This window comes from Otoolea muris (genome assembly GCF_943193115.1).
GTDB lineage: Bacteria > Bacillota > Clostridia > Lachnospirales > Lachnospiraceae > Otoolea > Otoolea muris.
In genome coordinates this window covers 1-41,943 of the sequence record NZ_CALPCY010000042.1, presented here as the reverse complement: position 1 = coordinate 41,943, position 41,943 = coordinate 1, and the positions used below count along the sequence as shown (strand labels likewise).

Annotated in this window: 46 protein-coding genes and 5 pseudogenes; 38 read left to right on the top strand and 13 right to left on the bottom strand. The window is 51.7% G+C overall.

The genetic code is table 11. The annotated features are described in order from the left end of the window. Window positions 1–80: 80 nt before the first annotated feature. From NFS31_RS19780 to NFS31_RS19765, 4 genes and pseudogenes are all read left to right on the top strand, one after another. Window positions 81–905 (top strand): annotated as a pseudogene (locus NFS31_RS19780) (VirD4-like conjugal transfer protein, CD1115 family); the annotation flags it as partial. A 92-nt stretch (window positions 906–997) separates the two neighbouring features. After that, entirely contained in the window at window positions 998–1,156 is a 159-nt protein-coding gene (locus NFS31_RS19775) for a Maff2 family mobile element protein (RefSeq protein WP_199715147.1), read from the top strand. Between the two features lie 135 nt (window positions 1,157–1,291). Then, entirely contained in the window at window positions 1,292–1,564 is a 273-nt protein-coding gene (locus NFS31_RS19770; RefSeq protein WP_004060877.1) for a helix-turn-helix domain-containing protein, read from the top strand. Further along, complete coding sequence (locus NFS31_RS19765; protein WP_251498987.1) at window positions 1,524–1,847, top strand: TnpV protein; 324 nt, start codon at window positions 1,524–1,526, stop codon at window positions 1,845–1,847. The genes NFS31_RS19770 and NFS31_RS19765 overlap by 41 nt, the downstream gene beginning before the upstream one ends. Before the next feature lie 396 nt (window positions 1,848–2,243). On the opposite strand, the gene NFS31_RS19760 is transcribed toward NFS31_RS19765, so the two are convergent. Further along, a complete protein-coding gene (locus NFS31_RS19760; RefSeq protein ID WP_103242553.1) occupies window positions 2,244–2,570 on the bottom strand; it encodes a helix-turn-helix domain-containing protein in 327 nt (108 codons plus the stop codon). Between the two features lie 138 nt (window positions 2,571–2,708). On the opposite strand from NFS31_RS19760, the gene NFS31_RS19755 reads away from it, so the two are divergent. From NFS31_RS19755 to NFS31_RS19745, 3 genes are all read left to right on the top strand, one after another. Further along, window positions 2,709–2,897, top strand: a complete 189-nt coding sequence (locus NFS31_RS19755) for a hypothetical protein (RefSeq protein WP_103242554.1) — start codon at window positions 2,709–2,711, stop codon at window positions 2,895–2,897. Beyond that, window positions 2,879–3,067 carry a SymE family type I addiction module toxin gene (locus NFS31_RS19750; RefSeq protein WP_016292393.1) on the top strand — a complete coding sequence of 63 codons (189 nt, stop codon included), beginning with the start codon at window positions 2,879–2,881 and terminating at the stop codon, window positions 3,065–3,067. Before NFS31_RS19755 ends, NFS31_RS19750 begins: the two co-directional genes overlap by 19 nt. A gap of 101 nt (window positions 3,068–3,168) precedes the next feature. Further along, a complete protein-coding gene (locus NFS31_RS19745; protein WP_103242556.1) occupies window positions 3,169–3,570 on the top strand; it encodes a hypothetical protein in 402 nt (133 codons plus the stop codon). Between the two features lie 91 nt (window positions 3,571–3,661). Here NFS31_RS19745 and NFS31_RS19740 read toward each other — a convergent pair whose 3' ends face one another. Further along, the gene (locus tag NFS31_RS19740) at window positions 3,662–4,471 is read right to left on the bottom strand and encodes a helix-turn-helix domain-containing protein (RefSeq protein WP_160275860.1); all 810 of its coding nucleotides are present in this window, start codon (window positions 4,469–4,471) and stop codon (window positions 3,662–3,664) included. A 652-nt stretch (window positions 4,472–5,123) separates the two neighbouring features. Here NFS31_RS19740 and NFS31_RS19735 point away from each other — a divergent pair. The 4 genes from NFS31_RS19735 to NFS31_RS19720 are packed head-to-tail and all read left to right on the top strand — an operon-like array spanning window position 5,124 to window position 6,441. Next, complete coding sequence (locus NFS31_RS19735) at window positions 5,124–5,315, top strand: hypothetical protein (RefSeq protein WP_160275861.1); 192 nt, start codon at window positions 5,124–5,126, stop codon at window positions 5,313–5,315. After that, window positions 5,305–5,643, top strand: a complete 339-nt coding sequence (locus NFS31_RS19730) for a MarR family transcriptional regulator (protein ID WP_103242560.1) — start codon at window positions 5,305–5,307, stop codon at window positions 5,641–5,643. The genes NFS31_RS19735 and NFS31_RS19730 overlap by 11 nt, the downstream gene beginning before the upstream one ends. After that, complete coding sequence (locus NFS31_RS19725; RefSeq protein ID WP_103242561.1) at window positions 5,636–5,929, top strand: DUF3847 domain-containing protein; 294 nt, start codon at window positions 5,636–5,638, stop codon at window positions 5,927–5,929. Before NFS31_RS19730 ends, NFS31_RS19725 begins: the two co-directional genes overlap by 8 nt. Continuing rightward, on the top strand, window positions 5,926–6,441 hold the full coding sequence (locus tag NFS31_RS19720; RefSeq protein ID WP_251498985.1) for a DUF5720 family protein: 516 nt from the start codon (window positions 5,926–5,928) through the stop codon (window positions 6,439–6,441). The genes NFS31_RS19725 and NFS31_RS19720 overlap by 4 nt, the downstream gene beginning before the upstream one ends. Window positions 6,442–6,780: 339 nt before the next feature. On the opposite strand, the gene NFS31_RS19715 is transcribed toward NFS31_RS19720, so the two are convergent. Genes NFS31_RS19715 through NFS31_RS19705 form a run of 3 tightly spaced genes read right to left on the bottom strand, consistent with a single transcriptional unit; the run spans window position 6,781 to window position 9,753 of the window. Further along, on the bottom strand, window positions 6,781–7,809 hold the full coding sequence (locus NFS31_RS19715) for a tyrosine-type recombinase/integrase (RefSeq protein WP_120429118.1): 1,029 nt from the start codon (window positions 7,807–7,809) through the stop codon (window positions 6,781–6,783). Beyond that, window positions 7,796–8,785, bottom strand: coding sequence for a tyrosine-type recombinase/integrase (locus tag NFS31_RS19710; RefSeq protein ID WP_004080823.1), 990 nt, complete (start codon window positions 8,783–8,785; stop codon window positions 7,796–7,798). The genes NFS31_RS19715 and NFS31_RS19710 overlap by 14 nt, the downstream gene beginning before the upstream one ends. Further along, window positions 8,782–9,753 (bottom strand): tyrosine-type recombinase/integrase, encoded by a 972-nt coding sequence (locus tag NFS31_RS19705; RefSeq protein WP_016289890.1) that lies wholly within the window; start codon window positions 9,751–9,753, stop codon window positions 8,782–8,784. The genes NFS31_RS19710 and NFS31_RS19705 overlap by 4 nt, the downstream gene beginning before the upstream one ends. A 493-nt stretch (window positions 9,754–10,246) precedes the next feature. Here NFS31_RS19705 and NFS31_RS19700 point away from each other — a divergent pair, with 493 nt between their 5' ends. The 23 genes and pseudogenes from NFS31_RS19700 to NFS31_RS19590 all read left to right on the top strand — a co-directional run bounded on the left by NFS31_RS19700 (window position 10,247) and on the right by NFS31_RS19590 (window position 30,429). After that, a complete protein-coding gene (locus NFS31_RS19700) occupies window positions 10,247–10,786 on the top strand; it encodes a hypothetical protein (RefSeq protein ID WP_103242563.1) in 540 nt (179 codons plus the stop codon). A gap of 18 nt (window positions 10,787–10,804) precedes the next feature. Then, window positions 10,805–11,263, top strand: a complete 459-nt coding sequence (locus NFS31_RS19695) for a hypothetical protein (protein WP_103242564.1) — start codon at window positions 10,805–10,807, stop codon at window positions 11,261–11,263. Window positions 11,264–11,339: 76 nt separating this feature from the next. Next, window positions 11,340–12,929 carry a MobQ family relaxase gene (gene mobQ / locus NFS31_RS19690; protein ID WP_103242565.1) on the top strand — a complete coding sequence of 530 codons (1,590 nt, stop codon included), beginning with the start codon at window positions 11,340–11,342 and terminating at the stop codon, window positions 12,927–12,929. 124 nt (window positions 12,930–13,053) lie between these two features. Continuing rightward, a complete protein-coding gene (locus tag NFS31_RS19685) occupies window positions 13,054–13,701 on the top strand; it encodes a CHC2 zinc finger domain-containing protein (RefSeq protein WP_103242566.1) in 648 nt (215 codons plus the stop codon). Continuing rightward, the gene (locus NFS31_RS19680; RefSeq protein ID WP_172474441.1) at window positions 13,667–15,034 is read left to right on the top strand and encodes a virulence-associated E family protein; all 1,368 of its coding nucleotides are present in this window, start codon (window positions 13,667–13,669) and stop codon (window positions 15,032–15,034) included. The genes NFS31_RS19685 and NFS31_RS19680 overlap by 35 nt, the downstream gene beginning before the upstream one ends. A 253-nt stretch (window positions 15,035–15,287) precedes the next feature. Further along, window positions 15,288–15,485, top strand: a complete 198-nt coding sequence (locus NFS31_RS19675) for a hypothetical protein (protein ID WP_103242568.1) — start codon at window positions 15,288–15,290, stop codon at window positions 15,483–15,485. A 6-nt stretch (window positions 15,486–15,491) separates the two neighbouring features. Next, window positions 15,492–17,156, top strand: coding sequence for a recombinase family protein (locus NFS31_RS19670; protein ID WP_251498983.1), 1,665 nt, complete (start codon window positions 15,492–15,494; stop codon window positions 17,154–17,156). Between the two features lie 94 nt (window positions 17,157–17,250). Next, window positions 17,251–17,331: pseudogene (locus tag NFS31_RS19665) on the top strand (Maff2 family mobile element protein); the annotation flags it as partial. Window positions 17,332–17,343: 12 nt separating this feature from the next. Further along, window positions 17,344–18,210 (top strand): VirB6/TrbL-like conjugal transfer protein, CD1112 family, encoded by an 867-nt coding sequence (locus NFS31_RS19660; protein WP_251498981.1) that lies wholly within the window; start codon window positions 17,344–17,346, stop codon window positions 18,208–18,210. Window positions 18,211–18,263: 53 nt separating this feature from the next. Next, on the top strand, window positions 18,264–19,052 hold the full coding sequence (locus NFS31_RS19655) for a septation protein SpoVG family protein (RefSeq protein ID WP_251498979.1): 789 nt from the start codon (window positions 18,264–18,266) through the stop codon (window positions 19,050–19,052). Next, on the top strand, window positions 19,042–19,848 hold the full coding sequence (locus NFS31_RS19650; RefSeq protein WP_251498977.1) for a DNA-methyltransferase: 807 nt from the start codon (window positions 19,042–19,044) through the stop codon (window positions 19,846–19,848). The genes NFS31_RS19655 and NFS31_RS19650 overlap by 11 nt, the downstream gene beginning before the upstream one ends. A 2-nt stretch (window positions 19,849–19,850) precedes the next feature. Next, entirely contained in the window at window positions 19,851–20,414 is a 564-nt protein-coding gene (locus tag NFS31_RS19645) for an MT-A70 family methyltransferase (protein WP_331482775.1), read from the top strand. 2 nt (window positions 20,415–20,416) lie between these two features. Continuing rightward, on the top strand, window positions 20,417–20,797 hold the full coding sequence (locus tag NFS31_RS19640) for a PrgI family protein (protein WP_251498973.1): 381 nt from the start codon (window positions 20,417–20,419) through the stop codon (window positions 20,795–20,797). Beyond that, complete coding sequence (locus NFS31_RS19635) at window positions 20,766–23,108, top strand: VirB4-like conjugal transfer ATPase, CD1110 family (protein ID WP_251498971.1); 2,343 nt, start codon at window positions 20,766–20,768, stop codon at window positions 23,106–23,108. The genes NFS31_RS19640 and NFS31_RS19635 overlap by 32 nt, the downstream gene beginning before the upstream one ends. Continuing rightward, window positions 23,089–24,795, top strand: a complete 1,707-nt coding sequence (locus tag NFS31_RS19630) for a C40 family peptidase (protein ID WP_251498969.1) — start codon at window positions 23,089–23,091, stop codon at window positions 24,793–24,795. The genes NFS31_RS19635 and NFS31_RS19630 overlap by 20 nt, the downstream gene beginning before the upstream one ends. A 14-nt stretch (window positions 24,796–24,809) precedes the next feature. Continuing rightward, window positions 24,810–25,067, top strand: a complete 258-nt coding sequence (locus NFS31_RS19625; protein ID WP_120480727.1) for a DUF4315 family protein — start codon at window positions 24,810–24,812, stop codon at window positions 25,065–25,067. Beyond that, window positions 25,064–25,738, top strand: a complete 675-nt coding sequence (locus tag NFS31_RS19620) for a CD1107 family mobile element protein (protein ID WP_251498967.1) — start codon at window positions 25,064–25,066, stop codon at window positions 25,736–25,738. Before NFS31_RS19625 ends, NFS31_RS19620 begins: the two co-directional genes overlap by 4 nt. Before the next feature lie 171 nt (window positions 25,739–25,909). Then, window positions 25,910–26,266, top strand: coding sequence for a cysteine-rich VLP domain-containing protein (locus tag NFS31_RS19615; protein WP_251498992.1), 357 nt, complete (start codon window positions 25,910–25,912; stop codon window positions 26,264–26,266). A gap of 124 nt (window positions 26,267–26,390) precedes the next feature. Continuing rightward, on the top strand, window positions 26,391–26,933 hold the full coding sequence (locus tag NFS31_RS19610; RefSeq protein ID WP_251498965.1) for a defense against restriction DarA-related protein: 543 nt from the start codon (window positions 26,391–26,393) through the stop codon (window positions 26,931–26,933). Between the two features lie 2 nt (window positions 26,934–26,935). Continuing rightward, window positions 26,936–27,286, top strand: coding sequence for a plasmid mobilization protein (locus NFS31_RS19605; RefSeq protein WP_251498963.1), 351 nt, complete (start codon window positions 26,936–26,938; stop codon window positions 27,284–27,286). Between the two features lie 172 nt (window positions 27,287–27,458). After that, window positions 27,459–28,292 carry a HEPN domain-containing protein gene (locus tag NFS31_RS19600; RefSeq protein ID WP_251498961.1) on the top strand — a complete coding sequence of 278 codons (834 nt, stop codon included), beginning with the start codon at window positions 27,459–27,461 and terminating at the stop codon, window positions 28,290–28,292. A gap of 146 nt (window positions 28,293–28,438) precedes the next feature. After that, window positions 28,439–28,939, top strand: a complete 501-nt coding sequence (locus NFS31_RS19595; protein ID WP_251498959.1) for a hypothetical protein — start codon at window positions 28,439–28,441, stop codon at window positions 28,937–28,939. Window positions 28,940–29,082: 143 nt separating this feature from the next. Continuing rightward, window positions 29,083–30,429 carry a relaxase/mobilization nuclease domain-containing protein gene (locus NFS31_RS19590; RefSeq protein WP_251498990.1) on the top strand — a complete coding sequence of 449 codons (1,347 nt, stop codon included), beginning with the start codon at window positions 29,083–29,085 and terminating at the stop codon, window positions 30,427–30,429. A 187-nt stretch (window positions 30,430–30,616) separates the two neighbouring features. Here NFS31_RS19590 and NFS31_RS19585 read toward each other — a convergent pair whose 3' ends face one another. Further along, complete coding sequence (locus NFS31_RS19585) at window positions 30,617–30,973, bottom strand: helix-turn-helix domain-containing protein (RefSeq protein ID WP_251498957.1); 357 nt, start codon at window positions 30,971–30,973, stop codon at window positions 30,617–30,619. Window positions 30,974–31,365: 392 nt separating this feature from the next. On the opposite strand from NFS31_RS19585, the gene NFS31_RS19580 reads away from it, so the two are divergent. The 4 genes from NFS31_RS19580 to NFS31_RS19565 all read left to right on the top strand — a co-directional run bounded on the left by NFS31_RS19580 (window position 31,366) and on the right by NFS31_RS19565 (window position 35,568). Next, entirely contained in the window at window positions 31,366–32,196 is an 831-nt protein-coding gene (locus NFS31_RS19580) for a class I SAM-dependent methyltransferase (protein ID WP_006355530.1), read from the top strand. Window positions 32,197–32,648: 452 nt separating this feature from the next. Beyond that, window positions 32,649–33,071 carry a sigma factor-like helix-turn-helix DNA-binding protein gene (locus tag NFS31_RS19575; RefSeq protein ID WP_251498954.1) on the top strand — a complete coding sequence of 141 codons (423 nt, stop codon included), beginning with the start codon at window positions 32,649–32,651 and terminating at the stop codon, window positions 33,069–33,071. Window positions 33,072–33,499: 428 nt separating this feature from the next. After that, on the top strand, window positions 33,500–33,766 hold the full coding sequence (locus NFS31_RS19570; protein ID WP_251498953.1) for a DUF6870 family protein: 267 nt from the start codon (window positions 33,500–33,502) through the stop codon (window positions 33,764–33,766). Between the two features lie 116 nt (window positions 33,767–33,882). Further along, entirely contained in the window at window positions 33,883–35,568 is a 1,686-nt protein-coding gene (locus tag NFS31_RS19565; RefSeq protein WP_251498951.1) for a recombinase family protein, read from the top strand. A 40-nt stretch (window positions 35,569–35,608) separates the two neighbouring features. Here the strand turns inward: NFS31_RS19565 and NFS31_RS19560 are convergent, their stop codons facing one another. The 7 genes and pseudogenes from NFS31_RS19560 to NFS31_RS19530 all read right to left on the bottom strand — a co-directional run. Further along, on the bottom strand, window positions 35,609–36,520 hold the full coding sequence (locus NFS31_RS19560) for a hypothetical protein (protein WP_251498950.1): 912 nt from the start codon (window positions 36,518–36,520) through the stop codon (window positions 35,609–35,611). After that, a complete protein-coding gene (locus NFS31_RS19555; protein WP_251498949.1) occupies window positions 36,468–36,875 on the bottom strand; it encodes a PrgI family protein in 408 nt (135 codons plus the stop codon). Before NFS31_RS19555 ends, NFS31_RS19560 begins: the two co-directional genes overlap by 53 nt. 60 nt (window positions 36,876–36,935) lie before the next feature. After that, entirely contained in the window at window positions 36,936–37,808 is an 873-nt protein-coding gene (locus tag NFS31_RS19550; protein ID WP_251498948.1) for a VirB6/TrbL-like conjugal transfer protein, CD1112 family, read from the bottom strand. A gap of 5 nt (window positions 37,809–37,813) precedes the next feature. Further along, window positions 37,814–37,903, bottom strand: a pseudogene (locus NFS31_RS19545) (Maff2 family mobile element protein); the annotation flags it as partial. A gap of 167 nt (window positions 37,904–38,070) precedes the next feature. Next, complete coding sequence (gene ltrA, locus NFS31_RS19540; protein ID WP_251498947.1) at window positions 38,071–39,945, bottom strand: group II intron reverse transcriptase/maturase; 1,875 nt, start codon at window positions 39,943–39,945, stop codon at window positions 38,071–38,073. A gap of 762 nt (window positions 39,946–40,707) precedes the next feature. Beyond that, a pseudogene (locus tag NFS31_RS19535) lies at window positions 40,708–40,836 on the bottom strand (Maff2 family mobile element protein); the annotation flags it as partial. Window positions 40,837–41,104: 268 nt separating this feature from the next. Beyond that, window positions 41,105–41,866: pseudogene (locus NFS31_RS19530) on the bottom strand (VirD4-like conjugal transfer protein, CD1115 family); the annotation flags it as partial. Window positions 41,867–41,943: the final 77 nt, after the last annotated feature.

Here is a 41,943-nt window from a genome sequence, read left to right as displayed (position 1 = left end):
TGAGCTGAAAGGTTCACGCCCGGTTTAGGGCGGGGGAAAATCCGGAGATAACATCAAAGGATTACCTATCGCTATTCCCGCAACTCCGGGAGATTATGAGCTATGACGAGATGGAGCTTGACAAGCTGGGGGACAGACGGACGGCGGCGTTCTTCATCATCAGTGATACCGACACCACCTATAACTTTATTGTAGCTCTGGCGTTTTCGCAGATGTTCAATCTCTTGTGCGAAAGGGCGGACAACGTACATGGGGGCCGCCTGCCCCATCATGTGCGGGTGCTGTGGGACGAGGCCGCCAACACCGGGCAAGTGCCCAACCTCGAAAAGCTGGTGGCGGTTATCCGCTCCCGGGAGGTGAGCCTGACGCTGTTCTACCAGCAGTTGGCCCAATGTAAGGCAATCTACGACAAGAACGCCGAGACGATACTCGGCAACATGGACAGCGTGGTGTTCCTCGGGGGCCGGGAGGCCAGCACCATCAAGGAAATATCGGAGAACTGGCTGGGCAAGGCCACCATCTCCATGCAGACCGAGGGCCGCTCCCGTGGCCAGTCGGAAAGCTACAACCAGAACACGCAACGGCTGGGCCGGGAGCTTATGACCCCCGCCGAGCTTGCCACCATGCCCGGCGACAGGTGCATCCTGCAACTGCGGGGCCTGCCGCCGTTCTATTCCCGGAAATATGATTTGAAACAGCACCCCAACTACCGATACACAGCGGAGGCGGACAAGAAGAAAAACGCCTTTTCGCTGGAGCGGCTTATCTGCCGCCGTATAAAAAAGCTCAATCCCAACGAGCAGTACACCGTGTACGAGGCGGACGTGCCGGACGAAACGCCCATAGACGAGGACGAGGACATCCTCAACTATGACGATTTGGACGACCCGGACGCTTTTGTATAGCTTTGGGACATTTTGTCCCGAAGTGTCACCTGCCGCCTGCACCGGGCGGCTTTTCCTGTGCCCGGGAAAATCCCGGAGAAATGGAGGACTATATGGCATTTTTCGCATCCGCTATCACCACTTTGCAGACCCTTGTTATCGCGCTGGGCGCGGGCCTCGGCGTTTGGGGCGTTGTCAATCTGCTGGAGGGCTACGGCTCGGACAACCCCGGCTCAAAAAGTCAAGGCATGAAACAGGTCATGGCTAATTAGAGGTAATCAAAAGAGGAAAGGAAAAGCACAATCCAGACGGAACCGGCGATACCGTCAAGAAATATTTGTGAGTTAGCAAGAAACCTGATATAATGGGGGCAAGCGCCCATCCGGGGCAGAAAGGCAGGGAGAAACATGCACATCAGCTACAAACCGCTCTGGCACACACTGATAGAGCGCAACATGAGGAAAGAAGATTTAAGGCTTGCCGCTGGCCTGACCACAAATATGATTGCCAACATGGGCAAAGAAGGGAAACATATCAGCATGGACACACTTGCCCGTATTTGTGAAACACTGGATTGTGGCATTATGGACGTGATTGAGCTGGCCAGTGACGAGCCTTCCGCCACAGGAGGGAACGATAATGGAAAAACTGAAAGAAAGAATCACAGAGAACGGCATTGATTATATTCTGGCAGGTGATTACTATATCCCGGACTTGAAGCTGCCGGAGGAGAACCGCCCCATCGGACGCTATGGGAGGCTGCACCGGGAATATCTCAAACAGGAGCATCCGGCACGGTACAGTTCCCTTATTTTGACCGGGACATTATGGACATACCTTGCCGACCTGAACGAGCAGGCGGAAGAACGGCTTAACTTAATCATTGAGCAGATGAAAGCCGCCGAAGGAGTGACCGAGGAACTGAAAGCCCGGAACCAGCTTGAATGGGTAGCGAAAATCTAAACTTTTGGATTTGTCCTAAAATCCAAACTTAGAAGAAATCCAAACGTTCCTCTGTAAATCCTTTATTTAAGGCATTTTTTGATATAAAAGTTTGGATTTTGTTTTGTACTTCTCTTGTCAGAAATGAGAATAAATTGATTGAAACAGAGCTAAATAGCAATGTTTTACGCATTTTGTCATAATTGGAGTATTGTACTTTGTGAAACGAAATCCAAACTTTTTCCGGCAAGAATCCCCAATTATCAAGCTGTTTTCAGAAAAGTTTGGATTTTATATAAGTTTGGATTTTAGGCCGGATGAACAATATCCGCAACCGGGCAGAGGAAATCATAAACAGTGAGTTGATTTATATTTGATTGGATGTGGAAAGACCAGCCGACTACCCGGCTGGTCTTTCTAACCTTCCCTGCGCTCCAATACCGCCCGAATCATGGCAACGGCGATTTCCTGCTGGCTGGGCGACGTGCTTTCCCACAGCTCTGCCAGCTCCCGTATCTTGCTGACCTCATTATCTTCCAGCGCATCCCGCAGCAGATAATCAGGGGAGATTTTCAGTGCGTTGCAGATATTGATAAATACGGGCAGACTGGGAACCTTTATCCCGCCTTCAATCTGCCGGAGGTAAGTTGCGTTGATATTGCACAGCTCCGAGAGCCTGTCCGCCGTGAATCCCCGGTCTTTCCTCACCATGTTGATACGTTTGCCTAATCCTTTACCTTCCATAATGCCACCCATTTCATAAGCTATTAGCATTTATTTTGTACACTTTTAGACTACATCACACTTAGGGATTGCAATAGATTCTAAAAGACTATATAATATTAGCTAGTAGACTATAAACTATGAAAGGGGAACAACAGAATGGAACTGAACTATTTTAGGGACAGGCTTTTTGATTTACTAAACGACAGTGAAGGGATGGGGATTGTTGACCTGAACGCAGATGAGCGGAACAGCCTGCTCACTGTCAGGACAGAGGACGGGAATGTATTTGAAATCGTATGCCGACAGGCAGCGGGGAAGGAGGACGGATGGACGACCGCAAACTGACTGTATGCTATGGACGTGGCAATTACAAGCAATCTCCGCCGCAGATTCTTTTACAAGGTAAGTGGCTGGAACAGGCTGGATTCTCCGCAGGGGACAAAATCACCGTGAAATGCCAGCAGGGGCAGCTTATCATCACAAAAAACGGAACAAGAGCAGATTCAACAGAATAATGTTTATGATACAATGATTTTTTCGGAAAATCTATTCCCTCTGGAAAGTGACTGCGGTATAATGAAGCTATCGACAAATCGGGATAGGGAGGTAAATTTATATGAGTGATTTTGCTATTCGTTTTCTTAATAGTGAAGGGGAACCTATTACACAAGAAACTGTAGACAAACTGGTGTGCAAAATTCGGGAAAATCATTGTAGGTCTGCATGGTTAGCTTTGGATGAATATGGCGAAGAGGATTTTCTATCTGTAGATATTGAGAATGATTGGGCGGCTCTGGCTTTTAACACATATGGTGAAGATGAAGAGGCTCATATGTATATGCCTGTCAATTCCGAATATGGTACATCCAAAGAGGACGCTCCTGTAAATATCAGCGGACAGACTCCAGTTCTCAAGCGAAATGCGCTCAATGATTTGAATCTGGTTGCTGAATGTGTTCTCCATTTTGCTAAAACAGGAGAGCTGTATCCAAAGTTGAAGTGGGAGGAAGTAGCGTAAAAAACACAACTTCCAGTTTGTGCGCTTAAAAATTGAATAAGAACCACCCAAAATGCCGTTGCATGGAAAAATCCCAAGCAACGGCATTTCCTTATCTCCGTTTCATTCTGCTCAACGGTGAATCCTTATATGCCGGAGTTTTCTTCATAACATTTTTCAGAACCGTGCGCTCCTGCTCCGACAGCTTCTCATACCGGATTTGTAGCTGCGTACACATCAGGGCAGTGAACACATCCAGATAGGAACCCGGCACGGCCAGCGCCTTCTTTGCGTCCTTGATTAGCTTCATGCCATTGGAGCCGTCCGGCGCACTATCCGTATCATTCTTGTGCGTTTCCCTTATGGCATGGAGGATAGTGTCCCAAGTCCGGTGCGTGACCTGACAGAAATAATCTTCTTCCTGTACCTGCATAGCTTCCAACGCCTTTAACGCAGCATCTTCCTCCACCGGCTGATATTGGGAAAGGACTTGCCCCCGCAGGACTTCCAGAAGGCTGTTGAAGTTTTGGAAGTGGGCGGTTGCCACACCATCTACATAAATTTCCGTGTCCGTCATCAGGGTAATAAAATCCTCATGTGTGGCAATCTCACACAGCAGCCGGTTGTTGATACGCCCGCTTTTCAACAGCTCCACCATGCTGTCACTCAAATGCAGCTCCGTAAGTTCCATGCCCGGATGGTTCCGGTTCTCTGTCAAGCAGAGCAGGTAATCCGTTGACACACCGTAAAACTTTGCCAGCTCCACAAGGTTTTTGTGGCTGATTTCCTTTAGTTCGTCATTCTCATAGCTTCTCAAGGCTGATTTGGAAATCCCCGTAACCGCCGCCAGTTCCTCTAATTTTAAATGCCGCTCCGTCCTTAAATCCTTTAACCGCTCCTGAACCGTTATCCCCTGTTTCATGGCTTCCTGCTCCTTTCCAGCGGCCAGCTTTTGCCGCCATCCCCATTGTACCACATATCCATGCCGGGCGCATTTCCCTTTGTGATTCTTTTCAAAGGCGCAAAATGCGCTTTTGATTTGCCCGGATTTTCAGAAGTGCAAAATGCACATCTGATTTTTGCACCCGTCCAGCAGGAAGCCTTTTCCGCAATCGTGGAATTTTTCAGATTTTGGGCTTCATTCCTGATTCGTGGACATACGGCACATGGTACAAAAATGTCATATGATATAGGCAGTTCATCGATGGATTATTCCAATCGAATGACCGGCCTGTATGGGATATGCTCCCCGGCGATGTAACGCAACGACTTCCGGCAGGGAAACGGAGGAACCCTGACCGGAACGAGCGTACCAAGGAGAGCGAAACGCCGCCAAAGACGGGGGCAGGAACGACAGCAGAGGGAACCGGCAAAATGAACACCGAAACGATACCGAAACACAACAATTTCACGGGGCATAGTCTGCCCTGTCCGTAATACTAAGGGGGATTTTGGGGCGGCTCTACGGCTGTATTTCCCCTGAAAATCGCCCCGAAACGATACACAAAAAACCACTGCCCGCCCATTCCGGCTGTTACTGCTGAATCGGGCGGTTTTTCTATGAAGGAGGCACCATGCCGAGAATGTCAAAGAAGTTGAAGAAAGAGCTTGCTTTCTTCCTGAACGACCGGGGGCGCAGAAGCTACAATGAACTCTGCCGGAAATGCCAGCATGAATGTAAGCAGGGTTTCCGGGCTGTCATGATCGACTGCCCCCGCTACCAATCCAAACGAGCCAAAAGGAGGACACCATCCAATGAATTGTGAATTTATGATAGCCAGTACGCCCCTGCCGCCCTGTATGCCGCTCCCAAAGGCAATGCTCCGGCTTCCGGTCAGCAATACGGCAAAGGTCATGTACGCCCGCCTGTTGGATGAAATCCTGACAAGGGGAACCGAGGACAGCAACAGGATTCTGTTCATCCGCTTCCCCGTCATGGAGATAGCGGCGGCACTCTCCCGAAGCCCCCAGACCTGCAAGCGTTCACTGAACGAGCTGGAACAGGCCGGGATGATTATGCGTGTCCGTCAGGGCATCGGGGAGGTCAGCCATATGTATATCCTGCTCCCGAAGGAGGACACCGCCCATGAATGAAAAGCTGGAAAAACTGAATCAGGAAATTGAAAAGACCGAAGCCAGACTGCGGCGGGCGCAGCATAAGGAGAAAATGCTGGAACACCAGATAAAGACGCTGAACCGGAAGGAACGGACACACCGGCTATGTACCAGAGGGGCTATGCTGGAAAGCCATCTCCCCCACCCGGAATCCGTGACGGATGGGCAGGTCAGCACCATCTTAAAAGTCCTGTTCTGCCGGAGCGACACCAAACGTCTTGTGGAACAGGTTCTTGCAGAAAACTGGAAGGAGGACGCAGAGTGAAATTTTCAAAAAGTGAACTGGACATCATCTATCAATATGCCGCACCGACCAAGGCGGAAACCCTTGCGGGCATGAAAGAAACCGTGCCGGTGATAAAGGACTTACTGACAAAGGCAATCGTGGAGAACGCCATCCGAAAGCTGGAAAAGATACCGGAGCCGGAGTGCAGCCAGTTTTTTGCCGCCACAAAAGCCCGGTTCCTTGCAGAGCGTGACAATTCCATCCGCCAGCGGCTTGCGGCGGCAAAGGCACAGGAGCCAATCATGCAGGGGCATGACCTGTTAGGGATAGAACGGTTCCACCCGGAAACCCGGCACATGATTACGCTGGAAGTACAGAAGCAGTGCTTTGTCGGTTTTAAGGGGGAGCGGTTCCGTTTCTTCCTCTCCGATGAAGGCTACCGGAACGCAAAACGCAGCGAGCAGGAAGGGGAAATCAAGATAAAGAGTCATGCTGCCGTTGTCGCCGGGAAGCTCTATCCCGACAAGAAGCCGAAACAGCAGGAACGGTAAAAAGCCCGTTCCAGAATCAAAGTGCGCCGGGCGCGTCTTGATTTTGCAAGGGAAGTTTTAACGTGGACGAGTCAGGCGCGCTCACATTGGCGGCTTTCCATGTGTGAAAAATCAGAACGAGCCGGGCGCGTTCTGATTTATGCCGCCTATGGCGTAATTGGTACGGCTGATTTCCAACTGCCATAAACTCCACTTGCAATTTTGGCTTCCAAAGCGACAAGCTGGAAAATCCCCCTCTGAAAGAGGGCGCATTATCCGAGATAATCAATTATCCGAGGAAACTCTCAAAACCGCCAGCATAAAAGGCTTTCAGAGAAGTTGCCTCGGATAATGTAAGAACTATTTCAGGAAGTCAGGGAGCTGATGCTCTTTCTTTTGTGTAACAGGATTTTCTTTTTGATGGGAAAACCACTTTTCGTTCCAATCCCGGATATGCCTGTTTACGGTTCCCTGTGAAAGTTCAGCATACCGTTCTGTTGTGGAGATCGAGGAATGTCCGAGGAAATTTTTGATTGCCATAATTGGTACCCCGGCTTCCAACATATGTGTGGCGGTCGTATGCCTCATGGTGTGCGGGGTGTAGCGTTTTTCAAGGAACATTTCCGGATGCCCTGCTCTTGCGAGCATGATATATTTTTTATAAATCTCCTCAATACAGGAAATGCTCATCTGCGGATGGGTCTGGCTGGAAAAGATGTAGGCCTCCAACCGACCGGCCTTTCCCGTTTCCTCCAGATATCGTTCCAGGAGAGTTCCGCTAGGCCTTGCAATCACGATCCTCCGGGTTTTGTTTCCCTTTCCAGTAATTGTAAGCTTATAGAGGTTTTTCTCGGCCAGGAAGTCCCTGACTTTGAGATCGCAGATTTCCTGTGCCCTGGCTCCGCTGGCATACATCAGGTTCAAAAGAACCTGGTCACGGAAGCCCATCCGTTTCCCGGGATCAGGAAGCCGGAGCAGGATTGAAACTTCATCAAGCGTAAAGGTGGTCCTCGGCTGGACGGCCTCTTTTTTTACAGGCACTCTTTTCACCGCATTTGCAAACACAGTCGCTGCTTCAAAATTCCTGTTCTGTGCGTAACCGGCAAAAGAGGCCAATGCTGAAAGCCTGAGATTCCTTGTGGATACTGAGCATCCCCGTTCTGCTTCGATCCATTTCAGGAAGCCGTCAATAGTCTCGAAATTCAAATCCCGGAAGAGGATTTCACCAGCATTTTTCTTCTTTTCCTGATAAACATACTGGAACAAAAGGCGGAAGGCATGTTTATAGGATCTCGTGGTATTAGGGGAAAGCCCTGACGAGAGCGGCATATATTCCGTAAAAAACTGTTCCAGGAGGAGCATGAATTCAGGAAGTTTATTTTTCCTCATACGCCACCTCCGTGAATACGCCAGCGGCATAATCTTCAAACAGCTCCGTATATTCAGGGAACATATCACCACTGAATTTCAGATATTTCTCCGTTTCGTCCATGTCATGGTGTCCAAGATAGACTGACAGGAAAGGAACAGAGTCATCTGTCGGGCGTCCGTTTTTCTCTGCCTGCGCAAATGAATGGATGGCAAAATAGTGACGGAAGCAATGAAGGCACTGCCCTCTGGAATGGGATTTTTCCTGTACATACAGGCCGGTTTCCCGCAAGAGGTTCCTAAACCGAAAATCAAAGGTTCCTTTACTGACGGAAAACTCTTGGCCCCTGGCTGCCGGGAACAGACAGCTTTCCGGTTCTGTTTTGATCCCCATAGCAATGCAGTATCTTTCCAGCATCTCTGTCAATGTCCTGTCCATTGGAACAACACGCTGTTTGTTGTTCTTGGCATGGCGGATCAGGATGGTCCCATTGCGGAAATTTATATCTTTTACCCTGGCGGCAAGCGGTTCTCCTAGGCGGAACCCGCACCCAAGGAGCATCCGGAGCAGCATACAGAACTCCATGTCCGTCCGGCGGGTTTTCGGGTCTGTATGCCTGTTGGCCCAGCTGTCGGCGCAGGACAGAAGCGTTTGGATTTCCCTGTCCGAAAAAATATATGGGACATAGCTGTCTGATGTTTTGGGGCAGGCGGGCATGAAAACACTGTACCCCTTGTATTGAAGGTACCGCAAAAATTTGCGGAGATAGCTTACCTTATCGCTGACCGTTTTGGGCGCGTTTATCTGCTGGAGTTCCCTGATCCAGTGATTGATGGCTGTTTCCGTAACCCTGTCGGCGTTTTCTGCCACCAGCAGTGAATCGAACGAAAGAAGGGTTCTGCGTGTACTCCGCAAAGTATCATCGCTGACAGTCCCCTGGCTGATTTCCAGATATTCTGCAAGCTCATGTTTGAAAACCGACTGGAACTGTGTCATGACAGGCGCCACCTCCCCTCCAGAAAAGCAGCAAATGTACCTGTCGCCTCCATGACCGGGAGGGCGTAGTTCCGCAGCTGCTCCACATCCAGACTGACATAGGATTGGATGGCGTTCTGGTCTGTATGCCCAAGGGCTTTCCTTACCGCCTCATAAGGGATGTTGTCATTGACCATGGAACTTGCCAGGGACGACCGGAAAGCATGTGCGCCCTGTTTGCGTCCCGCCGGATCAATTCCAGCTGCCATAATGGCAGTCCTGACGATCTTGGTGATTGCCTGCACAGAGATATGGCTGTAAGGGGGAACGATGCGGAGAAATACATACGGGCTGTCATAGCAGGCCCGTTCTTCCTCTAAATACTGTTTCAGGGCGGCCTTTACATCCGGGACCATGGGAAGTTCAATGTCAACGCCGGTTTTGTGCTGTGTAAGCAGAATCAGGTTCCTGCCAAAATCCAGTTCCCGGAATGTCATGGATGAGATGTCCCCGCTCCTGATCCCCAGCCGTGTCGCAAGAAGCAGCACTGCGTAATCTCGCTTTCCATGTGGGGAGTCCCGGCCTACGCTGTTTTCAATTTTCAGGATTTCTTCTATTGTATAAACAGAAGGGTACGGCTGCGGCCTCTTGAAAAGAGGAACGATGCCGCTGTAATCCCTGTCGGTATGTCTGGCCTGATATGCATATCTGAGGAATGTCCGGATGTGTGAAAGGTACCATTTGCTGCTGACCATTAAACACGCGGCTCCTACATTTTGGGCGTTCATTGCCTGCGGCGCTGCGCAGCCTGTATCAGCCAGGGCGGATAAAAAGTAGTGCCCAATCTTATCGTGAAGATGGATGCTGCTTTCCTGAAGCCCCTTGCGTTTCCCGTCTTCAAGGTACTCCGCTAAAAGAGCCTCCATTTCCGGATTCAATTCGTGGTATCCGCATGGCACTGTGTTGGTTTCCCTTGTATGGTAACCCATAGTTAAAACCTCCTGTTTGATAGCTTTAACTGTACTATGCCCATGTGGATAAATTTTATCCGAGATTTTTTGCATGAACCCCCGCATACAAAAGGTTTTTAAGAATTTCCTCGGATAATTAAAAATCTCGGATAATGCGCCCTATCCAAGAACTGGGATAGGGCGCAATTATACACCACCCAGAGGTTGGTGAATTGCGTTCTCCGAAGGCTCCTTGCCGGAGGGCTGTGATTTTCCGCAGTCATGGTCTGCTCCAAATCAAACAGGGGACGCTACGCTTCCCCTGCACTGGCTGCCGCCAGCTACCCTTTTGCCTTTGAATAATCGAATAAATTTATTAGTTTTTTGTTGTGCTTATTCTATAATGATATTGACATAAATAAAAAAATATAGTAGAATATGCACAAAAAGAGGAAAAGGGAGGGATACTGATGATTTTATAAAATAAGCCGTAATTGTAATCTATGTGTAATAATGATTAAGGAGGATACCCATGAAGAAGTTTTTAACATTTTTATTAACTTGTGTTCTTTTTATTACATCTTCAATGCCAGTTTTTGCAATGACAAATGATAAAGTTTCTACAGAAACGCAAGTTGAAATTCCAGTTTTACAGTTTGACAGTAAGGAAGATTTTGAACAATATTGTTATACTCTTTCAAAAGAGAAATCAACCAGAGGGGCAACCGTTATTTATGCTTCCGTGATTAGAGATGGCACAAGTGAGGATTGTGAGTTATACCTATTGTGGGAAGGTGACGAAATGTACAATGCTTTTAGATATAAAAAAATACAGGTTAAAAGTGCTAACCTATTATCAAGTAAAGTTTATAAAACATTTGGAGACGGCACCAATTACACTACCAAAAATACAACCGCTGCGTCTGTTGGGTCTGTAAAAATAGGTGATTTCAAATTAGATAGTGATATTGAAAAAGTTAAAGTAACTTCAAAAGGCTTACAGGGGTATAATATGAAATCTCTATCATGGTTATCAGGAGTAGAATTTTCGGGAACTGTTACCATTAATTAAGCAGGAAAAATATATATTATGAAGCAAAGATATGAATTTATAAGAAATTATAAATCTCAAATTATTCCGGGTTTTAAATCTTTTGAGGAAACATTGAAATGGTTGTCTGAAAAAGTTGATATTATAGAAATACCATTAAGTAGTTTTACAAATTTCTTTTTAGAAAGCCAAAAATTTAATGCTATAAATGCAATTACTAATAACAATTTGCATTTATCTTCAGAAGATTTTGAGTTTATAGCATACAAATTACTATCTACATCAAAAAATGAGGCTTATAATGAAAAATTAGAAGATGAAAAATTTGTTTATATTTTATTTGAGCTAAGAACAAGGTATGTTATAAGCAATAGTGCTAAACTTCAATTAGAAATAGTGATTCAGCAAGGTATTGGTCAATATGATTATGAAAATAATACAGAATATTTGTTGTATTATATTAGCTGTATTGATAGACTAAAAAACAAGGAATATTAAGCAATAAGCAGGAAATCTGAAAAAAGGTCTCCTGCTTTTTTTCTGCCCGGAATCCGGGAGAAAGGAGGGCGCACACTTGCCATGCCCGCACTGTAAAATCACAATCATTAAGCGGAGCAACAATGAATCCGCTGTTTCTGCCGCCGCCTACCAGAGCGGCGAGAAACTGTTCTCTGAATACGACCAAGAGCAGAAACACTATCCCTACAAGAACGAAGTCACCCACAAAGAAATCATGCTCCCGCCCCATGTGCCGCCGGAGTATGCAGACCGCAATACTTTATGGAACTCTGCCGAAGCACAGGAAAAGCAATGGAACTCCCAGCTTGCCCGGAGGTTCGTGCTTGCCATCCCAAGGGAAATCCCATCGGAACAGCACGCCGACCTTATCCGTGACTACTGCCGGGAGTTTTTTGTTTCCAAAGGCATGATAGCCGATTTTGCCATCCATGACAAAGGGGACGGCAACCCCCACGCCCATATCCTGCTCACCATGCGGGCGATGGACGAAAAAGGCAGATGGCTCCCCAAATGCCACAAGGTATATGACCTTGACGGGAACGGCGAAAGAATCCGGCTCCCGTCCGGCAGATGGAAAAGCCACAAGGAGAACACCGTAGACTGGAACGACCGGAAGTATGCCGAAATCTGGCGGCAGGGATGGGCGGACACGGCCAACCGCTATCTGGAAGCCAACGACCGCCCGGAACGGCTTGACCTGCGCTCCTATGCCCGACAGGGGATTGATAAAATCCCCACCGTCCACATGGGGCCAGCCGCCTGCCAGATGGAGAAGAAAGGAATCCAGACCAACGTTGGCAACCTGAACCGGGACATCAAAGCCGCCAACTCCCTCATGCAGTCCATCCGCCAGATGGTGCGCCACTTAAAAGGCTGGATTGCCGATTTAAAAGAGAAAAAAGCCGCCCTGATGGAAGCATTGGAGCAGACGAAGGAACCGACCATACCGGAGCTGCTCTCACAGTATTTAGAACTGCGGAGCGGACAGCGTGCCGACTGGACTTCCAGAGGGAAGCTCAAAGGCACAGTTGCCGACTTCAACAGGGTACAGGCGGCAATGGAGTTTCTGCGGGAAAAAGGAATCTCCACCATAGAGAGCCTTGACACCCGGCTGGACGAAATCAGCCAGACCGCCGTTTCTGTCATGGAGAGCGTGAAAAAAAGCGAGAAGCGTATCAAAGCCATCGACACCATGTTGTCCTATATTGACAAATACGAAGCAAACAAGCCAGTCCATAAGGAGTACGCCGCTATCGGCTGGAAGAAGAAAAAAGAGCAGTTTGCAGAGAGCCACCGGGAGGAACTGGACGCTTACCATGCCGCCATCCGGTATTTTAAAGCCAACCTGAAAGGCAATTCCTACTCTCGCAAAGATTTGGAAGCGGAACGGGAACAGCTTGCTTCTGCCCTGCCGGAACAGGGGGAGGAACTGGAAGCGGTTCAGGCAGATGTAAAAGTGCTGCGGGATGTGCGCCGCTGGCTCAATCAGGTATTGCCATCCGAGCAGTACCGACAGACCGCCGAGCCGGGGAAGAAACCGTCCGTACAGGGGAACCTGAAAGGGCGGCAGGAACGCATCCGGCAGGAGCAGGCAGAGAAACGCCAGCCGCCCCGGACACAGAAACAACAGAATATGGAACTTTAAACAGGCACTTGTTTTGTGATTGTAAATCGCTGGCAAGTGCTTGTTCATTTGAACAAGACGGATTTACAGACAACGTGAACGACATTGTGTCGCTCACGTTGGGATTATCAGGAGGGAACGCCTATTGAACGTATTTGAAGCCGTGAAACAGTCCGTCACCACAAGGCAGGCTGCGGAGCGTTACGGAATCAAAGTAAACCGGAATGGGATGTGCGTCTGTCCATTCCATAACGATAAGAACCCAAGCATGAAGGTTGACCGCCGCTTTTACTGTTTCGGCTGCGGAGCCACCGGGGACGTGATTGACTTTGTTTCCCGGCTCCACGGTATCGGCAGTAAAGAAGCCGCACTCATGCTGGCACAGGACTTCTCCATCCCCTATGAGGACGGGAGGAACGCCGGGAAGCAGCCCATAAGGCCACGCCTGCGGAGGGAAACGGAGGAACAGAAATTTAAGCGCATGGAGCGGCACTGCTTCCGGGTGCTGTCCGACTATTACCATCTTCTGCGCCGCTGGAAGGAAGAATACGCCCCCAAACAGCCGGATGAAGCATGGAATCCCCGGTTTATAGAAGCCCTGCAAAACATGAGCCGTCTGGAATATCTGATGGACGTACTTCTATCGGGGGAACTTCCAGAGCGGGCAGCCCTTATCACAGGACACGGAAAGGAAGTGAGGAACCTTGAAAGACGGATGGCAGAACTTACCGCCCCAGATACGGCAGGAAATAGCGAACATGGCAGACAGCGCAGAGCCGCCCCGGAGCATTGAGGAAGTAAAGGCCATGCTGGAAACCACCGAGAAAGGCGGCTTCCGCAACAGCATGAGCAACTGCCTGACCGTGTTCCAGTGCGACCCGCTCCTTTCTGGGGCGGTTGCCTACAACCTGCTGACCGACCGCACCGATATTTTAAGGCCAATCGGCTACAAAAGAGCCACCGGAAGCCCCATGACCGACACGGACATGAAATATATCCGGCTGTATCTAGAAAAGACCTATGGCCTGACAAGCGAGAAAAAGATACAGGACGCCGCCGACCTTGCCGCCAATGAGAACAGCTACCACCCTGTCCGGGATTATTTAAACGGCCTGACATGGGACGGAACCGGGCGGATACGCTCCTGCCTGCGTCACTTTCTGGGAGCCGGTGAGGACGATTACACATACCAATCCCTGCGCCTGTTTTTGTTGGGAGCCATCCACCGGGCATTTTCCCCTGGCTGCAAGTTTGAAGTCATGCTCTGTCTGGTAGGCGGTCAGGGAGCCGGGAAGTCCACCTTCTTCCGTCTGCTGGCAGTCAAAGACGAGTGGTTTTCGGACGATTTGCGGAAACTGGACGATGACAACGTATACCGGAAGCTGCAAGGTCACTGGATAATCGAAATGTCGGAGATGATTGCCACCGCAAACGCAAAGAGCATAGAGGAAATCAAGTCATTTTTGAGCCGCCAGAAGGAAGTCTACAAGATACCCTACGAAACCCACCCGGCAGACCGCCCAAGGCAGTGCGTGTTTGGCGGCACGTCCAATGCCCTTGACTTCCTGCCCCTTGACCGCTCCGGCAACCGCCGTTTTATTCCCATACAGGTATGCCCGGAGCAGGCGGAAACACACATTTTAGAGGACGAAGCCGCTTCCAGAGCCTATTTAAACCAAGTGTGGGCGGAAGCGATGGAGATTTACAAAAGCGGCAGATGGAAGCTGACATTCAGCCCGGAAATGGTGCGCTATCTAAAGGAACATCAGCGGGACTTTATGCCGGAGGACACCAAAGCCGGGATGATACAGGCTTTCCTTGACAGCTACCCCGGCGATACGGTCTGCTCCAAACAGCTATACAAAGAAGCCCTGAACCATGATTTTGACGAGCCGAAACAATGGGAAATCCGGGAAATCAACGAGATAATGAACCAGTGCGTCACCGGCTGGAAGTATTTCTCCAATCCCCGGATGTTTGCCGGATACGGCAGACAAAAAGGATGGGAACGGGAGCAAAAGGCAAAAGCTGACGCTTGCGCCTTGACAACGGACACCGGCAACGGGGCGGGAAAAACCCCGGAGGGATTTATGCCGGTGCCGGAGCAGATGGAACTTCCATTCTGAAAAAATCCGGCAAAAGACAGCCCGTTGCACACTTCGTTGCTATCCCGTTGCCGGGCCGGTTGCCGGGGAAAATCCCGTAACTATCGGCTTTTCTCCCCTTTAACAACCAAAGCAACAGAAAAATAAAAGAAAAAGTATAAAATAACCCAACTGCCAGACAAGGATTCGTTCCAAGGTTTTTTGAAGCCCGTTGCCGGACTTCGTTGCCGACCTTCCCTGTCTGGCTGTTTTCATGTATGGAGGACAACTGCCTATGGCGAAAAATAAAACAGAGATTCATGTCACCACAGTATTTGACGGCGAGCTGGACGCTACGGACGTTTTCGTGAGCCTTATCGCACAGAAGCACAGCAGAAAAATAGATAAAGAATATCTTGCTAAAACACAAGAAATGAGATATAATAAAGACGAGGTTCAATGTGACCGTGTTCCGTCTGGATTGTGCGGGTAAACGGTTATGATGAACACTTTTGAATATGCAGGGATGGACACACTTCTTGCCGGGAGCTTCCGGGCGGCTATCTATTGCAGGCTGTCCAAGGACGACGACCTTGACGGGACGAGTGCCAGCATCGAGAACCAGCGGGATATGCTGGAAAAGTTCTGCCAGAAGCAGGGATGGGAGGTTACGGCAGTCTATCAGGACGATGGCTTTACCGGCTTGAACATGGAACGCCCCGACCTGAAACGGATGTTGAAAGCCATTGAGCGGAAACAGGTAAACCTTGTCATTACAAAGGATTTATCGAGGTTAGGACGGAACTACTTGCAGACCGGGCAGCTTATCGAGGATTTCTTCCCAAGGAACGGCGTGCGCTATATCGCCATGAATGACGGCATCGACACCATGCGGGACAACAACGACATTGCGCCCTTTAAAAATATCCTGAACGAGATGTACAGCAAGGATATTTCCAAGAAAGTCCATTCTTCCTATGTGCTAAAGGCGCAGAAAGGGCAGTTCACCGGCTGTATCGCCCCATTTGGCTACAAGAAAGACCCGGAGGACAAGAATCACCTTCTCATTGACGGGGAAACCGCCCCCGCTGTCCGGCAGATTTTTGGGTGGGCATTGGAAGGGAGAGGCCCCAACTACATCCGGCGCAGGCTGGAGCAGCAAAAAATCCCCTGCCCCACATGGTGGAACCGGAAGCGGGGACACCGGAACATCCGCACCAAATGGGAAAAGAAAGACCCGGAAAACGGGCGGTACGTCTGGGACTTCTCCGTGATTAAGGAAATCCTGATGAACCCCGTCTACACCGGCGCAATCGCTTCCCAAAAGACCGAGTACCGCTTTAAAATCGGCACTATCCGGGATAAGAAGCCGGAGGACTGGATTGTGGTGGAGGGGACGCATGAGCCGCTGGTGGACAAAAAGGACTTTGCGATTGTGCAGGAAAAACTGAAATCCCGCCAGCGACCGGGCAAATCCGGGGAAATCAACCTCTTTGCAGGGCTGATAAAATGCGGGGAGTGCGGAAAGGCTCTCACCATCCGCACCACGCATGAGAAGTTCCCGAAGCGTATTTTCTCCTGCAAGACCTATAATGCCTATGGGAAGCAGCACTGCACACAGCACCGGGTTGAATTTGACACGCTCTATTCTCTTGTGCTGAACAAAATCCGGGAGTGCGCCGCCGCTGCCCTGACAGACAGTGAAGCAGTAGCCGGACGGCTGACCGATACCTGCCATGCCAGGCAGAAAGACCAGCGGGAAGCGATGGAGCGCACCCTTGCCAAAGACGAAGAACGGATTGAAATGCTGGAAAAAATGGTGCTTCGGCTCTATGAGGACATGGTAGCCGGACGAATCACAGAAGCAAACTTCAATCTCCTGCTGGAAAAGACACAGAAGGAACAGGCGGAATTAAAAGCCAAGGTTGAGGAAGGCCGGAAACGCCTTGCCGATGAAATCCGGCTTGCCGTGGACGCAAGGCAGTGGGTGGAATCCATACAGGAATACCGGGACATCAACGAGCTGGACGCTTCCACCTTAAACCGCCTGATTAAAGAAATCGTTGTCCATGAAACCATAGACAGCGACAAGACAAGACACATTTCTATCGAAATTCATTTTAGTCTCAAACCCATACCGGAAGTGGAGCAGGTCACAGGCTGACCGCTCCCCTGTTCCGGGGGATTCTTTAAAAACTCCATATATATTTCTTGACGTGCCGCCGCCCGCCAGAAAGCTGTATTGTTCCTACTAATTGGGGATAACACAGCTCATGGCGGGCGGCGGCATTATCGTCATCGGCACGACCCTCATCCCCCTGCTGTCGGGGCTGTTTTAAGGGCGGCGGCTTATGGACTTTCTCACCGACTGGCTCACGGACTGGCTGAAAGAGCTGCTGATTGGCGGCATCATGGGGAACCTTGAGGGGCTCTTTGATACCGTCAATGCCCAGGTCGGAGAGATTGCGGTGCAGGTAGGGACGACCCCGGCGGCATGGAACGCCGGGGTTTTCTCCCTCATCCGCCAGCTTTCCGAGACGGTGATTTTACCCATCGCCGGGCTGGTGCTGACCTTTGTAGCCACCTATGAGCTCATCCAGATGCTTCTTGAAAAAAACAATATGCACGAAGTGGACGTGGCGAACCTCTACAAATGGATGTTCAAGACCGCGTGCGCGGTGCTGATACTTTCCAACACGTTCAATATCGTGATGGCCGTCTTTGACGTGTCGCAGAGCGTGATTTCCCGCTCTGCCGGACTGATACAGGGCTCCACGGCGGTTTCGCCGGATATGCTGAACAACCTCCAGACCACGCTGGAGGGGATGGATTTGGGGCCGCTTTTAGGGCTGTGGCTCCAGTCCTCCGTCATCGGGCTCACCATGCAGGCGCTGGGCATCATCATTTTCGTGCTGGTGTACGGAAGAATGATAGAAATATATCTGCTGACCAGCCTTGCGCCCATCCCCGTGGCGACCCTCTCCAACCGGGAGGTGGGCGGCATGGGCCAGAACTACTTAAAATCCCTTTTTGCCGTGGGCTTTCAAGGGATGCTGATTTTAGTCTGTGTCGGCATCTATGCGGTGCTGGTGCAGGGTATCGCTACCGGGGGCGACCCCATCGGCGCGATATGGGGAACCGTGGGCTATACGGTGCTCCTCTGCTTCATGCTGTTCAAGACCGGGACAATCGCCCGGAGCATCTTCGGGGCCCACTGATTTAGCGGCACTTCGGGACATTTTGTCCCAAAGTCCGGGAAAGGAGGCCGGATATGCCGAGACGGTACAAGCTGGGCCCGGAGGGTGAAATGCGCCGGGCATGGGGCGGAAAGCTCCCGGAGGAATTTGACCAGCGGGATATGCTGGCGTTCATGGCTGATACGGACTTGCTCTTGGGCGGGACGGTATCAGCGGAAACCCTGTCCGCGATACACGCGGCAGGCTATGACTATATGGGCGGGGCGGTCATACCCCGGCCCGGAAAGGAGGATTTATCTATGGCGAACACACAGACGGCGGTTCAGACCGCTGAAATGGCGGAGGCCGCCCAGGAGGAAATGCGCCGTCTGATTTTCGAGGCCCCTATCGCGGAGCTGGCCAAACACCAGGGCATCAGCGTGGACGAGGCAGTGGCCCTCCGGGTGGAGCAGAACCTTGCCGCCGCCACTATCCCCATCGAGGTGTCGGTGCGGCCCATTGAGCCCCAGGGCAAGCTGATTGGTTTTGCCAGTGTCAACTTCGGCGGCGTGGTGGTGGACGATTTCAAGGTGGTGAACGGGCAGAACGGCATCTTCTTGGGTGCGCCCTCAAAACCCGACCCCACCAGCAGGACGGGCTACCGGGCCACGGTGCGTATCAATGACCGGGGAACCCAGGAGCGGCTGAACGCGGCGGGGGTGGAGGCGTACCATTCGGCGGTTGAAAAGCTGATTGCCCGGGCGGAGGCGGTGCGCCCCGCGCCCATCCGGGAGCAGATGGACAAGGCGGGAAAGGAGGCCGCGCAGAAAAATGCCGCCCGCTCCGCCCCGGCAAAGGGAAAGGAGGGACGGGATGGCAGATAGCTTGGCCTTGGGACAAAATGTCCCAAAGTCCCCGGAGGGCCCGGTGCTGGAGCCCTCCGGCTTGTTTCTGATGGACGGTATCGCGGGCCTGCGCTCCCTCCCGGAGCACTCGGTTGATATGCTTCTGACCGACCCGCCCTACGGCACGACCCGCAACTACTGGGACGTGCCTTTGCCCCTCCCGGAGCTGTGGGAGGCGGTGCGCTGGGCCGTCAAGCCCTCCGGGGCGGTGCTGTTCTTCGCACAGTGCCCCTATGACAAAATCCTCGGCGCGTCCAACCTCTCCATGCTCCGCTATGAATGGGTGTGGTATAAGAGCCGCTGTACGGGATTTCTCAACGCCCGCCGCGCCCCGCTGAAAAAGACGGAGAATATTTTGGTGTTCTATCGGCGGCTCCCCCTCTACAACCCGCAGTTTGAACAGGGCAAGCCCTACAAAAAGATTGCGTCCCAGCGCGACCAGAGCCCCAACTATGGGAAGTTTGTCCGCTCCGGCAGCGGCTCGGAGGACGGGCGGCGGTTCCCGGGGAACCTGCTTTCATTCCAGACCGTGGCCCATACCGTCCACCCCACGCAGAAGCCCGTGGAGCTGTGTGAGTATCTGATAAAGACCTACACCGCCCCCGGCCAGGTGGTGGCGGACATCTGCGCGGGCTCCGGCACGACGGCCATCGCCGCACTGAACACGGGCCGGGAATTTATCTGCTTTGAGACGGCCCCGGCCTTTTACGGCCCGGCCACTGAGCGCATCACCCAGGCGCGGGCGGCTGTGGCCGCTGGCGGAAAGGGGGTGTGACTATCGGTAAATATAACGTGATATACGCCGACCCGCCGTGGCGGTACGCCCAAAAGGGCCTGCAAGGTGCGGCGGAGCGGCACTACCCCACAATGGGGATTGAGGAATTATGCGCGTTGCCCGTGGCGGAATTGGCGGCCCCGGACAGCGTTCTTTTTCTGTGGGCCACGTTCCCCCAGCTCCCGGAGGCCCTGCGGCTCATCAAGGCGTGGGGCTTCCAGTATAAGTCCGTGGGCTTTGTCTGGCTGAAAAAGAACAAAAAGGCGGACAGTTGGTTTTACGGGCTGGGCTTTTGGACGCGGGCCAATGCGGAGGTGTGCCTGCTGGCGACCCGTGGGCATCCCCGGCGAAAGGCCCCCAACGTCCACCAGTTCATCATCTCCCCTATCGAGGGCCACAGCAAAAAGCCGGACGAGGCCCGTGACAAAATCGTGGCCCTTATGGGGGACGTGCCCCGGGTGGAGCTGTTCGCCCGCCAGACGGCCCCCGGCTGGGACGTGTGGGGGAACGAGGTGGAGCCCACCGAGGGACTTCGGGACATTTTGTCCCAAAGGAAAGGAGGCTAAAAATGCCCTATGTGAACGTACCTAACGACCTATCGAAAATCAAGACCAAAATCGCTTTCAATCTGACAAAACGCCAGCTTGTGTGTTTCGGCGGCGCGGCCCTTGTGGGAGTCCCCTCCTACCTGCTGGCCCGGAGCTCGTTTGGGAACACGGCGGCGCTTTTTTTGATGCTGGGCATCATGCTCCCGGCGTTTCTGCTGGCAATGTACGAGAAAGACGGCCTGCCGCTGGAAAAGGTGGTAAAGAACATCATCCGGGCCAAGTACCTGCGGCCCGGCGTGAGGCCCTACAAGACCGGGAATATCTACGCGCCCTTTACCGGGCAGGACGGGGCGGGAAAGGAGGCAGTGAATGGAAAACCGAACAAGCAGGCGAAAAAATAAGGCGGCGTTGTCCGCCCAGCAGTCCATCCCCTATGTGGCGATGCACCCGGACGGGGTGTGCCAGCTCCCCGGCGGGCTCTACACAAAGACCGTGGAATATGAGGACATCAACTACTCCGTGGCATCCACCGAGGATCAGTCCGCGATTTTCAGCGGGTGGAGCGCGTTCCTCAACTACTTCGACAGCGCGCTCCCCGTCCAGCTCTCCTTTATCAACCGCCGCTCCCACTCCACCAGCCGCTACCATGTGAACATCCCCGCCCAGGCGGACGATTTTGACAGCATCCGGGGCGAGTTCGTGGGGATGCTGAAACGCCAGATTGCCCGGAGCAACAACGGGATTGAACGCTCCAAATATATCACCTTTGGCGTGCCCGCCGAGGGGATTGCCGCCGCCCGCCCCCGGCTTGACCGGGTGGAGGCGGACGTGATGGGCAACCTCCACCGGCTGGGCGTTCCCTCGGCCCCGCTGGACGGGCGGGAGCGGCTGGCTCTCCTGCATGGGCAGATGCACCCCGGACGGCGGGAGCCGTTCCGCTTTAGCTGGGCGGATATTTCCAGAACGGGCATGGGCACAAAGGACTTCATCACCCCCAGCGGCGGCTTTGACTTTAGGGGCTCCCGGTTCTTCCGGGTGGGCGGCTTTTGGGGCGCGGCGTCCTATCTTCAGATTTTGGCGTCCGAGCTTTCTGACCGCCTTTTGCGGGAAATTCTGGAGCTGGACGCGGAGCTCACCGTCACCATGCACATCCGGACCGTTGACCAGTTAAAGGCGATAAAGACCATCAAGGGGAAAATCTCGGACATTGACAAGATGAAAGTGGAGGAGCAGAAAAAAGCCGTCCGCGCCGGGTACGACATGGATATTCTTCCCCCCGACCTGATCACCTTTTCCAAGGACGCGGCGGAGCTCTTGGGGGATTTGCAGTCCCGGAATGAGCGGATGTTCCTTTTGACGTTTACCGTCATCAACCTCGCCCCCACCCGCCAGCGGCTGGAAAATGACGTGTTCACCGTCTCCGGCATCGCGCAGAAATACAACTGCGCCTTAAAGCGGCTGGACTGGCAGCAGGAACAGGGCTTTATGTCCTCGCTGGCCCTCGGCTATAACGAGGTGCAGATACAGCGGGGCATGACCACCAGCTCCACCGCGATTTTCATTCCCTTTATGACCCGGGAGCTCCGTATGGGCGGGCAGGCCCTCTACTACGGCATGAACGCCCTTTCCCACAATGTCATCATGGCAGACCGGAAAAAGCTGAAATCCGCAAATGGGATGTACCTCGGCTCCACAGGCTCCGGCAAGAGCTTTGCCGCCAAGCGGGAATTGATAAACGTCTTTCTTGCCACAAGTGACCGCATCGTTATCGTTGACCCGATGGGGGAATATTCCCCGCTGGTGCGGCGGCTGGGCGGGCAGGTGATAGAGATCGCCCCGGACAGCCCCCACCATATCAACCCGATGGATATTCAGATGGGGCTTAATGACGAGGACAGCCCCCTTTCCATGAAAGCGGATTTTCTTCTTTCGCTGTGCGAGCTGGTGGTGGGTGGCAAGGACGGACTGCAACCTATCGAAAAGACCGTGATTGACCGCTGTGTGCGGCTGGTGTACCGGGAGCTTGCGCTGGGGCTGGAGGGCGCAAAGATGCCCTTGCTCCAGGACTTGTACGAGGAGCTCTTGAAACAGCCGGAGCCGGAGGCAAAGCGCGTGGCGACTGCCCTTGAGCTCTACTGTACGGGCTCCCTTAACCTTTTCAACCACCCGACCAACGTGGACTTGAGCTCCCGGGTGGTGTGCATCGTGCTGAAAGGGCTGGGGGAGAACCTCCGCAAGATTGCGATGCACGTCACCAACGAGTTTGTCACCTCGGCGGTGCATACCAACTACCAGAACGGGGCGGCGACATGGTGCTACTTTGACGAGTTCCACATCCTCCTGCGCGACCCGCTGACCGCCAGCTATTTTGTGGCGGTGTGGAAGATGCTCCGCAAAAAGGGCTGTGTGCCCTCGGCCCTCACCCAGAACGTGAAAGACCTTTTGGCCAGCCGGGAGATTGAGAACATACTGGATAACACCGACTTCCTCGTCCTGCTCTCCCAGGCCCAGAGTGACCGGGCCATCATCGCAAAACAGCTCGGCATTTCCGAGCACCAGCTTTCCTATATCACCCACAGCAACAGCGGCGAGGGCCTGCTGTTCTATGGGAATGTGACGATACCCTTTGTTGACCGTTTCCCCAAGGGGGAGATTTACAACCTGCTCACCACCCGCCCGGAGGACATAGCCAATGACCAGAGGAACGAATAGCGCCGGGCCCGCCGGGGACAAAGGCACTTCGGGACAAAATGTCCCAAAGTCCCCCAAGGGGCCCAAAACCAGAAAATCGAAATTCCGCATGGAAAGCGAACAAGAGAAAATCAGCAAGTCCAAGCTCCGCATGGAGACGCGGGAGGACAAGCTGAACCGGGCCCGGAAGAAGCTGGAGGGCAAAAAGCCGCCAAAACCCAGGGGCCCGGTGCGCCGGGCGCTGGGGGCCGCCGGGTGGAGCGCACACGGTTTTGTGCATGGCAAGGTTTATGAGGTGGAGCATGAAAACGTGGGAACCGAGGGGGCCCACCGCTCCGAGCTTTTGGGCGAGGCCGCCCTCCGGCATGGGACGCGGTATGCGAAAAAGCGCATCCGGGAGCACCCGGCCCGGGCTGTCCATAAGGCCGAGGCGCAGTACATCAAGGCCCGGGCGGACTACCAGTTCCGCATGGCCGCCCAGGAGAACCCAGAGCTTGCAAAAAACGCCGTCACCCGCTACTGGCACAAGCAAAAGCTGAAAAAGCAGTACGCCAAACAAGCGCGGCAGGCGGCGAAACAGACCGCGAAACAAGGGGCCAAGGCCGCCGGGAAAACCGCCGCCGCCACGGAAAAGCTGGCGGAGCGGGCCGTGGCTTTCGTGAAACGGCATCCCGTGGGGGCGCTTATCGCGCTGGCCTGCGTGGTGCTCGTTTTATCCCTCCAGTCCTGCGCGTCCTCCCTTATCACTTTGGGGAACGCCGCCGCAGGCGCGGTTGGGGCCACCACCTACCCCGCCCAGGATGGGGATATGCTGGGGGCCGAGGCCGCTTATTGTTCGCTGGAGGCGGAGCTCCGGCATTATCTCGATACCTACGAAAGCACACACGACTATGACGAGTACCATTTTGATTTGGACACTATTGAGCACGACCCCTATGTGTTGATTTCCTTATTGAGCGCATGGCATGAGGGCGAGTGGACGCTGGCGGATGTCCAGCCTACGTTGCGGATGCTCTTTGACCGCCAGTACACGCTGACAGAGAACGTGGTAAAGGAGCGGCGGTACTACATCGAAACGGATACATGGACGGACGAGGACGGCAATACCCACACTGACAGCTACCGGGTGTATTACGATTACTACATCTGCACTGTGACACTGGATAACTTCAACCTTTCCCATCTTCCTATCTATATCATGGGGGAGGAAAAGGTTTCCCGGTATTCCCTCTACATGGCAACGCTGGGGAACCGCCCCGACCTCTTTCCCGGCTCGTCCTATGTGGGGAAATACACCAGCCCGCCGGAAGGCTACGAAGTGCCGGGGGAATATCTGGACGATGAAACATTCGCGGCGATGCTCTCCGAGGCCGAGAAATACCTCGGTTATCCCTATGTATGGGGCGGGAGCTCCCCGGCCACGTCCTTTGACTGCTCCGGCTTTGTTTCGTGGGTAGTCAATCATTCCGGCTGGAACGTGGGGCGGCTGGGGGCCCAGGGGCTCTACAACATCTGCACCCGCACCAGCTCCCCCCGCCCCGGAGATTTGGTTTTTTTCAAGGGAACCTATGACACCCCGGGAGTCTCCCACTGTGGCATCTATGTGGGGGACGGGATGATGCTGCACTGTGGCGACCCTATCAGCTACGCCAACTTAAACAGCAGCTACTGGCAGGCCCACTTCTACGCCTACGGGCGTTTACCATGAAAAGGAGGTTTTCAATGGCGATTAGCAAGAGCGCAAAAATCATGGCCGAGATAGAAAAGGTCAAGGCCAAAATCAGCGACCAGCAGGCCCGGCTGAAAGAGCTGGAACAGAAACACAAGGAGGCCGAGAACGAGGAAATCGTGGACATCGTGCGGGGCATGAGCATTTCCCTTGAGGAGCTCCCGCTGGTGCTCCAGCGCATCAAGGCCGGGGACACTTTGGGACAAAATGTCCCGAAGTCCGCTGGGCCGGAAAAGGAGGACGCGGAATGAAAGGAAAAAAATATCGTGTAGTGGCGGCGGCTCTGTGCGCCGCTTTTTTGCTGTGCGGCATCACCACCACGGCCTACGCCGGGGGCGGCGAGGAATGGGAGGACGGTACGGGCGGCCCGGAGTGGGAGGGGCTTGACCCCGTGGAGCCCCCGGCCACCCCGGAGCCGGAACCCGAGCCCAACCCATTCACCCCGGACGGCCAGGGGACGATGGTGGATAACGCCACCGACCAGGACGGCAAGGAATTTTTCACCATCATGGCGGCAGACGAGTCCGTGTTCTATCTGGTGATTGACCGCCAGCGGGAGACGGAAAATGTGTACTTTCTGAACGCCGTCACCGTGGCCGATTTAATGGCCCTTGCGGAGCCCTCCCCGGAGGCTGTCCCCGAACCGCTCCCGGAGCCGGAGCCCGAACCTGCTACCGAGCCGGAGCCGGAGCCCGAGCCGGAAAAATCCGGCGGGGCGGGGACGCTCCTGCTGGTGCTGGCGGTGCTGGCCCTCGGCGGCGGGGCCGGGTGGTACTTCAAGATTTACCGCCCCAAACAGCAGGCCGCCGCTCCCAGCGAGGATTTTGAAGAGGCCGTGGAATACGGCGAGGACTATGGCGGCGGTGAGTATGACGACCTCCCCCCGTGGGATGAGGAAGAAGAAAAGGAGGACGGAGAATGAATTTCACATCGAACCCTTTGGAACGGGAAATGAAACGCCGCCCACGGCCCCGGGCTCCCCGCCCGGAACAGCCCCGGGAGGGCTCCCGGTGCTGTGGCTGTCCCTACTGGCGCGGCATCCCCTGCGGCTCCTGCTTTCAGAGCCTTTTGAAAAAACCGGACGGGAGGTGATATTTTGCGCGAGCTGACCCGTGAGGAAAAGGCCGCTATCCGCTCCCTTGTAGTGAAATGGTGCGCCAACTATGACCGGGAATATGGCTGTCTGCCCCTTGACTGCGAGTGCTATATGCTGGGGAAGTGCTGGACGGGGGCTTACTGCCGCTACTTCCGGGAGGCGGTGCTCCCCTTAAATCCCGCGCTGGAGGCCGCGCTGACTGACGGCCCGGCCCCCGGCCTGCGGCCCTGCGCCGTCTGCGGGCGGCCCTTTGCGCCGGAGGGAAAAAGGGCGTTCTGTTCGGCGGCCTGCGCCGAAAATGCGCGGCGGAAACGCCAGCGCGGCTATATGCGGAAAAGGCGGCTGGACTGTTAGCTTTTGCCGCTTGAAAACCCGCTTGTATCAAGGCTTTCCGGGCGCGGTTCATGGGGGCCCGGTATGTTTCTATGTCCGGCCCCCGTTTCCCGGCCCAAAAGCTAACATCTGAGAGGAGGTAACTTTGGAAAAAGCGCAGGAATACAAGTATTATTCTACCCAGCGGCCCGTGGACATCGGCACGTTCCCCAATGGCAAGGAAAACCCGCCCATCCGGATCGAAAACTACGAGGGCCGGATTTGGGTGGAGCATGATACCCGGCTTGCATGGGGCGAGCTGGCATATGCCCGGCCGCTCACGGAAAAGGAGCTCTATAACTACGAGCTCAAGCCATCCCGTGATAACCCGGATATGCGGCGGCTGATGGATGCCCAGGCCCAGGTGGTGGGGAAATGGGAGGACGAGGGCCGCGTCCCTGATGGAAAGCGGCTGACATGGTTTTACCCGGATTTTGGGTGCTATGTAGTGAAAGAATTTGTTTCCCCGGAGCGGCTGGCCGAGTGTGCCCGTGGGGTGGAGCTCCAGCAGGAGGCCGCTGGCCGTAAACGGGCCCGGCAGGAAAAACCCCCGATTGCCGCACAACTGCGGGAGGCTGGGAAACTGGCCGGGGAACGGCAGGCCCCCGCCGCGCCCAAACGGAACGCGCCCGACCGGGGCGATAGGTAGGCATGGCCGGAAAAAAGCGCCGCCGCCCCGTCCATCTTCATGTGATGGTATCCGAGGAAGAGCAGGCGCTTATCCGGGAACGCATGGCCCAGGCGGGCATCCGCAACATGGGCGCGTATATGCGGAGGATGGCCCTCTGCGGCTATGTGCTCCAGATTGACCTTGCCCCCGTCCGGGAGCTGGTGTCTCTCCAGCGGCGGTGCTCAAACAACCTTAATCAAGTGGCTATCCATGCCAACACCTACGGGGGGATTTACCCCGAGGAAATATCGGCCCTCCAGCGGGACTACTCCGCTTTGTGGGGGCCTTTGTCTAATTTGCTGAAACAGCTTTCCGCGCTGGTGGAGCTGTGATTTGCTGAGGAGCGGTGCTGTGCCGCTCCCCGGCTTTTCGTACTTCGGGACATTTTGTCCCAAAGTACAGGTAGATTGTTGGATAAGAATATGATATACTAAATCTCTAATCAAAGAACAAATCAAAAAATGCTCTTTGATTTTGAATCAATTCGGTGGAAGAGGTAAATATATGGGGATTATTGGAATAGGAAAAGAAACGTATTTATATGTCAATGGCATTTCATGTTCTCACGAAATAAATTTGCGAAAAGACGTTACACTTATACCTGTTGATTCAAAAATGAAATTTGATATAGTTTCAAAGTTAATTAAAAACGACATTGATTTTTCTGTCGCTGTTTTGAGTTCTGAAACATTATCCTCCCAACTGAGAATAACTTCTTCTGATGCTGAACAATTAGCAGTAGCGACTTGGAATGCACAATGGGATTGCATCTTGTTGGGAGCACTTTTTAATTGTGAAGTTATGAGCAATCTACAATCTGATAAACCCGTTAATACGCAAGAAAAAGCAACGTACATAAATATTACAAACTATGCGTTTCATGCGTTGTTGAGGGAATGTTATAATCTCTCTGAAACTGATGAAAAATGGCTTAGCAGCTATTATTGCGTTGCTATGAAACTAATAGAATTTGATACTTACAGAACGGCGGTTCATGCTTTGGCAAGCTATCGATGGCACTCAATGCCGCGTGTTCAACTGGCAATTTTATGGTCTGGAATTGAATCCTTATTTAATGTTAGCACTGAAGTTAGTTTTAGAGTAAGTCTTTATATTGCGCGGTTCTTAGCTGGTCATGATGATATAAAGGCGAATGAGGTATTCAAAAAAGTTAAAAAACTCTATAATATGCGTTCATCTGCAGTACATGGAAATAAGATGAAAGAGGATATTTCCTCATTTGTCACTGAATCTGCTGTATTGCTTAATCAGTTAATTATACATTGTGCAGAAATAGGAGAATTGCCTAATACAGAAAAACTCATTTTTAATATATAAATTGCAAAATAATTTCCGCTATATTGTTCACGAATATTGGTGGTGTAATGCTTTGGGACATTTCGTCCCAAAGTTATGATTCACTGCAAAGGAAAATATAATATGTTTTTATGAAAATAAAAGTAAAATAGAAAGAAGTGTATAGTATGGTAGAAAATATGTCAATGGTTACTCATCAAATGTTTGAACATGCGTGTGCTTTTGCAGATTGTGCAAGATATTGCCAAATAGAGCCGAACAATATAAAGCACCGAACAAAATCCCATTCTGTATCGGGAATTGTAAATTCCGCTTTTGCTTGTGAAGTATTCCTTAAAACATTACTGGTTTTTCACGGTGTCCCGGTTGAAGAACTAAAGTGTCATGACTTGAAAAGACTATGGGAAAAATTCAAAACAAAGGATGCAAATACTGCATTATCCGTTGAGCTTGGACTGCGTGAATGGTTCAAGTCCCAAAATGCCAATATGTTTGATGAAATGTTAAACGATATTTCAAATGCGTTTGAATATTGGCGATATATTTATGAGAAACAAGAGGGACGCATCAATCTAAACTTTTTAGTGGGTTTTAGAGATTTGTTACGGGAAGTATGTTGCAATCAATTATATGGGAAATCATGGAGCGAGTACGAAAAGGGAGAATAATATAGAGTCATTCATATATGGATGGAATATGACAGCGGGCGCTTTGCCTGCTGCCTTTTTTCATGGCGAGAGGAGGTGCTACCACGGCCACGACCTACATCCGGCCCTACAAGCAGGCAGCGGGACTGAGCGCCGTCCAGACGATGGAGGAGCGGTTTGCCTACGGGCTCAACCCCCAAAAGCTGGGGGCCGTGTCCTCCCACCTTTGCGACCCGGCCACAGCCGCCGCCGAGTTCCTGCTGGTGAAAAGCGAATACCAAGCGGCCACCGCCCGGCCCGTGGAGCGCGGGGCTCTGTTCTTCCAGATACGGCAGGCGTTCCCGCCCGGCGAGGTCACGGCGGAGGAGGCTAACAAGCTGGGCTTTGAAACGGCGATGCGCTGGACGAAAGGCAAATACCAGTTTTTCGTCTGCACTCATACCGACAAGGGCCACATTCACAATCACATCTATTTCAATTCCACGGCCTTTGACTGCTCCCGGAAATTCCATAATTTCCTCGGCTCCAGCTTTGCCCTCCGGCGGCTGTCTGACCGGGTATGTCTGGAACATGATTTGTCCGTGATACAAAATCCCAAACAGCACAGCAAGGGCCGCTTTCTCCACTATGGCCAGTGGGTGGGGGAAAAGCCGCCCTCCGCGCAGCAGCGGGTGCGGCTGGCAATCATCGCGGCTCTTGAAAAAAAGCCCGCCGACTTTGCCGCGTTCCTCCGGCTGATGGAGGAGTCCGGCTTTGCCGTCAAGCGCGGGCGGGGCGGCGTGGTGTCGTTCCTCGCGCCGGGGCAGGACAAGTACACCCGGCTCCGGGCATCCACCCTCGGCGCGGGCTTTGACCCCGAGGACATCCGGGCAGTGATCGCCGGGGAGCGGCCCCTCCCGGAGCTCCCCAAGAACGCGCCGCCCCCGGCCCGGCAGGTGGGGCTTATCATTGACATTCAAAAGCGCATGGCCGAGGGCAAGGGCCCGGCTTATGAACGGTGGGCGAAAGTCTACAACCTAAAGCAGATGGCCGCCGTCCTCCAGTTTTTGCAGGAAAACAATCTCACCGACTATGACGCGCTGGCGGCAAAGACCACGGCGGCGGTTGACCGGGCCCACGCGCTGGCCGGGGAGCTCCAGACCACCGAGGCCGCCCTCTCCAAAGTCTCCGGGCTGATGGGGGCCGTGGTGGACTATGCCAAGGCCCGGCCCGTTTTTGACGGCTACAAGGCGGCCCGGTACTCGAAAAAGTACCTTGCCGAGCATGAGGCGGAGCTTGCCACCTACCGGGCGGCCCGGGCCGCTATGAATGAATTGCTGGGCGGTGAAAAGCTCCCCAAAATGGACGCGCTGAAAAAACAGCGGCGGGAGCTGGCGGATAAGAAAAAGGCCCTCTATGCCGAGTATAGGCAGGCCCAGCGGGATATGCGGGAGGCCGTGGCTGTCAAGGCCAACATCGACCATCTGCTCGGACTGACGGACGGGCGCACTGATAAGGAACAGACGCGATAGCGGCGGTGACGCAGCCAATCTCTTTGGGACATTTTGTCCCAAAGAGCCGGGTTTGGGGAGGCTCCCCAACAAGCATTTTTGCGGGCCTGCGGCCCAGCAAAAATTTCGGAGTGTGGCCACACCCGAATTGCTTGCCGTTTATGCGCTCCCCTATACATGGCGCGAAAAACGGAGGCCGCGCTTTTCCTTACGCTCCCTCCGTTTCTCTGGCTTTTCTGATACCCTCTGCGGCTCCCTCTATGATGATAAGCTCCTTTTCGTCCATTCCGTTCAGCATCCGGTCAATGTGTTTCCGGCGCTCACTCTCGCCGCTCAGCTTGTCCGGGTAGAAAAATTCATCTACGGAAATATCAAAAAGGGTGACGAGTTTGTAAAAGGCGTTGAGGCTGGTATGCTGGCCCCGGTTCTCAATATACATGATGGAGCGCGGGGTGAGGTCTACAAGCTGGGCCAGGTGCTCCTGCGTCCAGCCTTTGGCTTTTCGTCTGCGCTTGATTTCTTGGCCCAGGGCATGACAGTCCAGGCGCTTTTCATATTGGTACATTTTCACATCACCTCTATATTATTTTACATTTCGGGGCGGGATATGAGAACGAAACACAATTTTATTTTTAAGTAGCATTTAATTTCACTTTTTTGGATATACCATTGACAAAAGAAAATCCATCTGATAGAATAAAACAATAAAATTAAAAAAGAAAAGGTGATGAAGTCCGGCACATCAGATGTCACATAATCAGTGGCATGGGCGTGACTGGAAAAGAGTAGATAAAATCAACTAAATAGGTTAAGAAACAACTGTTTTTACAGTTTTGTTTCTGCGCCTACTGTTTGATTTTATTTTACTCTTATCTATCTTTCATCTTTTTAAGGAAGTTAGCCGTAGAGTAAAATCTACGGCTTTTTATTTTGTCCAATTACGAAAGGAGAGCTCGTATGCTAACAGAATTAACACCGCTTTTCAAAAAGCCCCCTCTCTATACTAAAACAGAGATACCTTTTTGGGATGATGAACACATTTCACTACAGATGCTTAACGCCCATCTAAATCCAAACTATGATGGAGCAAGTAGAAAATTGGAGTTTATTGAAAAATCAGTTGATTGGATCAGCAAAATACTTCCCTCAGAACACTATCCATCAGTACTTGACATTGGATGTGGCCCCGGTCTTTATACTGAGCGGTATGCAAAAAAGGGGTATAGGGTTGTAGGTGTTGATTTTTCACACCGTTCTATAAATTATGCTCAGATGAGCGCAAAGAGAAAAGGACTACCTATTGACTATTTTTATCAAGACTATCTGAACTTATCTTTAGATAAAAAATTTGACTTCGCAACAATGATTTACTGCGACTTCGGGGCATTATCGACAAATGACCGAAAACAATTATTGAAAATCATTTACCAACATCTCAAACCCGGCGGAAGGTTTTTGCTGGATGTATTTTCTCTCACCCAGCTTGAAAATTTTCAAGAAAGCCAAACATGGGAAGTCTGTCCTGACGGCGGCTTTTGGTATCCAGAAAACTACATCGCATTAAACAGGGCTTGTAAATACCCCGATAATGTAACACTTCGCCAAACATTGGTTATCGCAAAGAAGAAAGTAAGCAATTACTATTTGTGGGATACTTACTTTTCTAAAAAAGCACTGGAAGAGGAGGCAGTTGGTAGCGGTTTCAAAATATGCGAATATTTTGGTGATGTATCTGGTAGCACATACAGCGAACACAGTTCAACTCTTGCAGTTTTGTTGAAAAAATAATTTGTACTGGCAGTCACCCTGGCGATTAAAAAAAACCGTAAATCGGCAGGGTGATTTGCTATGCCCATTTCAAGTTGTTTTGGCGAGTGACGGTTTTGAAATAACCGTCATTTTTCTTTAATATGGACTGAATTATTTGAGACATGGCGGTATTTAGGAGATGTCGCTATGTTTCTTTCTATATTTGTCCCACTTAACTTGTCAAAAAAAGTTTAGCCCCTCCATCGGGTTACTCTGGCCAGCAACACAAAATTTGCAAGTACATAAAGAACTGCGTCATTTCATGCGCCCGCACAGTACAACGCTGTGCGGGCGTTGTCGTTTCTTGTCGGCTCCACTTTGGGACAAACAGTCCCAAGGTGGAGAGCGGCTCCCCCGGGTGTCGCTCCCCGCCGCCCTCCATATCGTTTCCCGGAAACCCAACCACAAAAAACGATATGGAGGTACATACAATGACTATCATCAACTTGCGCGACTTTTACTACTGGTACACCCAGGATGAATATATTGAGGTTTCTGACGATGTGGCCGAGGCGCTCCGAGCCAGCGTCCGCTATGAGGCGGCCTATACCGAGCGGGCCCGCTACAACAAGGCGTACTATTCCTTGGATGCGGATGACGGCATTGAGTATTCCGCCTGCCTGCACGAGCTCACCCCGGACGAGGTTCTGGAGCTCAAGGAGCGGTTCTGCCGTCTGTGGAACGCGCTGAACAGCCTGCCGGAAACCCAAGGCCGCCGGGTGGACGCTCACTTTATCCTCGGTATGACTTACCGGGAGATTGCCCAGGCCGAGGGCGTGGATAAGAGCGCGGTGCGGCGCTCCGTTCTCTGCGGCATCGCACAGATGAAAAAATATTTGAGAAAAAATCCGTGATTGCCGTCTCCATTTGCTCCATTTTTCTGGTGGTATATGAGAGGAAGTTTTTTCTTCTCCACAACTGAATAGCGGGCGGCCCCGGGTGAACGCGGGGAGCCGGGCGGCGGGTGCGCTGTGACTTCTCCCACGGGAGGACGAGCGACCAACACCACCGCCGCGAGTGGGGAACCTGCCAGCCCCACGGCCACGATCCGCGAGGGACAAGCTGGCCGCTTGCCGCTTGGGGCCGCCGCACAAAACAAGGGAACGCCGGGCCGCTACTCGCTGTCTTTTGACGGGCCAAACATACGGGCCCGGCGCTCCCCATTTCAAACAAGTTCGAGACAAATTGTCCCAAGGTGAGGACAGGCCAAAGGGCGGCACTTTTCGGAGTGCTGCCTTTTAGCGTTTCCCCACCAACCAAAAACGCAAAAGGAGGTTTTGCCGTGAAACTGACCGCACAAGAGCTGGAACAAATGAAAAGCGTGGACATCGGCGCGGTGAGCGCGGATGCGCTGGCTGACGTGAGCGGTATGGCCTTTGACCGCACCCTCCCCCGGGAGGAGCGGCTGGCCCAGTTCGTAAAACGGGCCGTCAATCCCTACTGCTTTAGCGTGGGCGGCGTGGGCGTGAAAATCGAATTTGCCGAGGGCGGCCCCTCCCTGCAGGAGACGCTGACCGCCTTTCTTATCCGGCAAAAGAGCGGGCTGTAACTACTGTTGCGGCCCGTTCCTACTTCGAGACAAACTGTCCCAAAGCATCGACATCCTTGTTGATTGCCCCGGGCAGAGGTATAATATAAGTGTAATGTGATAGGGAAGGAGGAACAATGGCACGAACAAAAAACAGAGGGTATCAGCAGACTTTGGCCCCTACCTATACGGCCCGGCTCTGGAAAATGGGCGGCTACATCCGGCTTTCCCGAGAGGATTTACAGAAAATCAACCGGGGGCTTGACGATAGCAACAGCGTGAAAAACCAGCGCGACATTCTCAATGATTTTCACTTCAACCATGCGGAAGAATTTGAAAGCTACACCGAGTATGTGGATGACGGCCACACGGGAACCGATACGGAGCGCGAAAGTTTCCAGCGGCTCTTGGGGGATGTGATGAGCGGGAAAATCAACTGCGTTGTGGTGAAAGACCTTTCCCGTTTCGCCCGGAATTATAGCGATGCCGGAAGTCTGATTGATAACCTTTTTGTGCAGATGGGCGTCCGCTTTATCAGCTTGGCCGAGGGCGTGGACAGCTACCTAAACCCGGACAGCGTGAACAGCATCATCGTTCCGATAACAAACGTGATGAATGACCAGTATTGTTATCAGACCTCAAAGAAAATCCGGCAGGTTTTTGATTATAAGCGGCGCAACGGCCAGTACATAGGCTCTTTTGCTCCCTACGGCTACATAAAAGACCCCAAAGACAAGCACCAGCTAATCGTTGACCCGGAGGCCGCTGAAACCGTCAAAAAGATATACGAGATGTGCCTGCAAGGTACGGCCAAACTTCAAATTGTGATGTATCTGAATGACCACGGCATACCCAGCCCCACAGCTTACCGAAAGCTAAAGGGCCTGCCCTACTCCCCGGCTATATCGGACGCTCCCATGTGGGGGAACAAGATTATAACGGATATTCTCAGAAATCCTATTTACACCGGGGATTTAGTACAGGGCCGCCGCCGGGTGAAAAGCTACAAGGTACACCAGATTGAGGCTGTGCCAGAGGATGAATGGGTGCGCGTCCCCGATACCCACGAGGCCATCATCACCCACGAAACCTTTGACCGGGTGCAGGAACTTCTGAAACGTGACACCCGGACGGCCCCTAAAAAGCGGGAGCTCCATTTATTCAGCGGCTTTCTGAGGTGCGCTGACTGCGGCAAGGCCGTGACCCGGAGCCAGAGCGGGAAGAATGTTTATTATTCCTGCTCCACTTACAAGAAACGCTCCCGTACAGCCTGCACCATGCACTCTATCAAGCACAACCGTCTGGAGGCCGCCGTTCTGTTCGCTATCCAGTATCAAGTGAGCACCGCCGTTTCCTATTCGGAAATAGTAGCCCATATCAATGCGGCTCCACTGAAAAAAAGTCAATCCCACCGCCTTAACGACCAGATAGCCGCAAAGGAAAAGGAATTGACGAAAATTACCCGCTATAAGCAGTCACTGTATCAAGACTGGAAAGACGGGGAAATCACCCAGCAGGAATACCGGGAAATGAAAGCCGATTATGAACGGCAGGCCGCTGGGCTCTCGGATTTGCTGGCCCGGCTGACGGCTGAACGGAAAGAGCTCTCAAACGGCGTTGACCAGCAGCATCCCGCGCTGGTAGCCTTTGCGAAATATCAGAACATCGAAAAGCTGACCCGCGAAATTCTGATTGAGCTGGTAGACCATATCAAGGTTTACGAAAACGGCAATATCAGTGTTCACTTTAAGTTTGCGGACGAGTTCCGCCGGATTGCCGAGTATATTGAAATCAACACCACTGACACCGCCGAGGCGGGCTGACCCCCGCCAAAGCATAAAATCCTTTTGACAGTGTGTTTTCCTAATAAAACGCAATCTTATGCATGGTGAGTGTAAGATTGTCATCAATATCCAGCAGCTTCTTAACCATCTCGTCCGTAAACTTCGGTGCAATCATGTCAAGGTAAGACACGCTCCCGTAAATGCTGCCGGACTTGAAGCGGCTCGGATAGCGGAAGTCAAACCCCGGCGGCGCAATGTAATCTTTGACCGACTTCCCGGATTCTGACAGCTCCTTAAACGAAAACCGGAAAGGCTCCATTGTACCCTGATTGAAATACTCATGCAGGATACGCAGCCTTTCCTTCCCGTCAAGACCTCTGGCGTTTGTGCCGATATTGTTTAAATTGTGTACCACATCCTTCTCGATATTGCTTAACTTGCTCTTTGCTTCCCTGTACCCGGCGCTTTCCACACCGAAAATCAGATATTTCGATTTGATGATTCCATTGTTGCCCTTTGCCGACTGGTGCTTTAACATCTGCGTGTACTCGTCCCGAATATCGTCAAACGCATCACCCTGTAAGGAAATATCGAACTGCTCTGCAAGAGCCTGCTCGCTGACCTGCCTGTTAAATAAGAACAACTGGAACTTTATGGACGGATCGAAATAGTTAATCAGCTTACTGTATTCTTCCAGAATATCCGCCTGATCCTCCACCTCCAGCAAGTCATAGTTGATGTCGTAAAACTCCACCATTTTCGTGTAATAACTGTCCGCCACCTGACAGATGCCGTCCCGGTACATTTTTTTGAATGTAATGGTTTTCTGTGCGGTGTCCGGCTGCGCCTGCTCTTTGCTGTTCCCGGCAAGCGCACGTTTCAGCTCCGCAAGGCGTTTCTTTTCCGATAAGGTCAGTCCCGCCTTTTCCGGCATCCGCTTATTTTCCTGCGGTTTTGGCTTTGCCGCCCCCGCCTTTTGCTTTTTCTTCAAGGAAACATACCTCCCTCCTGATTTTTTCCCGTTCCTCCAACTGCTTGTAGAGGTTTTCCGATTTATACGGTCTGATTCCCGGCGTGAGTACCTTCTGCCGGAGCATGAAGTATAAAATCTTCTCTGCCGGGAAACCGTCTTTTTCATACATTGCCAAAAAGAAGAATGGCAGCATTGCGCCCACCATGATAAGCGCCGCCCCCTGTGTCCCCAATACCCCTTTGGTAAGGAAGTATAAGGGGATACCCACAAGCGCTGCGCCGGAAAAACAGATAATCTGCCTTCTGGTAAGGTTCAACGCCACTTTTGTCTTGATTCCACTCAGGTCTTTCGGCACTGGTACGGATATTGCCATAGTCTGCTCCTTTCGTGGGCAATGCCCGCCAAACCAGCGGCTTTCACACCTTTGCTGTGTTTAGTGGGCATTGAAAATAGATTTTGATAATGAGCCTGTCTTGAATAAGCTGAAACAGAGGATTACGGTATATGCCGCAACCGACCACAATGCGCTGTGTAAATTGCCCGCTACTGCCACGCTTGCCACAAGCACAGCATAGATCGCCACGCACACCATGATGAAGAACCCCTGAAACGCAAGGGCGACAAGCCCTTTTAAATAGTTTGTCCCGATTGTACCCCATTCCCGGTTGGTAACTGTCGCTGCCGGGATTGGCGCAACTGACACATAAAGGTATATTTCAATCATGCGCCCGTATAGAATGACGGTGATGAGGACGGACATGATTTTCATACATAAGCTGATGACCATAGTTTCCATGCCAAGACCGATAAGCTCCCCTATCCCCATTGTATCAATCTGGTTGTTGAACATGGTGGTAAGGGTAGCCTGTACGTCAAGGCTTGTAGAGCCGGATATGGAAGATGCCGCCTGCGTCACCACATGGCTTCCCACATCAAACACCGCCATGACTATATCAAAGGTCTTGGAAAGCAGCATGACAGCGATACAAGCCTTGAATAAAAAACGGAAAAACAGGCTTGTATCAAAGTCATGCATATTGTTTTTGTCGATTACCATTGTTATCAGCTCATAGATCAGCACAAAACTGATTATCATGCCTGCTATAGGGACTACCACGTTTTCCGATAACGTCCGTATCATGCTGAATATGCCGGAGTCCCAAGTGCTTGGCGTCTTGCTGACCTCCCCCGCAATCGTGCCGACCTTATCATTGACATCGGAAAACATGGTATCAAGGTTGTTAAGCACCCACCCTTGCAGCATCTCCTTTATGAAATCAGTGATTTTGTCTATGATGCCGCCCATTTATCTTATGAAAACAGGCTGGAAAGCTGTGGAATCACCGTCTGCGCCACAATGATAATGCCCCCTCCACTCATAAGCTGCTTGATTCCCTGGCTCTTTGCGCCCGATTGCGATAGGTAAGCCTACAGTTTCAAATGTTTCCGGCTTTTCCCCCGCTTAGCACCGTGCATGCGACTTTCACCGCACACGGCGCCCCATCGAATTTAGAAATTTTACGTTTTAAACATAACTTACACACTTCGTTACAGCATTAAAAGATTGGTTATGCGATTACAGACGTTCCCGCCAGTTTTCGCAGTCTATTCAGTTTTTCCAGTTGCTTTTTGTTCAGTTGGAGTTCCTTTAGGTACTTCTGGATTGTTTCTCCCAAAGTGGCATGGATTAAGATATGTACTGCTTCGGTTACAAGAACAAGGTTGCCATATTCATCTGTACCGCCGTTTTCAAGCGGCACTTTATGGTGACAGCGAATGTCATGAGGCATAAGGTCAATGCCAGTTACGGCACACCTCCCATATTGAGCCGCAAACAGCGAAATCCGATTGTCTGCAAACTCAATCGTTTTATCCAACACAGGGTTTTGCATGAGCCATATCATCGTATCGGTATTGATACCAAGATTTTTATGGATTTCTGCCCGTCCCTCCGATGTATACCGATTGACGGTTTTCTTTTTGTGCTGGGCGTTTCTTGTTTGGACATATCCCATTGGAATGAGAGGGTGTCCGTTTAGAAACCTTAGCTGTTTACTCTTGCCATACCGTTCCTTGATAAATCCACGTTCCAGTTTTCCTTTTGATGTCAATTCCCGCAGTCTGTTTGCCATTTGCAGTTTCAGTCCATAGGACAGCTTTGGAAAATCTACGCTGATGTGTGTTGCCAGACGGTAATAATTGTGCAGTCCGGCAACCACGGAATTGTATTGCTGAATGGCGATGTATTGCGCCCGGTCATCTGCCGGATTCTGTATCGCCCGGATAGCGGCAGATATTTTTCCCTTTGCCTGCTTTATGGCTTTATCGCTCATGTGTGAACAGACCACGTATTTTTTCCCTTTGGGACAGACTTTCATCTTAAATCCCAAAAACTCCGAATACCGCTGTTTTAGATTGATGACTTTAGACTTTTCCGGGCTGATTTCCAGCCCGAGCCGGTCTTTTAACCATAGCCCCGTTGCTTCAAACGCCTTTTCAGCGTCCTGCCGGCTCCGGCAAAAGATTTTGAAGTCGTCAGCGTACCTCACGATGTACATTTCTTTGAGTCTGCTCCGCCTGAGCGCCCAGTAGGTGTGACTTTTAATATCTGTACCGTGGGCGTTCTGCCGGGTTTTGTACTCGTAATGGGTAGGCATTTCCTCCCACTGGGAAGTCACCCACCAGTCAAGCTCATTCAGCACTATGTTGGAGAGCAGTGGCGACAAAATGCCGCCCTGCGGCGTTCCTTTGGTTGGAGTTGTCCTCGTTCCATCTGGAAGTACCACCTGTGCCTTTAACATCTGCTTGACGATACACAACAGCTTTTTGTCCCGGATACCCATTTCCCACATCTGCCTTATCAGCTTGCCGTGGCTTACATTATCAAAGAAACCACGAATATCAATATCCACCGCATAATGCAAGTGCTGTACCTGCATGAGCCGACAGCATTGTGCTATGGCGTGTTCCGTAGAGCGGTTCGGACGGAAGCCGTTGGAACGCTCATGGAACTTTGCTTCACAGATTGGTTCAAGCACTTGTAAAATACATTGCTGCACTATGCGGTCAACAATTGTAGGAATCCCCAGCGGTCTTGTTTTTCCGTTGGGTTTGGGGATTTCCACCCGTTTCACCGGGCGGGGAGTGTACCAACTGAACTGTTTTTGAATAAGACGGACGTATTGTTCCTCACGAAGTGCGGCAAGGTCTTTGATTGTCCGCTTATCCACGCCGGGAGTACCGCTTCCTTTGTTGCCCTTAATTGTCCGATATGCCAGTTTGATGTTTTCCTCACTTGCAATCAGGCGCATGAGGTTCTGAAAGGTCTTGCCGTTCAGGCTGTCAGCATACAGACTGTCAAAGATGCTTTGCAGGTCGTAATACTCCGTATAGCGGATTTTGCTTTGTTTTGGTTTGTGCTTTTGCTGCTCCGAAGTCAACACAGGCACCCACCCCTTTCGGTTAGGATTTTCTTTGTCATACTCGAAGCTGTGTTTGTTATGTTTTCAGTTTTTGTTTCTAAATCCGACTGGTGGCTATCCCTCCACGGGCTTTTTATTCCCGCTTCATAGGTACTGTGCCACCACTTTCGCCAGAATTAAGATAAGTTATAGCGATAGTGGAATATCATAACTGATATACCAGCATTCCCTGCTGGTTTTCGCTTTTCCTTATCAGCGTGACATCAGCCTGCAACAGCCTTATCATTCACGTCCCGGTTTACCACGTTCCAACAATCCTATCATTGAATACTTTTAGGCGCTTCCTCTAAGCCTGTGTCCAATTCAAAGAATCTTACCGCCTGTAACGGTATGTGGACGTTCATAACAACCAATCTTACTAATCCACGGACACCTCAATTTAATGGGGAAATGCCTTTCGACAAATCCAAACGTTTAGACCCGTACATTCGGAAGTACGCCAGTATTTTCATACATTCTCACCATGAGTATCCGACACCCGGCATATAGGTGACGCCGTCCACCTCTGGACAGGTTTCGTGCGGTAAAAAAATCCCGCTTACGGTCACTCTCTGCCGACTTCACCGAGCTTTTGACGGTTAGGCAGTTGCATACCGCCGCCAATCGGAGTATCAGTGTGGGCGTTTCAAGGCGTTACCCTATCATTCCACCCATCGGATTGTCAGTTCTCCTAAGATTTCAGGCTATTTAGCCTTTCGACTTAGTGCGTAACCTTTTCAGTTACGAACGTGTCGCACGATTATCATTTCCGTATCCCTCAAGAAGATTGATGACGCCCCATACGCCCACGCCTGCTCCGATTGCTGTTACGACTGTCTTTAATCCTGTTACCGCTGTTGTAAAAAATGCCATGTTTCTACCTCTTTCTTTCTCAAAAATAATTTTGTCTGGTTTCTGAAAGAGTTTTTTCGTGTAAAATGCCCTGCCTTATGGTAAGATAAAGACAGGGCAATCCTTTAGGAAGAACCCTGCGGGCATCCGGCATATTCAGTTTGGCGATTGGCTATGCCGGACGCTTTGTTTTGTCCTTTCCCAAGTACATTCAAAACTCCGTTTCCGTAACTTTTGGACTTTTTGTCCAGAAGTCCTGTGGCTGGTTTACAAGTTCCCTATTCAGTTGTCATGCTTCAATCACGCCCGCATCCTCCACCTCATCAACGGTGTCATTGTCCCTAACTCTTGCTTTACACAGGTTCTTTACATATTTTTCGATGTCTAAGGCGTTCTTGTCATCAAAATCGGACAGAAGCCGGTACTGCTTGTGCTTTGTGATGTCAAACTTATTGGAGAAGAATGGTCTAACCCCTCTAAGCTGCATGATACATTTTCCACCATCCATAACCGAAATCTCATCCATCGACATCAATTCTTTTCCGGTCTTTTGATAATTTAAACCGTAGGACTGCGACGTACCCCTTGTGTCAGAGGTATTGTAAAGGTCTATCGTTTCCTTACCTAAAATTTCCGCCATCTCTTTTAAGGTGGTCTTTTCCTTCCCTCCGAGGAATAAGGTGGTATCACAATTCCCTTCAATGGTGTCGGCATTGTCCTTATAAATCGCTTTAAGCTGCGACTTTGACTGCAAGATAATGGAAGCTGATATTTCCCGGCTTCGGATTGTGGCAATCAGCTTCTCAAATTTTGGTATTTGCCCGATATTGGCAAACTCATCGAGCAAGCAGCGCACATGGACGGGCAGCCTGCCATGATACACATCGTCCGCCCTGTCACAGAGCAGGTTGAAAAGCTGCGTATACATGATAGACACAATAAAATTGAACGTGTCATCGGTATCGGAGATAATGACAAACAGCGCTGTCTTTTCATCCCCAATCATATCCAGTCCCAACTCGTCATAGCTTGTCAGGTCACGCAGCTCCTTGAATAGCGATAGGTAATCCTTTGATGTTATCTCCGGATTTTCCCCCGCCCTAAACCGGGCGTGAACCTTTCAGCTCA

Bases quoted from the DNA above. Each gene is read 5' to 3' on its own strand.
- NFS31_RS19775 (WP_199715147.1), top strand. From the start codon at position 998: ATGGCATTTTTCGCATCCGCTATCACCACTTTGCAGACCCTTGTTATC.
- NFS31_RS19770 (WP_004060877.1), top strand. From the start codon at position 1,292: ATGCACATCAGCTACAAACCGCTCTGGCACACACTGATAGAGCGCAAC.
- NFS31_RS19765 (WP_251498987.1), top strand. From the start codon at position 1,524: ATGGAAAAACTGAAAGAAAGAATCACAGAGAACGGCATTGATTATATT.
- NFS31_RS19760 (WP_103242553.1), bottom strand. From the start codon at position 2,570: ATGGAAGGTAAAGGATTAGGCAAACGTATCAACATGGTGAGGAAAGAC.
- NFS31_RS19755 (WP_103242554.1), top strand. From the start codon at position 2,709: ATGGAACTGAACTATTTTAGGGACAGGCTTTTTGATTTACTAAACGAC.
- NFS31_RS19750 (WP_016292393.1), top strand. From the start codon at position 2,879: ATGGACGACCGCAAACTGACTGTATGCTATGGACGTGGCAATTACAAG.
- NFS31_RS19745 (WP_103242556.1), top strand. From the start codon at position 3,169: ATGAGTGATTTTGCTATTCGTTTTCTTAATAGTGAAGGGGAACCTATT.
- NFS31_RS19740 (WP_160275860.1), bottom strand. From the start codon at position 4,471: ATGAAACAGGGGATAACGGTTCAGGAGCGGTTAAAGGATTTAAGGACG.
- NFS31_RS19735 (WP_160275861.1), top strand. From the start codon at position 5,124: ATGCCGAGAATGTCAAAGAAGTTGAAGAAAGAGCTTGCTTTCTTCCTG.
- NFS31_RS19730 (WP_103242560.1), top strand. From the start codon at position 5,305: ATGAATTGTGAATTTATGATAGCCAGTACGCCCCTGCCGCCCTGTATG.
- NFS31_RS19725 (WP_103242561.1), top strand. From the start codon at position 5,636: ATGAATGAAAAGCTGGAAAAACTGAATCAGGAAATTGAAAAGACCGAA.
- NFS31_RS19715 (WP_120429118.1), bottom strand. From the start codon at position 7,809: ATGAGGAAAAATAAACTTCCTGAATTCATGCTCCTCCTGGAACAGTTT.
- NFS31_RS19710 (WP_004080823.1), bottom strand. From the start codon at position 8,785: ATGACACAGTTCCAGTCGGTTTTCAAACATGAGCTTGCAGAATATCTG.
- NFS31_RS19705 (WP_016289890.1), bottom strand. From the start codon at position 9,753: ATGGGTTACCATACAAGGGAAACCAACACAGTGCCATGCGGATACCAC.
- NFS31_RS19700 (WP_103242563.1), top strand. From the start codon at position 10,247: ATGAAGAAGTTTTTAACATTTTTATTAACTTGTGTTCTTTTTATTACA.
- NFS31_RS19695 (WP_103242564.1), top strand. From the start codon at position 10,805: ATGAAGCAAAGATATGAATTTATAAGAAATTATAAATCTCAAATTATT.
- NFS31_RS19680 (WP_172474441.1), top strand. From the start codon at position 13,667: ATGGCAGACAGCGCAGAGCCGCCCCGGAGCATTGAGGAAGTAAAGGCC.
- NFS31_RS19675 (WP_103242568.1), top strand. From the start codon at position 15,288: ATGGCGAAAAATAAAACAGAGATTCATGTCACCACAGTATTTGACGGC.
- NFS31_RS19670 (WP_251498983.1), top strand. From the start codon at position 15,492: ATGATGAACACTTTTGAATATGCAGGGATGGACACACTTCTTGCCGGG.
- NFS31_RS19660 (WP_251498981.1), top strand. From the start codon at position 17,344: ATGGACTTTCTCACCGACTGGCTCACGGACTGGCTGAAAGAGCTGCTG.
- NFS31_RS19655 (WP_251498979.1), top strand. From the start codon at position 18,264: ATGCCGAGACGGTACAAGCTGGGCCCGGAGGGTGAAATGCGCCGGGCA.
- NFS31_RS19650 (WP_251498977.1), top strand. From the start codon at position 19,042: ATGGCAGATAGCTTGGCCTTGGGACAAAATGTCCCAAAGTCCCCGGAG.
- NFS31_RS19640 (WP_251498973.1), top strand. From the start codon at position 20,417: ATGCCCTATGTGAACGTACCTAACGACCTATCGAAAATCAAGACCAAA.
- NFS31_RS19635 (WP_251498971.1), top strand. From the start codon at position 20,766: ATGGAAAACCGAACAAGCAGGCGAAAAAATAAGGCGGCGTTGTCCGCC.
- NFS31_RS19630 (WP_251498969.1), top strand. From the start codon at position 23,089: ATGACCAGAGGAACGAATAGCGCCGGGCCCGCCGGGGACAAAGGCACT.
- NFS31_RS19625 (WP_120480727.1), top strand. From the start codon at position 24,810: ATGGCGATTAGCAAGAGCGCAAAAATCATGGCCGAGATAGAAAAGGTC.
- NFS31_RS19620 (WP_251498967.1), top strand. From the start codon at position 25,064: ATGAAAGGAAAAAAATATCGTGTAGTGGCGGCGGCTCTGTGCGCCGCT.
- NFS31_RS19605 (WP_251498963.1), top strand. From the start codon at position 26,936: ATGGCCGGAAAAAAGCGCCGCCGCCCCGTCCATCTTCATGTGATGGTA.
- NFS31_RS19600 (WP_251498961.1), top strand. From the start codon at position 27,459: ATGGGGATTATTGGAATAGGAAAAGAAACGTATTTATATGTCAATGGC.
- NFS31_RS19595 (WP_251498959.1), top strand. From the start codon at position 28,439: ATGGTAGAAAATATGTCAATGGTTACTCATCAAATGTTTGAACATGCG.
- NFS31_RS19590 (WP_251498990.1), top strand. From the start codon at position 29,083: ATGGAGGAGCGGTTTGCCTACGGGCTCAACCCCCAAAAGCTGGGGGCC.
- NFS31_RS19585 (WP_251498957.1), bottom strand. From the start codon at position 30,973: ATGTACCAATATGAAAAGCGCCTGGACTGTCATGCCCTGGGCCAAGAA.
- NFS31_RS19580 (WP_006355530.1), top strand. From the start codon at position 31,366: ATGCTAACAGAATTAACACCGCTTTTCAAAAAGCCCCCTCTCTATACT.
- NFS31_RS19575 (WP_251498954.1), top strand. From the start codon at position 32,649: ATGACTATCATCAACTTGCGCGACTTTTACTACTGGTACACCCAGGAT.
- NFS31_RS19565 (WP_251498951.1), top strand. From the start codon at position 33,883: ATGGCACGAACAAAAAACAGAGGGTATCAGCAGACTTTGGCCCCTACC.
- NFS31_RS19555 (WP_251498949.1), bottom strand. From the start codon at position 36,875: ATGGCAATATCCGTACCAGTGCCGAAAGACCTGAGTGGAATCAAGACA.
- NFS31_RS19550 (WP_251498948.1), bottom strand. From the start codon at position 37,808: ATGGGCGGCATCATAGACAAAATCACTGATTTCATAAAGGAGATGCTG.